Origin of the sequence: Streptomyces reniochalinae (assembly GCF_003323735.1) — a bacterium.
Taxonomy (GTDB): domain Bacteria; phylum Actinomycetota; class Actinomycetes; order Streptomycetales; family Streptomycetaceae; genus Streptomyces; species Streptomyces reniochalinae.
This window is the reverse complement of the sequence record NZ_QOIM01000045.1, coordinates 112,998-170,086: the sequence shown is the minus strand read 5'-3', so window position 1 is coordinate 170,086 and position 57,089 is coordinate 112,998. Positions and strand designations below refer to the sequence as shown.

50 protein-coding genes, 4 tRNA genes and 1 pseudogene (2 of these 55 cut by a window edge) are annotated in these 57,089 nt (G+C 70.7%); 14 read left to right on the top strand and 41 right to left on the bottom strand.

The features are described 5' to 3' along the window. The 15 genes from tuf to DQ392_RS30095 form a co-directional block, all read right to left on the bottom strand. Nucleotides 1-914, bottom strand: partial view of an elongation factor Tu gene (gene tuf, locus DQ392_RS30165; RefSeq protein WP_114018878.1) — the 5' portion only. Its footprint begins 280 nt before the window's first position; the window shows 914 of its 1,194 coding nt (coding positions 1-914); its start codon is at nt 912-914; the stop codon falls past the left edge of the window. Between the two features lie 256 nt (nt 915-1,170). Beyond that, nucleotides 1,171-3,294 carry an elongation factor G gene (gene fusA, locus DQ392_RS30160; protein ID WP_114018877.1) on the bottom strand — a complete coding sequence of 708 codons (2,124 nt, stop codon included), beginning with the start codon at nt 3,292-3,294 and terminating at the stop codon, nt 1,171-1,173. Nucleotides 3,295-3,333: 39 nt separating this feature from the next. Next, a complete protein-coding gene (gene rpsG / locus DQ392_RS30155) occupies nt 3,334-3,804 on the bottom strand; it encodes a 30S ribosomal protein S7 (RefSeq protein WP_019354980.1) in 471 nt (156 codons plus the stop codon). A gap of 2 nt (nt 3,805-3,806) precedes the next feature. Then, nucleotides 3,807-4,178, bottom strand: a complete 372-nt coding sequence (gene rpsL, locus DQ392_RS30150) for a 30S ribosomal protein S12 (protein ID WP_003948652.1) — start codon at nt 4,176-4,178, stop codon at nt 3,807-3,809. 355 nt (nt 4,179-4,533) lie between these two features. Next, on the bottom strand, nt 4,534-5,001 hold the full coding sequence (locus DQ392_RS30145; protein WP_114018895.1) for a DUF1707 and DUF4190 domain-containing protein: 468 nt from the start codon (nt 4,999-5,001) through the stop codon (nt 4,534-4,536). Nucleotides 5,002-5,226: 225 nt separating this feature from the next. Then, on the bottom strand, nt 5,227-9,141 hold the full coding sequence (locus DQ392_RS30140) for a DNA-directed RNA polymerase subunit beta' (RefSeq protein ID WP_114018876.1): 3,915 nt from the start codon (nt 9,139-9,141) through the stop codon (nt 5,227-5,229). Between the two features lie 117 nt (nt 9,142-9,258). Next, a complete protein-coding gene (gene rpoB / locus DQ392_RS30135) occupies nt 9,259-12,741 on the bottom strand; it encodes a DNA-directed RNA polymerase subunit beta (RefSeq protein ID WP_114018875.1) in 3,483 nt (1,160 codons plus the stop codon). Between the two features lie 532 nt (nt 12,742-13,273). Then, entirely contained in the window at nt 13,274-13,663 is a 390-nt protein-coding gene (gene rplL, locus DQ392_RS30130; protein WP_114018874.1) for a 50S ribosomal protein L7/L12, read from the bottom strand. 114 nt (nt 13,664-13,777) lie between these two features. Beyond that, entirely contained in the window at nt 13,778-14,350 is a 573-nt protein-coding gene (rplJ, locus tag DQ392_RS30125) for a 50S ribosomal protein L10 (RefSeq protein WP_114018873.1), read from the bottom strand. A 320-nt stretch (nt 14,351-14,670) separates the two neighbouring features. Beyond that, the gene (locus DQ392_RS35565; RefSeq protein WP_245982133.1) at nt 14,671-14,970 is read right to left on the bottom strand and encodes an SCO4651 family lipoprotein; all 300 of its coding nucleotides are present in this window, start codon (nt 14,968-14,970) and stop codon (nt 14,671-14,673) included. A gap of 396 nt (nt 14,971-15,366) precedes the next feature. Then, the gene (rplA, locus tag DQ392_RS30115; protein WP_114018872.1) at nt 15,367-16,089 is read right to left on the bottom strand and encodes a 50S ribosomal protein L1; all 723 of its coding nucleotides are present in this window, start codon (nt 16,087-16,089) and stop codon (nt 15,367-15,369) included. Between the two features lie 72 nt (nt 16,090-16,161). Further along, on the bottom strand, nt 16,162-16,596 hold the full coding sequence (gene rplK / locus DQ392_RS30110; RefSeq protein WP_114018871.1) for a 50S ribosomal protein L11: 435 nt from the start codon (nt 16,594-16,596) through the stop codon (nt 16,162-16,164). Nucleotides 16,597-16,782: 186 nt separating this feature from the next. Beyond that, entirely contained in the window at nt 16,783-17,709 is a 927-nt protein-coding gene (gene nusG / locus DQ392_RS30105; protein WP_114018870.1) for a transcription termination/antitermination protein NusG, read from the bottom strand. Between the two features lie 73 nt (nt 17,710-17,782). Next, nucleotides 17,783-18,064, bottom strand: a complete 282-nt coding sequence (gene secE, locus DQ392_RS30100; protein WP_114018869.1) for a preprotein translocase subunit SecE — start codon at nt 18,062-18,064, stop codon at nt 17,783-17,785. Between the two features lie 133 nt (nt 18,065-18,197). Beyond that, nucleotides 18,198-18,270: transfer RNA gene (locus DQ392_RS30095), tRNA-Trp, on the bottom strand. A 215-nt stretch (nt 18,271-18,485) separates the two neighbouring features. On the opposite strand from DQ392_RS30095, the gene DQ392_RS30090 reads away from it, so the two are divergent. Continuing rightward, complete coding sequence (locus DQ392_RS30090; RefSeq protein ID WP_181856637.1) at nt 18,486-19,724, top strand: pyridoxal phosphate-dependent aminotransferase; 1,239 nt, start codon at nt 18,486-18,488, stop codon at nt 19,722-19,724. 182 nt (nt 19,725-19,906) lie between these two features. After that, nucleotides 19,907-20,941: an adenosine deaminase gene (locus DQ392_RS30085; RefSeq protein ID WP_114018867.1), complete on the top strand. Its 1,035-nt coding sequence runs from the start codon at nt 19,907-19,909 to the stop codon at nt 20,939-20,941. Between the two features lie 36 nt (nt 20,942-20,977). On the opposite strand, the gene DQ392_RS30080 is transcribed toward DQ392_RS30085, so the two are convergent. Continuing rightward, a complete protein-coding gene (locus DQ392_RS30080; RefSeq protein WP_114018866.1) occupies nt 20,978-21,568 on the bottom strand; it encodes a TetR/AcrR family transcriptional regulator in 591 nt (196 codons plus the stop codon). A 91-nt stretch (nt 21,569-21,659) separates the two neighbouring features. On the opposite strand from DQ392_RS30080, the gene DQ392_RS30075 reads away from it, so the two are divergent. Next, nucleotides 21,660-22,319: an NAD(P)-dependent oxidoreductase gene (locus DQ392_RS30075; protein ID WP_114018865.1), complete on the top strand. Its 660-nt coding sequence runs from the start codon at nt 21,660-21,662 to the stop codon at nt 22,317-22,319. 34 nt (nt 22,320-22,353) lie between these two features. Here the strand turns inward: DQ392_RS30075 and DQ392_RS30070 are convergent, their stop codons facing one another. From DQ392_RS30070 to DQ392_RS30045, 6 genes are all read right to left on the bottom strand, one after another. Further along, entirely contained in the window at nt 22,354-23,427 is a 1,074-nt protein-coding gene (locus DQ392_RS30070) for a UDP-N-acetylmuramate dehydrogenase (RefSeq protein ID WP_114018894.1), read from the bottom strand. 107 nt (nt 23,428-23,534) lie between these two features. Next, nucleotides 23,535-23,966: a MaoC family dehydratase gene (locus DQ392_RS30065; RefSeq protein WP_114018893.1), complete on the bottom strand. Its 432-nt coding sequence runs from the start codon at nt 23,964-23,966 to the stop codon at nt 23,535-23,537. Between the two features lie 5 nt (nt 23,967-23,971). Beyond that, complete coding sequence (locus DQ392_RS30060) at nt 23,972-24,433, bottom strand: MaoC family dehydratase N-terminal domain-containing protein (protein WP_114018864.1); 462 nt, start codon at nt 24,431-24,433, stop codon at nt 23,972-23,974. Nucleotides 24,434-24,679: 246 nt separating this feature from the next. After that, complete coding sequence (gene rpmG, locus DQ392_RS30055) at nt 24,680-24,844, bottom strand: 50S ribosomal protein L33 (protein WP_019354206.1); 165 nt, start codon at nt 24,842-24,844, stop codon at nt 24,680-24,682. Nucleotides 24,845-24,932: 88 nt separating this feature from the next. After that, nucleotides 24,933-25,005: transfer RNA gene (locus DQ392_RS30050), tRNA-Met, on the bottom strand. 40 nt (nt 25,006-25,045) lie between these two features. Continuing rightward, nucleotides 25,046-25,118, bottom strand: a tRNA-Thr gene (locus DQ392_RS30045). Between the two features lie 218 nt (nt 25,119-25,336). On the opposite strand from DQ392_RS30045, the gene DQ392_RS30040 reads away from it, so the two are divergent. The 4 genes from DQ392_RS30040 (at nt 25,337) to DQ392_RS30025 (ending at nt 28,898) form a co-directional block, all read left to right on the top strand. Continuing rightward, nucleotides 25,337-26,743, top strand: coding sequence for an amidohydrolase family protein (locus DQ392_RS30040; protein WP_114018863.1), 1,407 nt, complete (start codon nt 25,337-25,339; stop codon nt 26,741-26,743). An 88-nt stretch (nt 26,744-26,831) separates the two neighbouring features. Next, a complete protein-coding gene (locus DQ392_RS30035; protein ID WP_114018862.1) occupies nt 26,832-27,512 on the top strand; it encodes an SDR family oxidoreductase in 681 nt (226 codons plus the stop codon). A 173-nt stretch (nt 27,513-27,685) separates the two neighbouring features. Next, nucleotides 27,686-27,874, top strand: coding sequence for a hypothetical protein (locus tag DQ392_RS30030; protein ID WP_114018861.1), 189 nt, complete (start codon nt 27,686-27,688; stop codon nt 27,872-27,874). Between the two features lie 109 nt (nt 27,875-27,983). Continuing rightward, on the top strand, nt 27,984-28,898 hold the full coding sequence (locus tag DQ392_RS30025) for an FkbM family methyltransferase (RefSeq protein WP_114018860.1): 915 nt from the start codon (nt 27,984-27,986) through the stop codon (nt 28,896-28,898). Nucleotides 28,899-29,001: 103 nt separating this feature from the next. Here the strand turns inward: DQ392_RS30025 and DQ392_RS30020 are convergent, their stop codons facing one another. The 3 genes from DQ392_RS30020 to DQ392_RS30010 form a co-directional block, all read right to left on the bottom strand. After that, the gene (locus tag DQ392_RS30020) at nt 29,002-29,763 is read right to left on the bottom strand and encodes a glycosyltransferase family 2 protein (RefSeq protein WP_114018859.1); all 762 of its coding nucleotides are present in this window, start codon (nt 29,761-29,763) and stop codon (nt 29,002-29,004) included. Nucleotides 29,764-29,769: 6 nt separating this feature from the next. After that, nucleotides 29,770-30,558 (bottom strand): GntR family transcriptional regulator, encoded by a 789-nt coding sequence (locus DQ392_RS30015; RefSeq protein ID WP_114018858.1) that lies wholly within the window; start codon nt 30,556-30,558, stop codon nt 29,770-29,772. 184 nt (nt 30,559-30,742) lie between these two features. Continuing rightward, nucleotides 30,743-30,824 (bottom strand) — tRNA-Tyr (locus tag DQ392_RS30010). 233 nt (nt 30,825-31,057) lie between these two features. On the opposite strand from DQ392_RS30010, the gene DQ392_RS30005 reads away from it, so the two are divergent. After that, on the top strand, nt 31,058-31,546 hold the full coding sequence (locus tag DQ392_RS30005) for a YajQ family cyclic di-GMP-binding protein (protein WP_114018857.1): 489 nt from the start codon (nt 31,058-31,060) through the stop codon (nt 31,544-31,546). Between the two features lie 192 nt (nt 31,547-31,738). Here the strand turns inward: DQ392_RS30005 and DQ392_RS30000 are convergent, their stop codons facing one another. The 12 genes and pseudogenes from DQ392_RS30000 to DQ392_RS29945 form a co-directional block, all read right to left on the bottom strand. Then, complete coding sequence (locus DQ392_RS30000) at nt 31,739-32,143, bottom strand: YccF domain-containing protein (RefSeq protein ID WP_114018856.1); 405 nt, start codon at nt 32,141-32,143, stop codon at nt 31,739-31,741. Continuing rightward, nucleotides 32,140-33,006, bottom strand: a complete 867-nt coding sequence (htpX, locus tag DQ392_RS29995) for a zinc metalloprotease HtpX (RefSeq protein WP_114018855.1) — start codon at nt 33,004-33,006, stop codon at nt 32,140-32,142. Before htpX ends, DQ392_RS30000 begins: the two co-directional genes overlap by 4 nt. Nucleotides 33,007-33,268: 262 nt before the next feature. Next, nucleotides 33,269-34,903, bottom strand: coding sequence for an NADH-quinone oxidoreductase subunit N (locus tag DQ392_RS29990; protein ID WP_114018854.1), 1,635 nt, complete (start codon nt 34,901-34,903; stop codon nt 33,269-33,271). Then, nucleotides 34,900-36,534, bottom strand: coding sequence for a complex I subunit 4 family protein (locus DQ392_RS29985; RefSeq protein WP_114018853.1), 1,635 nt, complete (start codon nt 36,532-36,534; stop codon nt 34,900-34,902). The genes DQ392_RS29990 and DQ392_RS29985 overlap by 4 nt, the downstream gene beginning before the upstream one ends. A gap of 1 nt (nt 36,535) precedes the next feature. Further along, nucleotides 36,536-38,587, bottom strand: a complete 2,052-nt coding sequence (locus DQ392_RS29980) for an NADH-quinone oxidoreductase subunit 5 family protein (RefSeq protein WP_114018852.1) — start codon at nt 38,585-38,587, stop codon at nt 36,536-36,538. After that, nucleotides 38,584-39,039, bottom strand: coding sequence for an NADH-quinone oxidoreductase subunit NuoK (nuoK, locus tag DQ392_RS29975; RefSeq protein ID WP_114018851.1), 456 nt, complete (start codon nt 39,037-39,039; stop codon nt 38,584-38,586). Before nuoK ends, DQ392_RS29980 begins: the two co-directional genes overlap by 4 nt. Next, nucleotides 39,039-39,689 carry an NADH-quinone oxidoreductase subunit J family protein gene (locus DQ392_RS29970; protein WP_425470639.1) on the bottom strand — a complete coding sequence of 217 codons (651 nt, stop codon included), beginning with the start codon at nt 39,687-39,689 and terminating at the stop codon, nt 39,039-39,041. Before DQ392_RS29970 ends, nuoK begins: the two co-directional genes overlap by 1 nt. 5 nt (nt 39,690-39,694) lie before the next feature. Further along, complete coding sequence (locus DQ392_RS29965) at nt 39,695-40,336, bottom strand: 4Fe-4S binding protein (protein ID WP_245982145.1); 642 nt, start codon at nt 40,334-40,336, stop codon at nt 39,695-39,697. A 107-nt stretch (nt 40,337-40,443) separates the two neighbouring features. Then, nucleotides 40,444-41,400 carry a complex I subunit 1/NuoH family protein gene (locus tag DQ392_RS29960; protein WP_425470636.1) on the bottom strand — a complete coding sequence of 319 codons (957 nt, stop codon included), beginning with the start codon at nt 41,398-41,400 and terminating at the stop codon, nt 40,444-40,446. Next, complete coding sequence (locus tag DQ392_RS29955; protein ID WP_114018849.1) at nt 41,400-42,605, bottom strand: NADH-quinone oxidoreductase subunit C; 1,206 nt, start codon at nt 42,603-42,605, stop codon at nt 41,400-41,402. Before DQ392_RS29955 ends, DQ392_RS29960 begins: the two co-directional genes overlap by 1 nt. A 326-nt stretch (nt 42,606-42,931) precedes the next feature. Continuing rightward, a pseudogene (locus DQ392_RS35900) lies at nt 42,932-43,591 on the bottom strand (NADH-quinone oxidoreductase subunit B); the annotation flags it as partial. Beyond that, entirely contained in the window at nt 43,582-43,953 is a 372-nt protein-coding gene (locus tag DQ392_RS29945) for an NADH-quinone oxidoreductase subunit A (protein WP_114018848.1), read from the bottom strand. The pseudogene DQ392_RS35900 and the gene DQ392_RS29945, both read right to left, overlap by 10 nt. 287 nt (nt 43,954-44,240) lie before the next feature. Here DQ392_RS29945 and DQ392_RS29940 point away from each other — a divergent pair, with 287 nt between their 5' ends. The 5 genes from DQ392_RS29940 (at nt 44,241) to rarD (ending at nt 50,875) form a co-directional block, all read left to right on the top strand. Then, the gene (locus DQ392_RS29940; RefSeq protein WP_114018847.1) at nt 44,241-45,572 is read left to right on the top strand and encodes a sensor histidine kinase; all 1,332 of its coding nucleotides are present in this window, start codon (nt 44,241-44,243) and stop codon (nt 45,570-45,572) included. A gap of 188 nt (nt 45,573-45,760) precedes the next feature. Continuing rightward, nucleotides 45,761-46,420: a response regulator transcription factor gene (locus DQ392_RS29935; protein ID WP_245982143.1), complete on the top strand. Its 660-nt coding sequence runs from the start codon at nt 45,761-45,763 to the stop codon at nt 46,418-46,420. A gap of 235 nt (nt 46,421-46,655) precedes the next feature. After that, nucleotides 46,656-48,593: a 2-oxoacid:acceptor oxidoreductase subunit alpha gene (locus tag DQ392_RS29930; protein ID WP_114018845.1), complete on the top strand. Its 1,938-nt coding sequence runs from the start codon at nt 46,656-46,658 to the stop codon at nt 48,591-48,593. Continuing rightward, entirely contained in the window at nt 48,586-49,716 is a 1,131-nt protein-coding gene (locus DQ392_RS29925; protein ID WP_425470635.1) for a 2-oxoacid:ferredoxin oxidoreductase subunit beta, read from the top strand. Before DQ392_RS29930 ends, DQ392_RS29925 begins: the two co-directional genes overlap by 8 nt. A gap of 181 nt (nt 49,717-49,897) precedes the next feature. Beyond that, nucleotides 49,898-50,875 (top strand): EamA family transporter RarD, encoded by a 978-nt coding sequence (gene rarD / locus DQ392_RS29920; RefSeq protein WP_114018844.1) that lies wholly within the window; start codon nt 49,898-49,900, stop codon nt 50,873-50,875. A 27-nt stretch (nt 50,876-50,902) separates the two neighbouring features. Here the strand turns inward: rarD and DQ392_RS29915 are convergent, their stop codons facing one another. From DQ392_RS29915 to DQ392_RS29900, 4 genes are all read right to left on the bottom strand, one after another. Next, nucleotides 50,903-51,802 (bottom strand): ABC transporter permease, encoded by a 900-nt coding sequence (locus tag DQ392_RS29915; protein WP_114018843.1) that lies wholly within the window; start codon nt 51,800-51,802, stop codon nt 50,903-50,905. Then, complete coding sequence (locus tag DQ392_RS29910) at nt 51,789-52,754, bottom strand: ABC transporter ATP-binding protein (protein ID WP_114018842.1); 966 nt, start codon at nt 52,752-52,754, stop codon at nt 51,789-51,791. Before DQ392_RS29910 ends, DQ392_RS29915 begins: the two co-directional genes overlap by 14 nt. A 56-nt stretch (nt 52,755-52,810) precedes the next feature. Further along, a complete protein-coding gene (locus DQ392_RS29905) occupies nt 52,811-54,085 on the bottom strand; it encodes a LolA family protein (RefSeq protein ID WP_114018841.1) in 1,275 nt (424 codons plus the stop codon). 266 nt (nt 54,086-54,351) lie between these two features. Beyond that, entirely contained in the window at nt 54,352-55,365 is a 1,014-nt protein-coding gene (locus DQ392_RS29900; RefSeq protein WP_114018840.1) for a polyprenyl synthetase family protein, read from the bottom strand. A gap of 429 nt (nt 55,366-55,794) precedes the next feature. Here DQ392_RS29900 and DQ392_RS29895 point away from each other — a divergent pair, with 429 nt between their 5' ends. Next, nucleotides 55,795-57,089, top strand: the 5' portion of a protein-coding gene (locus DQ392_RS29895; RefSeq protein WP_245982140.1) for a peptide MFS transporter. Its footprint extends 142 nt past the window's final position; the window shows 1,295 of its 1,437 coding nt (coding positions 1-1,295); its start codon is at nt 55,795-55,797; its stop codon lies beyond the right edge, outside the window.

Sequence of the window (57,089 nt, the reverse complement as noted above, 5' to 3'; positions counted from 1 at the left end):
TGCGGGGTGACCGAGCCCGGCTTGATGATGACCTGACCGCGCTCGACGTCCTCGCGCTTGATACCGCGAAGCAGCAGACCGACGTTCTCACCGGCCTGGCCCTCGTCCAGCAGCTTCCGGAACATCTCGATGCCGGTGACCGTGGTCGAGGTCTTGGTGTCCTTGATGCCGATGATGTCGACGTTCTCGTTGACCTTCAGCACACCGCGCTCGATACGGCCGGTGACGACCGTACCGCGCCCGGTGATGGTGAAGACGTCCTCGATCGGCATCAGGAACGGCTTGTCGGTGTCACGCTCCGGGGCCGGGATGGCCTCGTCGACGGCCGACATGAGCTTGACGATGGCCTCGCCCCACTCCTTGTCGCCCTCGAGCGCCTTGAGCGCCGAGACCTTGACGACCGGAACCTCGTCGCCCGGGAACTCGTACTCGGAGAGCAGCTCACGGACCTCGAGCTCGACGAGCTCCATGATCTCCTCGTCGTCCACCATGTCGGCCTTGTTCAGGGCGACGACGATGTACGGAACGCCGACCTGGCGGGCCAGGAGCACGTGCTCCTTGGTCTGCGGCATCGGGCCGTCGGTGGCGGCGACCACGAGGATGGCGCCGTCCATCTGGGCGGCACCGGTGATCATGTTCTTGATGTAGTCCGCGTGACCCGGGCAGTCGACGTGGGCGTAGTGACGGTTCTCCGTCTGGTACTCGACGTGCGCGATGGAGATGGTGATACCGCGCTGGCGCTCCTCGGGAGCCTTGTCGATGTTCTCGAACGCCGAGGCCTCGTTGAGCTCCGGGTACGCGTCGTGCAGCACCTTGGTGATCGCCGCGGTAAGAGTGGTCTTGCCGTGGTCGATGTGACCGATGGTGCCGATGTTGACGTGCGGCTTAGTCCGCTCGAACTTCGCCTTCGCCACTGGGGTCCTCCTGTGGACTGGTGCTGTACACCCTCCACACTTTGCGGAGGGTCTCAGGTGGTCGTACCGAACCGGTCAGGACCCCGAGGGGGATGCCCTTGACCTGTTCGCTTGGGTGGGCCGGCGGTCGGGGCTCCCCCGGCACGACCGCACAGGGACCAAACGGTCCGAGCGGTTATGTACCGGAGTGCCCCGAATGCCTTTGCTCCAGCCTAAGGGGTGAGCTCGAAACTCCTGCCCGCCCCGGACGAGTGCGTTACTCGCCCTTGGCCTTCGCGATGATCTCCTCGGCGACGCTCTTGGGAACCTCACCGTAGGAGTCGAACTGCATGGAGTACGTCGCACGACCGGAGGTCTTGCTGCGCAGGTCTCCGACGTAGCCGAACATCTCCGACAGCGGTACCAGGCCGGTCACGAGCTTCGCGTTGCCGCGCTCCTCCATCGACTGGACCTGGCCACGCCGCGAGTTGATGTCGCCGATGACGTCGCCCATGTAGTCCTCGGGCGTGGTCACCTCGACCTTCATCAGCGGCTCGAGCAGAGCCGGGCTCGCCTTCCGAGCGGCTTCCTTGAACGCGATGGAACCCGCGATCTTGAACGCCATCTCGGAGGAGTCGACGTCGTGGAAGGCACCGTCGAGCAGCGTCACGCGGACGCCGGTCAGCGGGTAGCCGGCCAGCACGCCGAACTCCATGGCCTCCTGGCAGCCCGCGTCCACGGACGGGATGTACTCCCGCGGGATGCGGCCACCGGTGACCTGGTTGACGAACTCGTAGCCGTCGCCCTCAAGCGGCTCGACAGAGATCTGCACCTTCGCGAACTGACCGGAACCACCGGTCTGCTTCTTGTGGGTGTAATCGACCTTGTCGACCTTCTTGCGGAGCGACTCGCGGTAGGCCACCTGCGGCTTACCGACGTTGGCCTCGACCTTGAACTCGCGCTTCATACGGTCGACGAACACATCGAGGTGCAGCTCGCCCATACCCGAGATGATCGTCTGGCCGGTCTCTTCGTCGGTCTTGACCTGGAAGGACGGGTCCTCCTCGGACAGCCGCTGGATCGCGACGCCCAGCTTCTCCTGGTCGCCCTTGGACTTCGGCTCGATGGCGACCTCGATGACCGGGGCCGGGAAGTCCATCGACTCCAGGATGACCGGGTTGCCCGCGTCGCAGAGGGTCTCACCGGTGGTGGTCTGCTTGAGACCCATGACGGCGACGATGTCGCCGGCACCCACCGACTCGATCTCCTCCCGCTTGTTGGAGTGCATCCGGTAGATCTTGCCGATGCGCTCCTTGCGGCCCTTGATCGAGTTCGTCACCTGGGAACCGGTCTGGATCCGGCCCGAGTAGACCCGGATGAAGGTCAGCTTGCCCAGGTGCGGGTCACTGGCGATCTTGAAGGCGAGCGCGGACATCGGCTCGTCCTCGGACGGACGACGCTTGATGACCTCGTCGGCGTCCTTCGGGTTGTGACCCTCGATGGCCTCGACGTCCAGCGGCGACGGCAGGTAGCGGGCGATCGCGTCGAGCAGGGGCTGCACGCCCTTGTTCTTGAACGCGGTGCCACAGAACACCGGAGTGACCGTGATGGTGCCCTCGGCGCCCGTGGAGGCCAGCGTGACCCGGCGGATCGCCGCCATGAGCTGCTCCTCGGAGGGCTCCTCGCCCTCCAGGTACAGCTCCATCATCTCTTCGTCGTTCTCCGCGACGGCCTCGAGCAGCTTGCCGCGCCACTCGTCGGCCGCCTCGGCGTGGGTGTCCGGGATGTCGACGGTGTCGTACATCTCGCCCATCTTCGCCTCGGGCGACCAGACCAGGGCCTTCATCGACACCAGGTCGACGACGCCGCGGAAGTCCGACTCGGTGCCGATCGGCAGCTGCATGACCAGCGGCACCGCGCCCAGGCGGTCACTGATCATGTCGACGCAGCGGTGGAACTCGGCGCCGGTGCGGTCGAGCTTGTTGACGAAGCAGATGCGCGGAACGCCGTAGCGGTCGGCCTGCCGCCAGACCGTCTCCGACTGCGGCTCCACACCCGCCACACCGTCGAACACCGTGACCGCGCCGTCGAGCACGCGCAGCGCACGCTCCACCTCGACGGTGAAGTCGACGTGGCCCGGGGTGTCGATGATGTTGATGGTGTGGTCGACGCCGTTGAGCGGCCAGTGAGTGGTCGTCGCGGCGCTCGTGATGGTGATGCCGCGCTCCTGCTCCTGCTCCATCCAGTCCATCGTGGCAGCGCCGTCGTGGACCTCACCGATCTTGTAGCTGCGACCGGTGTAGAAGAGGATCCGCTCGGTGGTCGTCGTCTTGCCCGCGTCGATGTGGGCCATGATCCCGATGTTGCGGACCTTGGCCAGGTCAAGTGAAGTGGTAGCCATAAGGCTTCAGTCTTCTCTCGGTCTCGATGGGGGAAGCGACTACCAGCGGTAGTGCGCGAAGGCCTTGTTGGACTCGGCCATCTTGTGCGTGTCCTCACGCTTCTTGACGGCGGCGCCGAGACCGTTCGAGGCGTCGAGCAGCTCGTTCATGAGGCGTTCGGTCATGGTCTTCTCGCGGCGGGCGCGGGAGTAACCCACGATCCAGCGCAGCGCGAGCGTGGAGGAACGGCCGGGGCGGACCTCGACCGGAACCTGGTAGGTGGCGCCACCGACGCGGCGGGAGCGGACCTCGAGGGTCGGCTTCACGTTCTCCAGCGCGCGCTTGAGGGTGATGACCGGGTCGTTGCCGGTCTTCTCGCGCAGCCCCTCCATGGCGCCGTAGACGATGCGCTCGGCGGTGGAGCGCTTGCCGTTCAGCAGCACCTTGTTGATGAGGGAGGTCACCAGAGGAGAGCCGTAGACCGGGTCGATGATGACCGGGCGCTTCGGGGCAGGGCCCTTACGAGGCATTCTTACTTCTCCTTCTTGGCGCCGTAGCGGCTGCGAGCCTGCTTGCGGTTCTTGACGCCCTGCGTGTCGAGGGAGCCGCGGATGATCTTGTAGCGAACACCCGGCAGGTCCTTCACACGGCCACCGCGCACGAGCACGATCGAGTGCTCCTGCAGGTTGTGGCCCTCACCCGGAATGTAGGCAGTGACCTCGATCCCACTGGTCAGGCGCACACGGGCGACCTTGCGCAGGGCCGAGTTCGGCTTCTTCGGGGTGGTCGTGAACACACGCGTGCAGACGCCGCGGCGCTGGGGCGAACCCTCCAGTGCGGGCGTCTTGTTCTTCTCGACCTTGTCCTGCCGGCCCTTGCGGACCAGCTGCTGGATCGTAGGCACCGTTTCTCCGGTTTCTGTGTGCCAGTCTCGGTAAAGCTAACCTGGGCCACGCCCGACCCACGAGGTCGGGTGTGTCGAAGACTGCAGATCCCCGCTGAGGGCGGAAGACTTCTCCGTGGTGAGAAGCATGCAGATCCCGGTGTCACCAGCCGCGCGGCCCTGGCCCGCTCTCGCGGAGGACAACTGCGCAGGGGACACCCCAGGCACAGAGAACGAGGGTACCTACCTCATCGGCCTGGGTCAAAACAACAGCGACCGGCCACCATAGCCTCCCCGACCTGCGAGAAGAAGAGCGCCTCACACACCACCCCGCCGGGCGTGCCGGACCGGGCCCCGGCAGGGGTCCCGGCACGCCTCAGACCGAGGCCACCACCGCGAGGACGATCGCCAGGGTGAAGCCGATGGCCAGCCAGCCCAGCACCAGGCCCGCCGTCGCGAAACCGGAGCCCTCCTCCCCCGACCTGCGGATCTGCGCCTTCGCCAGATGCCCCAGGATCACCGCGGGCAGAGCCGTGATCCCGTACATCGGGGTGAGGATGCCGCACACCAGCGCCCCGATGGCCATGCCGTTGGTCCTCGGCGGCGGCGCCGGCAGGAAGGTGCGCGGCACCGGCTGGTACCCAGGAGGCGGCTGCGGCGCGGGCGGCATCGGGACGGGCCCCTGCGGCAGATCCGCCAGCAGCATCTGCAGTTCCGCGTACGTCTGCGCCTGCGAGGCCCTCGTCAGCCGCTGCTCGTACTCGGCCTGGCCCAGCCGGCCCTCGCTGAAGCCGGCCTTCAGCACGTCGATGGCCCGTTCCCGGTCCGTGTGCGATGCACGCATCGCACCCACCTGCTGCTCCCCCCGGCTCGGCACGCCCTCGGGATTCCACGGTCCGAACGCCACTGGCCCCCACCTCCCAGCTCGCTTGCAGTCCCTCCATCATCCATGACGCCGACCGCCTGTGACCGGTTCACCCGCACGCGGATACGGCGACGGGGCGGCCACCGTCCTCGGTGACCGCCCCGTGTGCGCCCGCTCGACCGGCCTGGGCGGCCGGTCCGCGCCTTAGGCGTTGTACGGACCGTAGTCGTAGTCCTCCAGCGGAACCGCCTGGCCCGAGCCCGTCCCGAAGGGCGAGTAGTCGATGTCGTCGTAGCCGACGGCCGAGTACATCGCGGCCTTCGCCTCCTCGGTCGGCTCGACCCGGATGTTGCGGTAACGGGACAGGCCCGTACCGGCCGGGATGAGCTTACCGATGATGACGTTCTCCTTGAGGCCGATCAGGGAGTCCGACTTGGCGTTGATCGCCGCGTCGGTCAGGACCCTGGTCGTCTCCTGGAAGGACGCCGCCGACAGCCAGGACTCCGTGGCCAGCGAGGCCTTGGTGATGCCCATCAGCTGCGGACGGCCGGAGGCCGGGGAGCCGCCCTCCTGGACCACGCGCCGGTTCTCGCCCTCGAACTTGGTGCGCTCCACCAGCTCACCGGGCAGCAGCTCGGCGTCGCCGGACTCGATGATCGTCACACGGCGGAGCATCTGCCGGATGATGATCTCGATGTGCTTGTCGTGGATCGACACACCCTGCGAGTTGTAGACCTTCTGGACCTCGCCCACCAGGTGCACCTGCACCGCGCGCTGGCCGAGGATACGGAGCACGTCGTGCGGGTTCTCCGTACCGACGGTCAGCTTCTGGCCGACGGAGACGTGGTCGCCCTCGCCCACCAGCAGACGGGCGCGCTTGGAGACGGCGTAGGAGGTCTCGTCCGAACCGTCGTCCGGGGTGACGACGACCTTCTTGGTCTTCTCCGTCTCCTCGATACGGCAGCGGCCCGCCGACTCGGAGATCGGCGCCACACCCTTGGGCGTACGGGCCTCGAACAGCTCGACGACACGCGGCAGACCCTGCGTGATGTCGTCACCCGCCACACCACCGGTGTGGAAGGTACGCATCGTCAGCTGGGTACCGGGCTCACCGATGGACTGGGCCGCGATGATGCCGACGGCCTCGCCGATGTCCACCAGCTTGCCGGTGGCCAGCGAGCGGCCGTAGCACATGGCGCAGGTGCCCACCTGGGACTCGCAGGTGAGGATGGACCGCGTCTTGACGGTCTCCACACCGTGCCTGACCAGCTCGTCGATGAGCACGTCGCCCAGGTCGGTGCCGGCCGGGGCCAGCACCATGCCGTCGACGACGATGTCCTCGGCGAGGCAGCGCGCGTACACGCTGGTCTCGGCGTCCTCGGCCTTGCGCAGCACGCCGTCGGCGCCCTTGGAGGCGATCGACAGCTTGAGGCCGCGCTCGGTGCCGCAGTCCTCCTCGCGGATGATCACATCCTGGGAGACGTCGACCAGACGACGGGTGAGGTAACCCGAGTCCGCGGTACGCAGGGCGGTGTCGGCGAGACCCTTACGGGCACCGTGCGTGGAGATGAAGTACTCCAGCACGGAGAGACCCTCACGGAAGCTGGCCTTGATGGGCCGCGGGATCGTCTCGTTCTTCGCGTTCGACACCAGACCGCGCATACCGGCGATCTGACGCATCTGCATCATGTTCCCTCGGGCGCCCGAGTCCACCATCATGAAGATCGGGTTCGTCTTCGGGAAGTTCTCGTTCATCGCCTCGGAGACGTCGTTCGTCGCCTTGGTCCAGATCGCGATGAGCTCCTGCGTGCGCTCGTCCTTGGTGATCAGACCGCGCTCGTACTGCTTCTGGACCTTCTCGTCCTGCGCCTCGTAACCGGCGATGATCTCCGGCTTGGCGTCCGGGACGACGACGTCCGAGATCGCGATCGTCACACCCGAACGGGTCGCCCAGAAGTAACCGGCCGACTTCAGGTTGTCCAGCGCCGCGGCGACGGTCACCTTGGGGTAGCGCTCGGCCAGGTCGTTGACGATCTGGGAGAGCTGCTTCTTGCCCACCGTGTACTCGACGTACGGGTACTCCTCGGGCAGCAGCTCGTTGAAGAGCGCGCGGCCCAGGGTGGTGTGCAGCCGGAACGGGTCGCCCGGCTGCCACTCGGCGGCGAACTCGCCCTCGGCACCCTCCTCGGGAACCGGCGGGGTCCAGCCCAGCGGCGGGGTGGTGCCGACCGGGAACCGGATGTCGATCTTCGCCTGGAGCGACAGCTCTCCGGCGTCGAACGCCATGACCGCTTCCGCGGTGGAGTTGAAGGACCGCCCGTCGCCCTTGGTGACGCGCTGCTCCTCGTCCGTGGTGAGGAAGAACAGACCCAGGACCATGTCCTGCGTCGGCATCGTCACGGGACGGCCGTCGGCCGGCTTGAGGATGTTGTTCGAGGACAGCATCAGGATGCGGGCCTCGGCCTGCGCCTCCGCGGACAGCGGCAGGTGCACGGCCATCTGGTCACCGTCGAAGTCCGCGTTGAACGCGGTGCACACGAGCGGGTGGATCTGAATGGCCTTGCCCTCGACCAGCTGCGGCTCGAAGGCCTGGATGCCCAGGCGGTGCAGCGTCGGCGCACGGTTCAGCAGAACCGGGTGCTCGGCGATGACCTCTTCCAGCACGTCGTAGACGACCGTGCGGCCGCGCTCGACCATCCGCTTGGCGCTCTTGATGTTCTGCGCGTGGTTCAGGTCCACCAGGCGCTTCATCACGAACGGCTTGAACAGCTCCAGCGCCATCGCCTTGGGCAGACCGCACTGGTGCAGCTTGAGCTGCGGGCCGACGACGATGACCGAACGCGCCGAGTAGTCGACACGCTTGCCGAGCAGGTTCTGACGGAAGCGGCCCTGCTTGCCCTTGAGCATGTCGGACAGCGACTTGAGCGGACGGTTGCCGGGCCCGGTGACCGGACGGCCGCGCCGGCCGTTGTCGAACAGCGCGTCGACGGCCTCCTGGAGCATCCGCTTCTCGTTGTTCACGATGATCTCGGGCGCACCGAGGTCGAGCAGACGCTTCAGACGGTTGTTGCGGTTGATGACGCGGCGGTACAGGTCGTTCAGGTCGGAGGTCGCGAAGCGGCCACCGTCCAGCTGCACCATCGGACGCAGGTCCGGCGGGATGACCGGCACGCAGTCCAGCACCATGCCCTTGGGGCTGTTGCTGGTCTGCAAGAACGCGGAGACGACCTTGAGCCGCTTCAGGGCACGGGTCTTCTTCTGGCCCTTACCGGTGCGGATCACCTCACGGAGCTTCTCCGCCTCCTCGTCCAGGTCGAAGGTCTCCAGACGCTTCTGCAAGGCAGCGGCGCCCATGGAGCCGTCGAAGTAGGTCCCGAAGCGGTCGCGCAGCTCGCGGTAGAGCAGCTCGTCCCCCTCCAGGTCCTGGACCTTGAGGTTCTTGAAGCGGGTCCACACCTCGTCCAGGCGGTCGATCTCGCGCTGGGCGCGGTCGCGGATCTGCTTCATCTCGCGCTCGGCGCCCTCGCGCACCTTGCGGCGCACGTCCGCCTTGGCGCCCTCGGCCTCCAGCTCGGCCAGGTCGCCTTCCTGCTTCTTGGCGCGGGCCTCGAGGTCGGCGTCGCGGCGCTGCTCGATCTGCTGGCGCTCCACGCCGACGTGCGCCTCCAGGGAGGGCAGGTCGCGGGTGCGGCGCTCCTCGTCGACGTACGTGATCATGTACGCCGCGAAGTAGATGACCTTCTCCAGGTCCTTCGGCGCCAGGTCGAGCAGGTAGCCCAGGCGGGACGGCACGCCCTTGAAGTACCAGATGTGGGTGACGGGCGCGGCCAGCTCGATGTGGCCCATCCGCTCACGGCGCACCTTGGCGCGGGTCACCTCGACGCCGCAGCGCTCACAGATGATGCCCTTGAAGCGGACGCGCTTGTACTTGCCGCAGTAGCACTCCCAGTCCCGGGTCGGACCGAAGATCTTCTCGCAGAAGAGTCCGTCCTTCTCGGGCTTGAGGGTGCGGTAGTTGATGGTCTCCGGCTTTTTGACCTCGCCGTGCGACCACTGACGGATGTCGTCAGCGGTGGCCAGGCCGATTCGCAGTTCGTCGAAGAAGTTGACGTCGAGCACTCTCGTCAATCCCTCTCAGGGTCGTGCCCCCCGCCGCGGCGGGATAGGGGCAGGTTCATGGTCTGAACGGGGTCGCGGGGAGGGCCGGGACGCGGGCGCGCGCCCCAGCCGACTCCGTCAGACCTCTTCGACGCTGCTCGGCTCGCGCCGGGACAGGTCGATTCCGAGCTCTTCCGCCGCGCGGAAGACGTCCTCGTCGGTGTCGCGCATCTCGATCGACATGCCGTCCGAGGACAGCACCTCGACGTTGAGGCAGAGCGACTGCATCTCCTTGATGAGCACCTTGAAGGACTCGGGGATACCCGGCTCGGGGATGTTCTCGCCCTTGACGATGGCCTCGTAGACCTTCACGCGTCCGGTCACGTCGTCGGACTTGATGGTGAGCAGCTCCTGTAGCGCGTACGCGGCGCCGTACGCCTCCAGGGCCCACACCTCCATCTCACCGAAGCGCTGGCCACCGAACTGGGCCTTACCACCCAGCGGCTGCTGGGTGATCATGCTGTACGGACCGGTCGAACGGGCGTGCAGCTTGTCGTCGACCAGGTGGTGCAGCTTGAGGATGTACATGTAGCCGACGGAGATCGGGTCAGGGAACGGCTCCCCGGAACGGCCGTCGAACAGCTGCGCCTTGCCGGACGGCTGGACCATGCGGTCACCGTCGCGGTTGGGCATCGTGGACTCGAACAGACCCGCGATCTCGTCCTCACGGGCGCCGTCGAAGACCGGCGTCGCCACATTGGTGTCCGGCGCCACCTCGTCCGCGCCGATCGCCTTCAGCCGCTCCATCCACTCCTCGGAGCCCTCGACCTTCCAGCCCTGGGAGGCCAGCCAGCCCAGGTGGATCTCCAGGACCTGGCCCGGGTTCATCCGGGAGGGGACACCCAGCGGGTTGAGGATGATGTCGACCGGGGTGCCGTCCTCCATGAACGGCATGTCCTCGACCGGCAGGATCTTGGAGATGACGCCCTTGTTGCCGTGCCGGCCCGCGAGCTTGTCACCGTCGGTGATCTTGCGCTTCTGCGCGACGTAGACGCGCACCAGCTGGTTGACGCCCGGAGGCAGCTCGTCGCCCTCCTCGCGGTCGAAGACGCGGACGCCGATGACCTTGCCGGTCTCGCCATGCGGCACCTTCAGCGAGGTGTCACGGACCTCGCGCGCCTTCTCGCCGAAGATCGCGCGCAGCAGCCGCTCCTCGGGGGTCAGCTCGGTCTCGCCCTTCGGGGTGACCTTGCCGACGAGGATGTCGCCCGCCTCGACCTCGGCACCGATGCGGATGATGCCGCGCTCGTCGAGGTCGGCCAGGACCTCCTCGGAGACGTTCGGGATGTCCCGGGTGATCTCCTCGGGGCCCAGCTTGGTGTCACGGGCGTCGACCTCGTGCTCCTCGATGTGGATCGAGGAGAGGACGTCGTCCTGCACCAGCCGCTGGCTGAGGATGATCGCGTCCTCGTAGTTGTAGCCCTCCCACGGCATGAACGCCACGAGCAGGTTCTTGCCGAGCGCCATCTCACCCTCGTCGGTGGACGGGCCGTCGGCCAGCACCTGGCCCTCGATGACGCGGGCGCCCTCGTCCACCAGCACCTTCTGGTTGAAGGAGGTGCCCTGGTTGGAGCGGGTGAACTTGGCGACGCGGTAGGTGGTGTAGGTGCCGTCGTCGTTGGCCACCGTGACGTAGTCGGCGGAGACCTCCTGGACGACACCGTCCTTCTCGGCCTTGATGACGTCGCCGGCGTCGACCGCGCAGCGGTACTCCATGCCGGTGCCCACCAGCGGCGACTCGGCCTTGATGAGCGGCACGGCCTGCCGCATCATGTTCGAGCCCATCAGGGCGCGGTTGGCGTCGTCGTGCTCCAGGAAGGGGATCATGGCCGTCGCGACCGACACCATCTGGCGCGGCGAGACGTCCATGTAGTCCACGTCGTCGCCCGGGATCAGGTCGACCTCGCCGCCACGGCGGCGGACGAGGACCCGGTCCTCGGCGAAGCGCATCTCCTCGCTGAGGGGCGCGTTCGCCTGGGCGATCACGAAGCGGTCCTCCTCGTCGGCGGTGAGGTAGTGCACCTCGTCGCTGACGACACCGTCGACCACCTTGCGGTACGGCGTCTCGACGAAGCCGAACGCGTTCACGCGGCCGTAGGAGGCGAGCGAGCCGATCAGACCGATGTTCGGGCCTTCGGGCGTCTCGATCGGGCACATCCGGCCGTAGTGCGAGGGGTGCACGTCACGGACCTCGAAGCCGGCCCGCTCACGGCTCAGACCACCCGGGCCCAGCGCGTTGAGGCGGCGCTTGTGGGTGAGACCCGAGATCGGGTTCGTCTGGTCCATGAACTGCGACAGCTGGCTCGTGCCGAAGAACTCCTTGATGGAGGCGACGACCGGCCGGATGTTGATCAGCGTCTGCGGCGTGATCGCCTCGACGTCCTGCGTGGTCATCCGCTCGCGGACGACACGCTCCATACGGGCGAGGCCGGTACGGACCTGGTTTTGGATCAGCTCGCCGACGTTGCGCAGACGGCGGTTGCCGAAGTGGTCGATGTCGTCGGTCTCGATGATGATCGTGTCGCCCTCGGCGGAGGTCGACTCGGTCTCACCGGCGTGCAGCTTCACCAGGTACTTGATCGTGGCGATGATGTCGGCGCTGGTCAGCACGCCGGAGTTCAGCGGCTCCTCGCCACCGAGCTTCTTGTTGATCTTGTACCGGCCGACCTTGGCCAGGTCGTAGCGCTTCGGGTTGAAGTAGAGGTTCTCCAGCAGCGTCTGCGCGGCCTCGCGCGTCGGCGGCTCGCCCGGACGCAGCTTGCGGTAGATGTCGAGCAGCGCGTCGTCCTGACCCTGGGTGTGGTCCTTCTCCAGGGTGGCGCGCATCGACTCGTACTGGCCGAACTCCTCAAGAATCTGCTCGTTCGTCCACCCGAGCGCCTTGAGCAGCACGGTGACGGACTGCTTGCGCTTGCGGTCGATACGGACACCGACCATGTCGCGCTTGTCGACCTCCATCTCCAGCCAGGCACCCCGGGACGGGATGATCTTGGCGGAGTAGATGTCCTTGTCGGACGTCTTGTCGATGGAGCTGTCGAAGTAGGCGCCCGGCGAGCGGACGAGCTGGGTGACGACGACACGCTCGGTGCCGTTGATCACGAAGGTGCCCTTGTCGGTCATGAGCGGGAAGTCGCCCATGAAGACCGTCTGGGACTTGATCTCACCGGTTTCGTTGTTGGTGAACTCCGCCGTGACGAAGAGCGGCGCGGCGTAGGTGAAGTCGCGCTCCTTGCACTCGTCGATGGAGTTCTTCGGGGGCTCGAAGCGGTGGTCGCGGAACGTCAGCGACATCGAACCGGAGAAGTCCTCGATCGGGGAGATCTCCTCGAAGATCTCCTCCAGACCGGACTTGGTGGGAACATCCTGTCCACTGTCCAGCGCAGCCTCGACGCGTCCCTTCCAGGCGTCGTTGCCGAGCAGCCAGTCGAAGCTCTCGGTCTGGAGCGCGAGAAGGTTCGGAACCTCCAGCGGTTCCTTGATCTTCGCAAAAGAGATACGCAGCGGGGCAGTGCTGGCGCCGTTGTTCGAATTGGCAGTCGAGGCAGTGCGCGAGGCGGCCAAGAGGGGGTCCTTCCGAGGGCTCGGACTCTCTACACGCATACCGGCACCCCTGGTGACGGGCAGGGGGCAGCTAATAGGCAGCGCAAAGGGTCAGTGTAGCCACATGACCCACTGATGTCCAATACGGATGACAGGAAACCGGCTCACGCCCCGGTCTCCACCTCCTGTTGATTGTTCTTCTCGTTCCGCCCCCGCCCCCGGCGGCCTCGATTCGCCGGGACGGATCTGCTCGGCTGCGGTGCTGCGTGCCTGCCGCAACACTTCCCGCTTCGTCCTCGATCCATGCCTCGGAAACCGGATCAGTGTGACGACGCGTCCCGAGAATTGCGCGCTGTGTGCCGTTCGTCAAGGCCCCCAGGAGCAACGAAGATCACCATACCCGCCACCACCGGCACACGGTGCGACCGTCCGGCAACGCCGAAGGGCGACCACCCGTCTGGGTGATCGCCCTCCGTTTGTCCGCCTCCCCCCGCGGGGTGGCGGACCGTGTACCGCGATGACTCGGCGGGCCCCAGGCCCGCCGAGCCGTGGGTCACTTGACCTCGACCGAGGCGCCGGCGCCCTCGAGGGACTCCTTGGCCTTGTCGGCGGCGTCCTTGGCGACCTTCTCGAGGACCGGCTTCGGGGTGCCGTCCACGAGCTCCTTGGCCTCCTTCAGACCCAGCGAGGTCAGCTCACGCACGACCTTGATGACCTGGATCTTCTTGTCGCCGGCACCGGTCAGGACGACGTCGAACTCGTCCTGCTCCTCGGCGGCGGCCTCGCCGCCACCACCCTGCGCCGGGGCCTGCACGACGGCGGCGGCCGGGGCGGCGGCCTCGACGTCGAACTTCTCCTCGAACTTCTTCACGAAGTCGGAGAGCTCGATCAGGGTCATGTCCTCGAACTGGGAGAGCAGTTCGTCCTGGCTGAGCTTCGCCATGGTTGCGGGTCCTTCCACTTAGTCGGCTGGTGCCGTATCGATGTGTCGGCGGGCTTACGGCCCGCTGCGACCGGGTGCGGAGCGTCTCCGCCGCCCCCGTCGGGGCGGAGCGGACTACTCGGCCTCGGCCTCGGCGGGAGCCGTGGTGTCGGCACCGCCCTGCTCTTCGACCTTGCTGCGAAGCGCGTCCGCGGTGCGGACGAACTTCGAGAGCGGGGCCTGGAAGGTCGCCGCGGCCTTGGCCATGGACGCCTTCATGCCACCGGCCAGCTTGGCGAGCAGCACCTCGCGGGACTCGAGGTCCGCGAGCTTGTTCAGGTCGTCGGCGGCGTACAGGGCACCGTCGACGATGCCGCCCTTGATCACGAGGGCGGGGTTCTCCTTGGCGAAGTCACGAAGACCCTTCGCCGCCTCGACCGGGTCACCGGTCACGAAGGCGACAGCCGAAGAGCCCGTCAGGAACTCGTCCAGCTCGTTGATCCCGGCCTCGTTGGCCGCGATCTTGGTCAGCGTGTTCTTCACCACACGGTACTGAGCGTTGTCACCGAGCGCACGGCGCAGCTGCTTGAGCTGGGCCACGGAGAGTCCGGTGTACGCGGTGACCACAGCGGCGTTCGAGTCACGGAACTTGTTCGTGATCTCGTCGACGGCTGCGATCTTGTCAGGCGCGACCTGTTCCCTCGCCATGAGCCTCGGCCTCCTTTCGGTGATGAGGACCGCTCGGAAGGGGCTGAACACGACAAACGCCCCAGCGCAGGCGCGTGGGGCGTCGACTCGACCGACACGCACACGGCACGTCGGGAGTGTGTTCCTCAAGTCACCTGCGCGGGTCGTCCGCAGCGAGCGGATCCTTCGGCCATCGGCGCTCTGAGCGCGCACGACGACGACCAGCGGTCTTTGGCTTCGTGACGAGAGTACGCGAACGGGCCCGGGAGCGCCAAATCCGGCCTCCCGGGCCCGCGGGCCGCTGCCGCGGTTCCCCTAGGCTGCCGCGGTTCTCCGCGGCGTCAGCTGAGTCCCGCGCCCGAGGAGCCGTTCACCTGCGAGGAGTCCAGGGTCTGCGAGGGCGGCGGGGCGCTCACCTCGACCTCGGTGCCGTAGTCCGAGGAGAAGACCGTGTTCTCGGAGCTCGACCCGCCCTCCGCCTCGAAGGACTCCTCCTTCTTGACCAGCAGGTCGTTCTCATCGATCCACAGGTCGATCTTCTCTTCCGTGATGCCCTGCTTCTTGAACTGCGCCTCCAGGGCCTTCTTGTCGGACTCCTTGAGGTCCTTGGACTGCATACGCACCAGCTCGGAAGGCGTCAACGTACCGCTGTAGTGCGTGGCCTCGCGTCGAGGCCCTCTTCAGCGCCGCCAGGGCGCCCTGCACAGCCGAGCCGCCGCCCTGCGCGTCGCCCCCACCCCCACCGTCGGCCTTCTCGCTGCCGCAGGCCGTCAGGCCCGTCATCACTACGACGCCCGCCGCCACGGCCGCCATCCGCGTGCTGCGCATGGAACTCCCCCTGTTCGTCTGTGCGCGGACCCGCGGGGCCCGCCGCTCACCGGAACCTCGTCCAAGGGCGGAGACGACCGGGGTGGCGGGACGGGTTCCGGCCCTCCGCTCACCACACCGCGGGGCCTGCCAACGGCGAAGGCCGGTGCCCGCCCCCGGTGAGGGGCGGGCACCGGCCTGTGCTTCGGCGCCTGCGGGCCGGTCGCGGATCAGACCGCGGCCGGGTCCTCCTCGACGAGGAGGTTGCGGGTGCGGTTCGGGTCGACCGGGATGCCCGGGCCCATCGTGGTGGTGAAGGCGGCCTTCTTGATGTACCGGCCCTTCGCCGCCGACGGCTTCAGCCTGGTGATCTCCTCAAGGGCGGCGGCGTAGTTCTCCACGAGCTGCTGCTCGCCGAAGGACGCCTTGCCGATGATGAAGTGCAGGTTGGCGTGCTTGTCGACACGGAACTCGATCTTGCCGCCCTTGATGTCGGTGACGGCCTTGGCGACATCCGGGGTGACGGTGCCGGTCTTCGGGTTCGGCATCAGACCACGCGGACCGAGCACGCGGCCGAGGCGGCCGACCTTGCCCATCAGGTCCGGGGTCGCGACGACGGCGTCGAAGTCGAGCCGGCCGCCGGCGACCTCCTCGATCAGTTCGTCGGAGCCGACGATGTCGGCGCCCGCGGCCTCCGCCGCCGCAGCACGGTCGCCGGTCGCGAAGACCAGGACCCGGGCGGTCTTACCGGTGCCGTGCGGGAGGTTGACGGTGCCGCGGACCATCTGGTCGGCCTTGCGCGGGTCGACGCCCAGGCGCATGGCGACCTCGACGGTCGCGTCGAACTTCTGGGTGGAGGTCTCCTTGGCGAGACGGACCGCCTCCAGGGGCGCGTACTGCCGCGTCCTGTCGATCTTCTCGTCCGCCGCGCGGAGGGTCTTGCTGCGCTTCACTGCTGCTCCTGACGGTATGGAGTCGTGGTGCGGGCCAGCGCCTGGCCCTGCCACGGGGGGAAAGGGTGGGGCTCAGCCCTCGACCGTGACGCCCATGGAGCGGGCGGTACCGGCGATGATCTTCTCCGCCTGGTCCAGGTCGTTGGCGTTGAGGTCGGGCATCTTGGTGGTGGCGATCTCGCGCACCTGGTCGCGGGTGATCTTGGCGACCTTGGTGGTGTGCGGGGTGCCGGAGCCCTTCTCCACGCCCGCGGCCTTGAGGATCATCTTCGCGGCCGGCGGGGTCTTGGTGATGAAGGTGAAGGAGCGGTCCTCGTAGACCGTGATCTCCACCGGGATGACCCAGCCGCGCTGCGACTCGGTCGCGGCGTTGTACGCCTTGCAGAACTCCATGATGTTGACGCCGTGCTGACCCAGCGCCGGGCCGACCGGCGGAGCCGGGTTGGCGGCGCCGGCCTGGATCTGGAGCTTGATCAGCCCCGCGACCTTCTTCTTCTTGGGAGGCATGCTTCTCTCCGGGTCCTGGTGAGAGTGATTCATCCCTCCGCCCTTCACCCGGGCGGAGGCATACCGCACAACGATAGCCGGTACCGTTCCGCGGCTCGAAACCGAGCAGGTCAGGAAGGGCCTGAGCGCCCTTCCTGACCTGTCCGGAAGCTGGTTGTTCCACCGGCCCGCGAGGCGGGCCGAGGGTCAGTTCTTCTGGATCTGGTCGAAGCTCAGCTCGACCGGGGTCTCGCGGCCGAAGATCTCGACGAGGCCCTTGACCTTCTTCGAGTCGGCGTTGATCTCGTTGATCGTCGCCTGCAGGGTGGCGAAGGGACCGTCGGTGACGGTGACCGAGTCGCCCACCTCGAAGTCGAGCACCTGGACCTCGACCTTGCGGCCAGGGGTGCCCGCGGGCTTGCCCTCCTCGTCGGCCGCAGCGGCCTTGGCCGCCTTCTCCTCGGCCTCGGGGGCGAGCATCTTGACGATCTCGTCGAGGGTGAGCGGGTAGGGGTCGTAGGCGTTGCCGACGAAGCCGGTGACACCCGGGGTGTTGCGCACGACGCCCCAGGACTCGTTGGTCAGATCCATCCGGACGAGCACGTAGCCGGGCAGCTTGTTCTGCCGGACGTTCTTCCGCTCGCCGTTCTTGATCTGGACGATCTCTTCCTCGGGCACCTCGGCCTGGTAGATGAACTCCTCGACGTTCAGCGAGACGGCACGCTGCTCCAGGTTGGCCTTCACGCGCTTCTCGTAGCCCGCGTAGGTGTGGATGACGTACCAGTCACCCGGCAGGAAGCGCAGCTCCTCGCGGAGCTGGGCGACCGGGTCGACCGTCTCCTCCGCGGCGGCCTCGGCGACCTCCTGGTCCGCGGCGGCCTCTGCCTCGGAGTCGCCGGCGTCCTCGGAGTCGTCGGCGACGTCGCCGACGGTCTGGTCCGCGGTCACGTCGTCGGCCGTCACGGCCGCGCCGTCGTCCTCGGCACGGACGGCGGCCACCTCGGCGGGCTCACCGGCAGCGGCCTCGGCGGCTTCCGCCCGGTCGACGCTGCTGTCCGCCGCCTCGACGATGTCGCGCGCCGTGTCGTCACCCGCTTCGGGCTCGACGGCATCGTTCATGTTCGGCTCAGACACGGTGGCTGCTTCTTCCTGACTTCAAGGGGTCGAACATGCGGAAAGCCCCGCGGAGGGGGCTTCGCGCGGGTGGTCAGCCGAAGACGTGTTTCATGACTTCGGTCAGCCCATAGTCAATCACGAACACCAGGGCGATGATGATGACGACAAAGACGATCACCACGCTCGTGTACGTGGAGAGCTGCTGCCGCGTCGGCCAGACGACCTTGCGAAGCTCCGCGACGATCTGCCGGTAGAAAAGGGCGAGGCGGGCCAGAGGCCCCTTCTTCGCCCGCTTTCCGCCCTTACGGGGCTTCTTGCCCTCGGACGACCCTCCGGGCTCGGGGACCTCGGTGGTATCCGTGATCTCCGTCACTCGTCCTCACCTGATCCGGGTCGTTGCCCTGCGGCGTCCGGCCCGGCCGCACGGCGGTGCAATGTCAGCAATATCAGTGCATTCAGTCGCCGCAACACGTACGCACGCACACACCTTGGCGACGTGTGTGTAGCAGGGCCGGAGGGACTCGAACCCCCAACCGCTGGTTTTGGAGACCAGTGCTCTACCAATTGAGCTACGACCCTTTGCTGTTTCCCTCAACCTATCGCATCCACACGGTCGCACGGCGTGTGTACCGACAACGCACTGTGATCGACAGGTCGAAGGCCAACGACGTGTGAGTGTACGTGCTCAGCGTCCCGGCGTCGAACACGATCCGCCCCCGCCGCGGTCAGGATCGCCTCCGCGCCCCGTCAAACCGCTGTGCCGCACGTCGGGCGGGTCTGGTTACATGCCCTGTATGACCGCAGCGACTCCCCCTGCACAGCCACCGTCCGAGCGCCGTCTGTCGGCGCGTATCAGCGCGATCTCCGAGTCCGCCACGCTGGCCGTGGACGCCAAGGCCAAGGCCCTGAAGGCCGCCGGGCGCCCGGTGATCGGGTTCGGTGCCGGCGAGCCCGACTTCCCCACGCCCGACTACATCGTCGAGGCCGCCGTGGCCGCCGCGCGCGACCCGAAGAACCACCGCTACTCCCCCGCGGGCGGACTCCCCGAACTGAAGTCCGCCATCGCCGACAAGACGCTCCGCGACTCCGGGTACCGGATCGAGGCGTCGCAGGTGCTGGTCACCAACGGCGGCAAGCAGGCGATCTACGAGGCGTTCGCCGCGCTGCTCGACCCGGGCGACGAGGTCATCGTGCCGGCCCCGTACTGGACGACCTACCCGGAGTCGATCCGGCTGGCGGGCGGCGTCCCGGTCGAGGTCACCGCCGACGAGACGACCGGATACCGGGTAAGCGTCGAGCAGTTGGAGGCCGCGCGCACCGAGAAGACGAAGGTCGTGCTGTTCGTCTCGCCGTCCAACCCGACCGGAGCCGTCTACCCGCGCGCCCAGGTCGAGGAGATCGGCCGCTGGGCGCTGGAGCACGGGCTGTGGGTGCTCACCGACGAGATCTACGAGCACCTGGTCTACGGCGACGCCGAGTTCACCTCGATGCCGGTGGCCGTGCCCGAGCTGCGCGACAAGTGTGTGATCGTCAACGGTGTGGCCAAGACGTACGCCATGACGGGCTGGCGCGTGGGATGGGTCGTCGGCCCGCAGGACGTGGTCAAGGCCGCGACGAACCTCCAGTCGCACGCCACCTCCAACGTCAGCAACGTCTCGCAGGTCGCCGCGCTGGCCGCCGTCTCGGGGGATCTGGAGGCCGTCGCCGAGATGCGCGCCGCCTTCGACCGCCGCCGCCGCACCATCGTGCGGATGCTGAACGAGATCGACGGCGTGGTCTGCCCCGAGCCGGAGGGCGCCTTCTACGCGTACCCGTCGGTGAAGGCCCTGCTGGGCAAGGAGATCCGCGGCAAGCGTGCCTCCACCTCGGTCGAGCTGGCCGCGCTGATCCTGGAGGAGGTGGAGGTGGCGGTCGTCCCGGGCGAGGCGTTCGGCACCCCCGGCTACCTGCGGCTCTCCTACGCGCTGGGCGACGACGACCTGGTGGAGGGTGTCTCGCGGATCCAGAAGCTGCTGGCCGAGGCGCGGGACTGACGCGTCTGTCTGACGAGCACACCGTGTGAGCGGGCCGGGGCGGCGCCCCGGCCCGCTCACACTTTCGGGTATCGCCTTCCGGTCCGCCGGCGCCCGTTCCGGCGCTCCCGGCTCTCAGTTCGGGACGTCCCCTTCGGGGAACCCGCTACCGGTCAGCCGCCCCGGTACGGCAGGATCTTGGGATGTTGCACTCTTCCGGAGAGCGGGACACGCGCACACTGCCCAAAGCCCACCTGCACCTGCACTTCACCGGGTCGATGCGGCCCTCCACGCTGCTGGAGCTGGCCGACAAGTACGGCGTGCACCTGCCGGACGCGCTCAAGGGCGGTGAGCCTCCCCGGCTGCGGGCCACGGACGAGCGCGGCTGGTTCCGCTTCCAGCGGCTCTACGACATCGCCCGCTCCTGCCTGCGGACGCCGGAGGACATCCAGCGGCTGGTGCGGGAGGCGGCCCAGGAGGACGTGCGGGACGGCTCGCGCTGGCTGGAGATCCAGGTCGACCCGACCTCCTACGCGCCGCGCCTCGGCGGCCTCTCCCCCGCACTGGAGATCATCCTGGACGCGGTGGAGACGGCCTCGCGCGAGACCGGGCTCGGGATCCGCGTGGTGGTGGCCGCCAACCGCATGAAGCACCCGCTGGAGGCCCGCACGCTCGCGCGCCTGGCGGTGCGGTACGCGGACCGCGGCATCGTCGGCTTCGGCCTGTCCAACGACGAACGGCGCGGCTTCGCCCGCGACTTCGACCGCGCTTTCGGTATCGCCAGGGACGGCGGGCTGCTGGCCGCGCCGCACGGGGGCGAGCTGTCGGGTCCCGGCAGCGTCCGCGACTGCCTGGACGACCTGCGTGCCTCCCGCGTCGGCCACGGCGTGCGCGCCGCCGAGGACCCCTGGCTGCTGTCCCGGCTCGCCGAACGCCGGGTGACCTGCGAGGTCTGCCCGGCCTCCAATGTGGCGCTGGGTGTCTACGACAAGGCCGAGGACGTGCCCGTGCGGGCGCTGTGGGACGCCGGGGTGCCGATGGCCCTGGGCGCCGACGACCCGCTGCTGTTCGGCTCGCGGCTGGCCGCGCAGTACGACCTCGTGCGCCGGGTGCACGCCTTCACGGACGCCGAACTCGCCGAGCTGGCCCGCCAGTCGGTACGGGGCGCGTCGATGCCCGAGGACGTACGCGCCGGGGTTCTGGCGGACATCGACGCCTGGCTGGCGCCTGCGGCGTGAGGGCAGGCGCCGCCCGGCACGCGGCGGCCGGGCCGCTCAGCCGATGCCGTCCACGACGGTGCGGGCGAGCTGGAGAGCGAAGTCGTCCAGCGGAACGGGCGGCCCGTCGACGGCCCCGTAGGCGAAGGCCCGGTGCGCGCAGGCGCCCATCAGCAGCGCGGCGGCGGCGTAGGTGTCGGCGTCCGGGCTGATCCTGCCGGTCTCCTGTTCGGCGCGCAGGTAGGCGTCCAGCCGGCTGATCGGCACGTGCGGGCCGACGCCCATCTCGCGCATGGCCCGCTCGTGCCGGTCCTTGAGGCGGCGGTCGGCGAAGAGGGAGGCGGCGATGGGGAACGTCTCGGCGTAGAAGACGGCGGCGTGCCGGGCGACCTCGGCGAGGTTCTCCTCGACGCTGCCCGCCCCGGGGTCGTCGCGCAGCCTCTCCAGCGTGGCGCCGAGCCGCGGCAGCCGTTCATCGAGCACGCCGGTGAACAGTTCCTCCTTGCTCGCGAAGTGCTTGTAGAGCGCCGCCTCCGAGCAGCCCGCCGCCTTGGCGATCTCCTTGGTGGTGGTGCGCAGCAGTCCTTCCGACCGCATCAGCTCGTGTGCGGCGTCGAGGATGCGGGTCCGGGTGGGCCGCGGGGGCATCGTGGTCCCTTCTTGACGGGTGAGTGAGTACTTACCCACCATAGAGGTAAGTGAACACTCACCCACTTCGCCCACCCACCTGGGAGTCACCGTGCACCTCACCGTCTTCGGCGCGACCGGCGGCGTCGGCCGGGAAATCGTCCGCCAGGCGCTGCGAGCCGGGCACACCGTCACGGCCGTCGTCCGCGACCCGGCGCGGCTGCCCGTCACCGGCGAGCGGCTGGAGACCGTCACCGCCGACCTCACAGAACCCGCCGCCCTCGGCTCCGCCGTGACCTTGCGTGACGCGGTCCTCTCCGGACTGGGCGCCTCCAGCAACGCACAGGCACGCCAGGGCGTCGCGGCCCGCGTCACCGACGTGGTGCTGCGTGCGCTGGAGTCGGAGGGCACCCGGCCCGACGGGGGCAGGCCGCGCTTCGTCGCCGTCAGCGCGGCGCCGCTCGCGAGCGAGCCGGCCGACCAGACGTTCGCCTCCCGGCGGATCGCGATGCCGCTCGTCTCCCGCTTCCTCAAGCCCGTCTACGACGATCTGCGCGTCATGGAGGAGGCCATCCACCGCAGCGCGACGGAGTGGACGGTGGTACGGCCCCCCATGCTGCGGGACGAGCCGCTGCGGGAGACCTACCGCACGGCCCCGGAGGTGAACCTGCGGGGCGGTCGCGTCATCGGGCGCGCCGACGTCGCCCACGCGATGCTCGCCGCCGCAGCGGACCCGGCCGCCGTCGGACGGAACCTGAGCGTCGCCTACTGAACCCGTCGGCTCCCGGCCCTCCGGGAGCCGGCACCTACAGGGCGCAGCCGACCGTCACCGGCTCGTTCGTCAGGGTGACGCCGAACGCGTCCCGCACCCCGTCGCGCACCTCCCGTGCCAGCGCCAGCAGATCGGCCGTGGTGGCCGAACCCCGGTTGGTGAGCGCCAGCGTGTGCTTGGTCGAGATCCGGGCCGGGCCGGTGCCGTAGCCCTTGGTGAAGCCCGCCTTGTCGATGAGCCAGGCGGCCGAGGTCTTGGTGCGCCCCTCCCCCGCGGGGAAGGCGGGCGGGGCCGCCTCGGGGCCCAGCCGCTCCCGCACCCGGCCGACGAAGGCCGCGAACTGCTTCTCGTCCAGGATCGGGTTGGTGAAGAAGGAGCCGGCCGACCAGGTGTCGTGGTCGGCGGGGTCGAGCACCATGCCCTTCCCCGCCCGCAACCGCAGCACGGCCTCGCGCGCCCGGGCCGCGGGGACCCGGTCGCCGGCCTCCACCCCGAGGAGCCGGGCGGTCTCCGGATACCTGATCGGCGCGGAGAGCCCCTCCGCGTCCTCCAGCGCGAAACGGACCCGCAGCACGACGTGGCGCCCCGGATCGGCCTTGAAGCGGCTGTGCCGGTAGGAGAAGCCGCACTCCGCGTTCGGGAGGGTGACGACCTGGCGGGCCTGCCGGTCGTAGGCGACGACCTCGGTGAGGGTGCTGGAGACCTCCTGGCCGTAGGCGCCGACGTTCTGCACGGGCGTGGCGCCCGCAGAGCCGGGGATGCCGGCCAGGCACTCGACGCCCGCCAGGCCCGCCTCGACGGTACGGGCCACGGCGTCCGACCAGTTCTCGCCCGCGGCCAGCTCCAGGCTGCTGCCCGACAGGGAGAAACCGCGGGCCGCGATGCGCAGGACAGTGCCCTGGAAACCCTCGTCCGCGATGACGAGGTTGCTGCCGCCCGCGATGATCAGCAGCGGCGTCCCGCTGTCGTCCGCCTCGCGGACCGCCGCGATCACCTCGTCGTCTGTGGTGGCCACGACCAGCCGCTCGGCGGGCCCGCCGAGGCGCAGCGTCGTCAGCGGGGCCAGCGAGGCCGTGGGGACACCGGGGTCAACGTAGAGTTCCTGCACGCGCTCCAGAGTACGGGTGCGCGCGGCGCGGACCGGCGCCCCCACACCTTCGGCGGGCTCCGCCACGGCGCGGCCCCGGCACCGGCCACCGGCTGACTGCTGGTGGTTCAGCCCAGCTTCACCACGGCCCGGGACATGCCCAGGACCTTGGCGCCCGCGCTGGTGACCGTCAGGTCGACCTGCACCGTGCGGGCCTCGTCGTCCAGCTTCTTGGCGACCTTGGCCGCCACCTCGATGACGGCGCCCTCGTCGTCCGGGACGACGACCGGCTTGGTGAACCGCACGCCGTACTGCACCAGCGCACCCGGGTCACCCGTCCAGTCGGTGACGACGCGGGCGGCCTCGGCCATGGTGAACATGCCGTGCGCGATCACGTCGGGCAGCCCGACGCTCTTGGCGAACCGCTCGTTCCAGTGGATGGGGTTGAAGTCCCCCGAGGCTCCGGCGTAGCGCACCAGCCGCTCCCGGTCCACGGGGAAGCTGCGCGCGGGCAGCGGGGTGCCCGGCTCCACGTCGTCGTAACCGATCCGCGCTGTCATCCGGGTCACTCCCCTTCCGGTGCTTCGACCGCGCGCGCCACCAGCTTGCAGTGGACGGTGACCACCGTCTCGCCCGCCTCGTCCAGCACGTCGCCGCGGATGTCGAGAATCTCGTTGCCCGCCATCGACCTGATCGACTCGATGGTCGAACTGACCGAGAGCAGGTCCCCCGCGCGGACGGGACGGCGGTAGGCGAACTTCTGGTCACCGTGCACCACACGGCCCCAGTCCAGCCCCAGCTTCGGATCGCGCACCACGCGCTCCGCCTCACGGAAGGTGAGGGAGAACACGAACGTGGGCGGTGCGATCACGTCCGGGTGACCGAGCGCCTGCGCGGCCTCGACGTCCGTGTAGGCCGGATTGTCGTCCCCGATGGCCTCCGCGAACTCGCGGATCTTCTCCCTGCCGACCTCGTACGGCCTGCTGGGCGGGTACGTCCGCCCGACGAAGGACTGGTCGAGTGCCATCGGCGGCGCCTCCTGGGGCAGTGGTGGCGGGTTCACGGCTTCCCGACTGCCCGGCCTGGCGGCGTGGGCGTCGTGGTACCGCGACGGCCGTGGCTCGACGGCGTCGCGGCGAGGCACTGCGCCCTGGAGGCCCATGGGAGGCCGGAGCCCGTGAAGGCCGGAGCCCACGGGGGCCCGGACCGTGGGGCCGGACACAGCACGAGGCCGACCCCGACGGGCGGGGACGGCCTCAGCGCGGATGAGAAGTCAGCGCGTCTCGCGGTGCACGGTGTGCCGGTTGTCGCGCGGGCAGAACTTCTTCATCTCAAGCCTGTCCGGGTTGTTGCGCCGGTTCTTCTTCGTGATGTAGTTCCGCTCCTTGCACTCCACGCAGGCCAGCGTGATCTTCGGGCGGACGTCTGTGGCAGCCACGTGAGTGCTCCTTGACGAACGGACGGATTAACGCAGAAAGAGTAGCCGATCGAAGGACAGACCCCACAACCGGCTACTGTCGGTGAAGTAGCGGTGACCGGACTTGAACCGGTGACACAGCGATTATGAGCCGCTTGCTCTACCGACTGAGCTACACCGCCACGATGCGGTGATCTCCCGACGGAAGACCTCTCACATCAGAGCCCCAAAACGGAATCGAACCGTTGACCTTCTCCTTACCATGGAGACGCTCTGCCGACTGAGCTATTGGGGCGAGCGATGAAGACATTACACGTCCCGCCGCCAAACGTGAAATCGGTATAGGCGCCCCCCGCGTGCCCTGGGCCACCTGGTGAGAGCCCTGGGACCTCGGCCACCCCAGCCTCCCCGTACACCACACCGGTACGACTATTCGCCTCCTCCCTACCGGCACCGGCCGCGCGTCCTACGCTCGTCCCCACCTCGACGTGGGAGCCAGGACGGGGGCGCCAGATGACCGACAGCGAGCCGCAGGAACCGGGGAGAGCGGGACGCGCGTTCCACCACGCCGCCCCCCGGCCTTCCGCCCGCCCGGCACCCTCTCTCGTGCTGTGCGGCGCACGGCTCGCGGACGGCCGCACGGTGGACGTACGCCTCGTCGGCGAACGCATCGAGGCCGTCGGCACGGCAGGCAGCCTCGGCCGCGCCCACGAGTCCGGCACCCGGCTCGACCTCACCGGCTACCTCCTGCTCCCCGCACCCGCCGAACCCCACGCCCACTACGACACCGCACTGACGGCCGAACCGCCCCGCCCGTGCCACCCCGGTGGCGGGCCGGGCGCTCCGCAGGACCCGAGCGGCACCGCCCGGATCGCCGCCGGGCCCGCGGGCAGCGGCACGGACGGCGACCCGGCAGCCCCGTACCGCGCCCGCGGCGGCGCCGACCCGACGTGCGAGGACATCCAGCGGCGCACCACCGAAGCCGCCCTCCTCCAGCTCGGCCAGGGCGCCACAGCGGTGCGCACCCACGTGCGCATCGGCGACGTCGCCGGACTGCGCTCCCTGGAAGCGGTGCTCCAGGCGCGGCGGGCGCTGAGCGGCATGGTCGACCTGAGCACCGTGGCCGTGCCACGGCTGCTGACGGGCGTCGCGGGCGCCGAGGGGCTGGCGATGCTGCGGGACGCCGTGAAGATGGGCGCGGCGGCCGTCGGCGGCTGCCCCGACCTCGACCCCGACCCGGGCGGCTACGTCGAGGCCGTACTGGACGTCGCCGCCGAACACGGCTGCCCGGTCGACCTGCACACCGACGGCGGCGACCCGGCCCGGCTGGCCCGGCTCGCCGCCGCGGCCGGCGGACTGCGCCCCCGCGTCACCATCGGTCCCTGCGGCGGGCTCGCACGACTGCCGCACCAGGTCGCCCAGCGCGCCGCGGGACAGCTGGCCGCCGCGGGAGTGACCGTCGTCTCCCTCCCCCAGGGCGACTGCGGCGTCCTCGAACGGCCCACCCCCACCGCGCCGTACCGGATGGCCCCCGTCCGCATGCTGATGGCGGCAGGGGTGAAGGTCACGGCGGGCAGCGGAGCGTTGCGGGACGCGGCCAACGAGGTCGGCCGCGGCGACCCGCTCGAAGCCGCCTACCTGCTCGCCTCCAGAGGCGAGGCCCGCCCGGGCGGGGCCTACGAGGCGATCAGCGCACGGGCACGGTCCGCGATGGGGCTCCCCCGGGTACGCGTCGAGGCAGGCTTCCCCGCCGAACTGCTGGCCGTACGCGGCACTCAGCTGGCCGGGGCGCTCTCCCTCGCCTACAGCAGGATCGTCGTCCACCGTGGACGCGTGGTGGCACGGACCAGCGCCGTGCGCGAGTACTGCGACCTGGCGGGCGCCCGCGAGCTGGGCCTGCCACGCCAGTCCCAGGGCTGAGCTCCGGGCGTCCCGGCCGGGGCCGTGCAGGGCGCCGGGGCGGGGTGGGGTCCGTGAGCTGGTGTGTCCGGGGGCGTACGGTCGGTGCATGCGCACAGTCATCGCTGGTGGACACGGTCAGATCGCGCTGCGGCTGGAGCGGCTGCTCGCCGGGCGCGGGGACGGGGTGGCGGGCATCGTGCGCCGCCCCGAACAGGCGAGCGACCTGCTGGCGGCAGGCGCCGAACCCGTCGTGTGCGACCTGGAGTCGGCGAGCGTCGAGGAGCTCGCCCGGCACCTGGAGGGCGCCGACGCGGTCGTCTTCGCCGCCGGAGCCGGCCCTGGCAGCGGCAGCGAGCGCAAACAGTCGGTCGACCACCGGGCGGCCGTCCTCTGCGCGGACGCCGCCGAGGCCGCGGGCGTACGCCGCTACCTGATGGTCTCCGCGATGAGCGCCGACGCCTCCCTGGCGGGCACCCCCGAGGGCATGGACCCCGTCTTCGCCGACTACCTGCGCGCCAAGGGCGCCGCGGACGACGACCTGCGAGCCCGCACGGACCTGGACTGGACGGTGCTGCGGCCCGGCCGGCTGACCGACGAGCCGGGCACCGGCCGCGTGCACCTGGCCCCCGAGACCGGACGCGCTGAGGTGACCAGGGACGACGTCGCCGCCGTCCTGACAGCCCTGCTCGACGAGCCGCGCACCGCGGGACTGACGCTGGAGCTGGTGGGCGGCCGCATGCCGATCCCGGAGGCGATCGACGAGGTCGCGGGCGTGGCGGGCGGCTGACCTGTTTCTCTCCCCCGGCCACGTCACGTTCGCCACGGCCGTCGAACACGAGGTCGCCCGCCCCTCCCCCGGGGTGGTTCCTCTCACCCGTCGGAGGGAGCGGGGTTGCTCCGCGCGCGGGGCGGGAGATCGCATGGAGCAGCCCACCCCCTGTGTGACCGAGGGAGCTCGACATGCGTGCACGAATCCTCCTCGCGGCCCTGGCCGTGGCCGCCGTCGGCCTGCTCGGCGGAACCGGCGCCGCGACGGCAGCCGAACCCGTACCCCCCACCTCGCACCTCAACGGCCTGGCGAACTCCACCTGCGACTCGGCGACCAACGCCGCGGCGCTCCTCGGCGGAAGCATCAGCTGCGGGCAGTGACACCTGCCCACCGGCCGGGACGCCCCGGCTTCCCGGGAATCTCACCAGGGGCGTGACGAGCGGCAGTTGGCGGCGCCGTAGCCGTCCCGCACAGGGCTATCGTTCCCGGATGGGCAAACCGGCCGCGGAGTTTCTTACAGAGGCAGCACGGTGGTACGTGCGGTACGCGCCCGGCCGGCTGGAGAAGGCACCTCTCTCCCGCCTGCTGAGCGAGCACTTCACCCGGAACCCGGGCCGTCACACCGTGACGACGCGGACAGGCGCGGTCTTCGAGGTGGACACCGAGGACCTCATCCAGCGCTACCTCTACCTGTTCGGCGTGTGGGAACCGCACATGACGAACTGGCTCACGCGCCGGCTCCGCCCCGGAGACGGCTTCGTCGACGTGGGAGCCAACATCGGCTACTTCAGCGTCCTCGCCTCGCGGCTGGTCGGAGGGGCCGGTGCGGTCACCGCGCTGGAAGCCTCCCCGCGCTTCCACCGCCAGGCCCTGCGCAACCTTCGGCTCAACCACTGCACCAACGTGCGCGCGGTGAACGCCGCGGTCGCCGCCGAGCACGAAACGCTCCGCTTCACGCTCGCGTCGTCCCGCAACCTGGGTGCCAACAGCGCGGTCCCGTGGGACGGGCCTGTGGCGTCCTCCTTCGAGGCGGACGCCGAGCCGTTGGCACAGCTGCTACGGCCGGACGAGATCGAGAGAGCCCGCGTGATCAAGATTGACGTCGAGGGCGGCGAAGGGGCCGCCATCCGCGGCCTGGAGCCCGTACTCGGCCGGCTCCGCCCGGACGCGGAGATAGCGGTCGAGGTGGCTCCGGATCGGATGGCCCGGCTCGGGGACGACGCCGCCGAGCTGCTGCGCACGATGCGCGGGCACGGCTTCCACCCCTATCGCCTCACGAACAGCTACCGGGCCGGCAGCTATCCGGCGGCCCTCCACGCGCCGCATCCGCCTCGGCGCTGGCACGGCCCGCTGCCCGCAGTGAGCGATCTGGTCTTCTCCAGGACCGACGCCGAGGTTCTCTGAGGCAGGCACACGGGCTCTGGGAGACCGGCGGCGTCCAGTTCGCCGAGGCCGGCGCCCAGGTTCTCCGCGCCCGACGCCGCGGTGCTCCCAGGCCCGGGGCCGCCTACTCGCTTCCCGGGTACTGCCAGCGCATGCGGCCCAGTGCCTTCGCTCTGGCCTCCACGACGGCCATGCGCGCGTCCCGTTCCACCGCCTCGGCATGTTGCGGCCGACTCGTGGCCTGGCCGGGCCACTTCCGGTAGAGGAGGCCGGCCTCACCGTGGAACCAGCCCTCCGCGACGGCGTTGAGGGCCAGGAGGAGCCCGGTGTCCTCGGAGGCGGGGAGCGCGGCCCAGCCGCCGAGCGCGGTGAGGAGCTCCCGGCGGACGCACAGGGTCGCGGGGTGCACCTGCGCCCGGTAGTCGTGCGCCTGCCAGTGCTCCAGGACCGCGCCCCGTTCGACGACCCCCTCGGGCGGGTCCTGGTCGAAACCGACGGTCGAGCCGTCGGGGAGCAGGTCGAGCACCCGCGCGGTGGTCCAGCCGAGGTGGGGACGCGAGGTCAGGACGCGGACGTCCCGGCTCAGCGCACCGGGCGTCAGCATGTCGTCGGCGTCCAGCACGCGTACCAGGTCGACGTCCTGGCCCACCCGGGAGAGGGCGAGCGTCCTGGCGACGCCGGGCCCGCCCGAGCGCCCCTGCCCGAACGACACGCGGTCGTCCCGGGGCACGCGGGGCGCGACGTCGTCGCTCTTCCCGTCCTCCTGAACGATCCACTGCCACTCCCACCCGCGGGGAAGCTCCTGGTCTTGGAGCGACTTCCACGCGTCGGGCAGGTGGGGCGCCGACGGACCGTGCACCGCGGTGACTACGACGACGCGACCCACGAGGGGTCACCACCTTTCGAGCTGCGTGGTGAAGATTATTTCGGTGCGGTCGCCCGGCAGCACGAGGTCCGAGACCTCGACCGCACGGTCCGCGACGTCACGCGAGACCTTCCGGACGAGGAGCACGGAGGTCCCGGGCAGGAGACGAAGCTCTTCCGCTTCCTCCGCCGTCGGCGGCCGAGCGGTGACGTGCTCCTCTATGCGGTCGATCTCGATGCCGACCGTCCGCAGCTGGTGCATGGTCCCGCCGGGCCACGGTTCGTTCGCGTCGTCGAGCAGCTCGGGGTTGCCGGCGACGTGGTCGCGTACGAGGTAGCTGGTCACGAGGTTGAAGGGAGCGTCCTCCTGGCGGTACCTCGTCCGGTAGTTCCGCTGGATGAGAGGGGCACCTTCGGGGAGGCCGAAGACGGCCGCGAGGTCGCCGCTCGCCTCCACTTCGCGGTAGTACGCGTGGAAGAGGAGGTCGTCCATCTCCAGGCCCGTGTCGTGCTCCGTGGCTCCCGTCCTGGCCCGCTCCTCGTCGGGGATCAGCGCGCGGCTCTTCTCCCACTGGTGGCGCTCGTTGCTGCGGGTCACCCTCTTCCGCGGCTTCCGCACGAAGCTGCCCCGGCCGTGCCGCTTCTCGATCAGCCCCTCCGCCTGGAGGAGACTGAGCGCTTGCCGGACCGTCGGGAGGGTCTTCCGGGACTTCTCCGAGAGCTCCGCCTCGGTCGGCAGCTTGTCGCCAGGGCTCAGCTCACCCGCGCGGATCGCCTCTCTCAGGTCGTCCGCGATCTGCTCGTATGCCTTCGCCACTGCGCTCATCCCCTGTCGCCGGTGCGGCCCTCAGCATACGAGTCCTCATGTCCTCTTGACGACTGGAGATGAGCGCGTCCGCACCCCTCGGACGGCACCTGTGGCGGCCCCCGAGCGGGACCGGGGAACAGCAAAGGGGCCCCTGACCGGCCTCACGGCTGGTCAGGGGCCCCTGCTGCTCCTGTGGCGGCGCCAGGATTCGAACCTGGGAAGGCTGAGCCGGCAGATTTACAGTCTGCTCCCTTTGGCCGCTCGGGCACACCGCCTGGGATTGCTGCCCGGGGCCCGCCTGGGGCGGCGCTCCGTGGCAACGGTGTAAACCATACCCGATGGCCGGGGGTGGTTCGCCACCCGGTTCTTCCCGCGTCGAGTGGTCCGCGCGGCGCCGCGGAGGAGAGCGCGGAAGGCCGGTCGCGGGTGGCTAGGCTTTGCGCACGGCTGCCGCCTCGACGCGGCCGCCGCCTTTCTGCCGGATCTATGTACGAGGAGCCAACTCACCATGGCCGACTCCAGTTTCGACATCGTCTCGAAGGTCGAGCGGCAGGAGGTCGACAACGCGCTGAACCAGGCCGCGAAGGAGATCTCCCAGCGGTACGACTTCAAGGGTGTGGACGCTTCGATCGCGTGGTCGGGCGAGCGGATCGAGATGCGGGCGAACTCGGAGGAGCGGGTCAAGGCCGTGCTCGACATCTTCCAGTCCAAGCTGATCAAGCGGGGCATCTCGCTCAAGGCGCTCGACACCGGTGACCCGCAGGCCTCCGGTAAGGAGTACCGCATCGGCGCGTCCCTCCAGGAGGGAATCTCCCAGGACAACGCGAAGAAGGTCGCGAAGGTGATCCGGGACGAGGGCCCGAAGGGCGTCAAGGCGCAGGTGCAGGGCGACGAACTCCGGGTGACCTCCAAGAGCCGTGACAGCCTCCAGGAGGTCATCACGCTGCTGAAGGGCCAGGACTTCGACTTCGCGTTGCAGTTCGTGAACTACCGCTGAGCGGGGCCCTGCCGTCCGTGAGGGGCCGGCCGCCGCCGTACCGGACCGTTCCGGGCGGCGGCCGGCCCCTCACTGCGAACTCGCCCGCCCGGCGCGGGCCTGCCCGTACCGGGCCGGCTCACCGGTCGGCGTGAACCTCACCCGCCCGGCGTGGGCCCACTCCTACCGGGCCGGCTCACGCGGGGGCTGGCTTCACCAGCGGTAGTGCGGGTAGGCCGCCGGGGTGCCCGTGGGGACGATCTCGCGGCCGAGCGGCATCAGCGAGATCGGCACCATCTTGAAGTGGGCCAGCCCGAACGGGATGCCGATGAGGGTCAGGCACAGCCCCACGCCGAGCGTGATGTGGCCGATGGTGAGCCAGATTCCCGCGAAGATGAGCCAGACGATGTTGCCGATCCCGGAGGCCGCGCCGGCGTCGTGCCGCTGTACGGCTGTTCTGCCGAACGGCCACAGCGCGTACGCCGCGATGCGGAAACACGCCAGCCCCCACGGGATGGTGATGACGAGCACGCAGCAGAGGGCACCGGCGAGCAGGTAGCCGAGGGCCATCCACAGTCCGGAGAAGATCAGCCAGATGAGGTTGATAAGGGTCTTCACCCTCGCCAGCCTGCCATCTTCTCCAGCCGTGCGACACGTTCGGCCATGGGGGGATGTGTGGAGAACAGCTTGGTCATGCCGCCCTCGCCCCTGCGGAACGGGTTGGCGATCATCATGTGGCTCGCGGTCTCCAGCCGCGGCTCGGGCGGCAGCGGGAGCTGCGCCGTGCCGGCCTCCAGCTTGCGCAGCGCGGAGGCGAGCGCCAGGGGGTCACCGGTGAGCTGGGCGCCCGAGGCGTCCGCCTCGTACTCGCGGGAGCGGGAGACGGCGAGCTGGATGAGGGAGGCGGCGACCGGGCCCAGCAGCATGATCAGCAGCATGCCGACCAGCCCTGGACCCTCGTCGTCGTCGGAGCGGCCTATGGGGATCAGCCAGGCGAAGTTCACCAGGAAAAGCACCACGGAGGCGAGGGCCCCCGCGATGGACGAGATGAGGATGTCGCGGTTGTAGACGTGGCTGAGTTCGTGGCCGATGACGCCGCGCAGCTCCCGCTCGTCCAGGAGGCGCAGGATGCCGTCCGTGCAGCACACCGCGGCGTTGCGCGGGTTGCGGCCGGTCGCGAAGGCGTTCGGCGCCTGGGTGGGCGAGATGTAGAGCCGCGGCATGGGCTGCCGCGCGGCCGTCGACAGCTCGCGGACCATGCGGTAGAGCTGCGGGGCCTCGAACTCGCTGACCGGGCGGGCGCGCATGGCGCGCAGCGCCAGCTTGTCGCTGTTCCAGTACGCGTACGCGTTCGTACCCAGCGCGATCAGCAGGGCGATCAGCAGGCCCGTCGTCCCGAAGAAGCCCCCGATGACGACGATGAGAGCGGACAGTCCTCCGAGGAGCAGAGCTGTCCTCAGCCCGTTGTGCCGGCGGTGCACGGTACGCCCTCCAGATGGTGCTGCGGGGCCCCGAGCCGAGCGGACCTTCCGCCGTCGACGGCCCCGTCATGTGGACCCTCCCTTTCCCGTCAACGGAGAGCGCACGTTCTCGGTTCCCCGGCGGCCGACGCGTTCCCGGTACCCCTTCGGGGAGCGCCGGAAGCGGGTACGGGTGTGCCCGGGGGCGTCGGGGCGGAGAGCCCCTTCGTCCGGTCCGGAGCCCCGGCAGGCCCCCGGGCCCTCAGGCCCCTCAGGCCGCGCGTCAGAACAGCGCGATGTCGGCGAACCGGAGGAGGAGCTGGGGGGCGCCGGAGGTGGCGAGGGCGAGTACCGAGGTCAGCGCCACGGTGACGGTCAGCGGCAGCGGGATGGCCACCGGTACGGGCGTGGGGCCCGCGCCGGCCGGCTCCCGGACGGCCGGGCGGAAGAGCAGCGCCGTCCAGGTGAGGTAGTAGACGAGGGCGATGACGACGTTCACGGCCATCACCACGGCGAGCCAGCCCAGCCCCGCGTCCACGGCCGTGGAGAAGACGGTGACCTTGGCGAACAGTCCGACGATCCCCGGTGGCAGCCCCGCCAGGCACAGCAGGAAGAAGGCGAGCGCCGCGGCGGTCCACGGGTGGCTGCGGGCGAGGCCGCGGTAGTCGTCGAGCCTGCCGTCCCCGCCGGGCGGCCGGTGTGCGGCGACGACGGCGAAGGCGCCCAGGTTCACGACGGCGTACATGAGTGCGTAGGCCACTGTCGCGCCGACCGCTCGTCCGTCGTGGCCCGTCACGCCGGCGGCGGCGATCGGGACCAGCAGGTAGCCGGCCTGTCCGACGGAGGACCACGCGAGCAGCCGGACCGCCCCGTGCGCACGGTCGCTCCGCTGGCGCAGTGCGCCCAGGTTGCCGGCGCTCATGGTGAGTGCGGCCAGCACCGCGAGTACGGGCCCCCAGGCGTCCGCGTACGAGGGGAACGCCCGGACGGCGACCAGGATCAGCCCGGAGAATCCGGCTGCCTTGCCGACCACCGACAGGTAGGCGGCGACGGGGACCGGCGCGCCCACGTAGGTGTCGGGGACCCAGAAGTGGAAGGGCGCGGCGGCCGTCTTGAAGGCGAAGCCGACCAGGGTGAGCGCCACCCCTGTCGCCGCGAGGGTGCCCAGCCGGCTGTCGACCCGGGGCAGCGCCTCGGCGACGGTCTCCAGGTGCATGCTGCCGGTGGCGGCGTAGACGAAACTGACTCCCAGGAGCATCACGGCGGTGGCCGCGACGGACGACAGGAAGAACTTCAGCGCGGCCTCCGAGGAGAGCCGCTGTCCGCGCCGGAGCCCGACCAGGGCGAACGCCGGGAGGGAGGCGACCTCCAGGGCGACCACGAGTGTCGCCAGGTCGCGCGAGGCGGGCAGCAGGGCGGCGCCGGAGGCCGAGGACAGCAGCAGGAACCAGAACTCGCCCGCGGGCAGCCGCTCTTGCCGTACCGGTGTCATCGACAGCAGGGCGGTCACGAAGGCGCCGCCCAGGACGAGCAGTTGGAGGGAGAGGGTGAAGGGGTCGGCGACGTAGCTGCACGCGCGCGGACCGGCCGTGAGGCAGAAGGTGTGCCGGTCCTCGCCGGCCAGCGGCAGGAGCGACAGCGTGGCGAGGGCGAGCGCCACGGCGGACAGCGGTCCGAGGAGGCCCTTGCGGCGTTCCGTCAGGAACAGGTCGGCCACCAGGACGACGAGTGCGGCGACGGCGACGATCGCAGGCGGGGCGATGGCGGCCCAGTCGACGTTCTGGACGAGCCGGTGCACCCCTTGCGTCCCCTGCGTCCCTTGTGCGGCCGCACTGTGCGCGAGTTCGTACGCGCCCTGGGCGGTGGCGCTCGGGGCGGCGCCGTGGGGGCCGTGGAGGACGGCGGTGTGGAGCGTCATCGGGTCACTCCTGGCAGGAGGCTCTGCACGGCCGGGTCCATCAGCCCCAGGAGGGCCGCGGGCCACAGTCCGGCGAGGACGGTGAGGACGACCAGCGGGGTCCAGGCGGCGAACTCGGCACCTCGCACGTCGGGCACCTTCGTCAGGCCCGGGACCGACGTGGGCGCGGCCGGGTCGCCCATGCACACGCGGCGTACGACGAGGAGCATGTACGCGGCCGTCAGCAGCGTCCCGAGGGCGCCGAGGGCGAGGAAGACCAGGAAGGCGGGCCTGCTGAGCCCGGCCGCCGGATGGTAGGCGCCCAGGAGGGCGAGCAGTTCGCCCCAGAAGCCGGCCAGCCCCGGCAGTCCCAGTGAGGCGACGGCGCCGAAGGCGAGCAGCCCTCCCAGGCGCGGTGCCCTGCCGTAGAGGGCTGCTCCCGTGGTGCCGGCGAGGGCGTCGAGGTCGCTGGTGCCCGCGCGGTCCTTCAGCGCGCCGACGAGGAAGAACAGCAGGCCGGTGACGAGGCCGTGCGCCAGGTTCGCGTAGAGGGCACCGTTCACACCCGTGTGGGTGAGGGTGGCGATGCCCAGGAGGACGAAGCCCATGTGCCCGACGGAGGAGTACGCGATCAGCCTCTTGAGGTCTCCCTGCGCACCCGGCGACGACTGCGGCGCGAAACGCCTCCACGAGCGGTCGGAGGAGGGGAGGGCGAGGGCCAGACAGGCGAGTGATCCGTAGACGATGCCGACCACCGCGAACGCCGCCAGGTACGGCGCGAAAGTGTGCGCCCCCTCCGGCACGCCCGGCAGGACGATTCGTACGAACCCGTAGGTGCCCATTTTCAGCAGCACACAGGCCAGCAGGACGGAGCCCACGGTGGGCGCCGCCGTGTGGGCGCCGGGCAGCCAGCTGTGCAGGGGCCACATGGGCGCCTTGACGGCCAGCCCCAGACCGATGGCCAGGGCGGCCAGCACCTGGGTGGTGTGGCCGAGCCCCGCACCCTGCCCGCGGGCGATCGCGGCCATGTCGAACGTGCCGGCGTTCAGCCCGAGGAGCAGCAGTCCGAGCAGCATCACCACGGAGCCCAGCAGCGTGTACAGGATGAACTTCCACGCGGCCGGTCCCCTGCCCTGACCGCCCCACCGGGCGATGAGGAAGTACATGGGGACGAGGACCATCTCGAACGCCAGGAAGAACAGCATCAGGTCGAGCACCGCGAAGGTGGCGAGCGTGCCGCACTCCAGCAGCAGAATGAGCGCCACGAACGCCTTGGGGCCCGGCCCCGCGGGCATCCTCGCGTAGCTGTAGAGGGCGCACAGGAACGCCAGCAGTGCCGTCAGGACGAGCAGCGGCAGGGAGATGCCGTCGATGCCGAAGTGCAGCCGTACGTCCAGTGCCGGGATCCAGCTGACGTCCGACTCCGCCTGCATGGTGCCGGAGCGGTCGTGGTCGAAGCCGAGCGCCAGCAGGACGGTCCCGAGCAGCACCACGCCGGTGACGGTCACACCGTGCCGCAGCACCGCCTGGTCGGGGCCGCGGCCGCGCAGTCCGGGCGGTGCGGGCAGCAGGGCGGCCACGGCGCCGAGCAGCGGCACCGCGACGACGGCGACGAGGAGGGCTTGCAGGACGGTGTCGTCGAGCGGGATCACGTCACGCCCCTCCGTTTCCGGTCGCGGCCACCACGGCGATGACGGCGAGCACGAGGGAGCCCGTCAGCAGCGCGCCGAGGTAGGTCTGCACGTTGCCCGTCTGGACACGCCGCACGGCCGCGCCCAGCAGGCGCGCGCCGCGCCCGGCACCGTTCACGTAGGCCTCGACGACCTCCCGGTCCACGAAGCGCACCAGGCGGGCGGCTCCGGCGAGGGGGCGTACGGCGACGGCCTCGTAGAGGGCGTCCAGGTGGAAGCCCGCGGCGGCGTGCCGGTGCAGCGGCCCGAGCAGCAGCACACCGGGGTCGGCGTCGTGCTGCGGGTGGAGCGCGGCGAGCGCGGTGCTGTGGCGCCAGGTGGCGTAGGTGACGAGGCCGCCCACCAGGGCGACGCCCGTGGCGAGTACGGAGGTCGTCAGCGTCGGCGTGAGGGAGGCGCCGTCGAACCAGTCGGGCAGGGCGGGGAAGACGAGGCCGAGCGCGAGTGCGGGCACGGCGAGCACCCACAGGACGGCGTTCATCACGACGGGGAGGCGGTGGCCGGGGGCGCCGGCGCGGTCGCCGGCCGGCTCCGGGGTGGCGAGGTCCGTCTCCGGTGCCTGCTGGGGCACCTGTTCGGGTACGCGCTCGGCGGCTTTCTCCTCGTCGACGGCCAGCGGCGCCTCCGTCCGCGCGCCCCGGAAAGCCAGCAGCCACAGCCGCGTCGCGTAGGCCGCGGTCAGCAGCGCGGTGACCAGGCCCGCCACCAGGACGATCCATCCGGCGCTCGCGGGCGTGGCGTGCGCCCCGTCGAACGGGGCGTGCGCGCCCCCGAAGGCGGCGTGCTCGGCTCCGGCGAGCACGGCCTCCTTCGAGAAGAAGCCGGAGAACGGCGGGATCGCGGCCAGCGCGAGCAGCGCGATGCTCATCGTCCAGTACGCGTCGGGCGCGCGTCGGGCGATGCCGCCGGTACGCGCCATGACCGTCAGCGAGTTGGTGCCCGCCGCGTGGATGACCACCCCGGCGGCGAGGAAGAGCAGCGCCTTGAACGCGCCGTGGGTGAGCAGGTGGAAGACGGCGGCGCCGCGGTCGGCGACGGCCAGGGCCGCGACCATGTAGCCGAGCTGGCTGATCGTCGAGTAGGCCAGCACCCGTTTGATGTCGTCCTGGGCCAGCGCGGCCAGCGCGGAGCCCGTCATGGTGACGGCGGCGACCACCGCGAGGACGACCAGCGCGGCGGTGGAGGCGGCGAAGACGGGCAGCAGCCGCGCCACCACGTACACGCCGGCCGCGACCATCGTCGCCGCGTGGATCAGCGCGGAGACGGGCGTCGGGCCCGCCATCGCGTCCGGGAGCCAGGAGTGCAGCGGGAACTGCGCCGACTTGCCCGCGACCCCGGCGAGCAGCAGCAGGGCGATCAGCGTCGGGTGCGTCACCTCGAAGCCCGACAGCGACGACGTCAGCCGGGTGACGACGGTGCTGATGCGGAAGCTGCCCGCCTCGGAGGCCAGCGCCAGGATGCCGATGAGGAACGGCACGTCACCCAGTTTGGTGACCAGGAACGCCTTGAGGGAGGCGGTCCGCGCCGCCGGGGCCTCCCAGTAGTGCCCGACCAGGAAGTACGAGCAGATGCCCATGACCTCCCAGCCGACCAGCAGCACGATCAGGTCGTCGCTGTAGACCACCAGGAACATCGCGGCCGTGAACAGGGAGACGAGCGCCGCGTATGACGCGTAGCGGGGGTCGTCGCGCAGGTAGCCCGTCGAGTACAGCTGCACGCAGGTGGCGACGAGACCGACGAGGACCGCGACGAGCACGGCGAAGCCGTCGAGGTGGAGGGCGAGCTGGATCGGCAGCGCGTCGTTGCCGGTGGGTGCCAGCTCGGTCGCGGCGCGCACCGGGGCGCCGCCGCCTTGGCGTACGGCGACGACGACCGCGAGGACGGCGGCGGTGAGGGTGGGCAGCACGGCCAGTGGCCGGACGAACCCGGGGGCGCGGCGGCCGAGCAGAAGGCCCGCGAGCGCGCCGAGCGCGGGAAGGGCGGGGACGAGAGCGGCGAGGATCGTGGTGCTCACGCGGGGCGCCTCCCTGCGTCCGAACTGCCGTGACGTGCCTGGTCGAAGCCGCTGTCGGTGTCGTCGTCCGCGTCGTTGTCAGTGGCGGGTGCCAGACTTTTCCCCTCGCGTGAACCGCCGCCGCGGGCACCGGTTTCCAAGTCGTCGCGCTCGCTCAGGTCCCGGAGCCTGTCGACGTCGGAGCTGCCGCGGTTGCGGTACACGAGCAGGACGATGGCCAGGCCGATGCCGATCTCGGCCGCGGCGATCGCGATGGTGAAGAGGGTGAGCGCCTGGCCCGCGTGCAGGGTGTCGCGGAGCCAGACGTCGAAGGCGACGAGGTTGAGGTTGACGGCGTTGAGCATCAGCTCGACGGCCATGAGGACGAGGATGGCGTTCCTGCGCGCGAGGACGCCGTAGAGGCCGACGCAGAAGAGGAGGACGGCCAGAGAGGCGGGATAGGCGAGATGCATCAGTTCCCACCCGCCTTGCCCGGCGCGCCGCTGCTGCCGGCGCCCGCCCGGGCGGCCTGTTGCCGTCTGGACAGCACGATGGCGCCGACCAGCGCCGCGAGAAGGAGGACCGACAGCGCCTCGAAGGGCAGCACCCAGTGCCGGAAGAGTGCCATGCCGGTCACCTCGGAGGAGCCCTCGCCCGGGCCCACGGGCTGCTCCAGGTCGATCCAGGTGGCACGGAAGGCGTCGACGACGACGGTGACGAGAGTCGCCGCGGCCGCGAGGGAGACGGCGAGCGCCACCCAGCGGTTGCCCGAGTCGGCGTCGGGCGAGCGCCCGATGGGGGCCCTGGTCAGCATGAGGCCGAAGAGGATGAGGACGACGACGGAACCTACGTAGATCAGCACCTGCACCCAGGCGATGAACTCGGCGGTGAGCAGGAGGTATTCGACGGCGACCCCGCCGAGCGCGACCACCAGCCACAGCGCAGCGTGCACCAGCTGCTTGGTGGCGACGGTCACCACGGCGGCGCCGAGGGTGACGAGTCCGACGAGGAGGAAGATGATCTCCACCCCGGTGGGGGAGAGGAAGCCGGGATGCCCGGCGGCGAGCGGCTGGAGAGCCCGGAGGGGCTGGAGGGGCTCGGCGTGCGCCAGGGCCGTGGTCACGGGACTCACGCGCCACCGTCCCCTCGGTCCTCGTCCGGTGCCGCGCCGGAGGCGGATCCCTCACGGGCCGATCCGCCGGGCGCCGGCTCACCGGGGGCCGGACCCCCAGGGGCGGTCTCCTGTGCGGGGGCGGTCTCCTGCGGGGGCTGTTCGCGGTGGGCGGCGAGCCGCTCGGCCTCGGCCGTCTGCGCGGCCTTGTCCGCCGCCTTGCGGGCCGCGGCCAGCTCCTTGGCCTCCTCGGCCCGCTCGTCCAGCCCGGGCGGCTCGGGAACGGTCCACATCCACTCCCGCAGCTTGTCCCGCTCGTGGGTGAGCTCCCGGATGTCGGTCTCCGCGTACTCGAACTCGGGCGACCAGAACAGCGCGTCGAAAGGACACACCTCGATGCAGATACCGCAGTACATGCACAGTGCGAAGTCGATGGCGAACCGGTCCAGCACGTTGCGGCTGCGCTCGCGGCCACCCGGCGCGGCAGGAGGCACCGTCTCCTTGTGGGAGTCGATGTAGATGCACCAGTCCGGGCACTCGCGGGCGCAGAGCATGCAGACGGTGCAGTTCTCCTCGAACAGACCGATCACGCCACGGGTGCGGGGCGGCAGGTCCGGCTGCGCGTCCGGGTAGTGCTCGGTGACCGACCGCCGGGTCATGGTCCGCAGCGTGACGGCCAGACCCTTGGCCAGCCCGGAGCCGAAGACCCCGCGCGAGGTACGGCCCCGCTCCTTGGAAGCGCGCTCGGAGGGCGTGGGGGACACGGCTACATCACCACCTTGACGACGCCGGTGAGGGCGATCTGGAAGAGGGCGAGCGGGACGAGCGCGGTCCACGCAAGCCGCTGGATCTGGTCCTCGCGCAGCCGCGGATAGCTGACCCGCAGCCAGATCACGCCGAAGGCGAGCACGCCCGTCTTCAGCAGCATCCACAGCCAGCCCAGTCCGTCGGCGGACGGACCGTGCCAGCCGCCGAGGAAGAGCACGGCGGTGAGCGCGGAGACAACGACGATGCCCGCGTATTCGGCGAGGAGGAACAGTGCGAACCGCAACCCCGTGTACTCGGTGTACGCACCGAAGATGATCTCCGAGTCGGCGATCGGCGCGTCGAAAGGCGGCCGTTGCAGCTCGGCGAGGCCCGCCGTGAAGAAGACGGCACCGCCGACGAGCTGCCACGGCAGCCACCACCACTCCCAGACCCCGAGGATTCCCGGGAGCGAGAGGGTGCCGGCCGCCATCGCGACGGAGGCGGCGGCGAGCAGCATCGGCAGCTCGTAGGCCATGAGCTGGGCCGCGGTGCGCAGACCGCCCAGCAGGGAGAACTTGTTGGCCGACGCCCAGCCGCCCATCAGCGAACCGAGGATGCCGACGCCCATCACCGCCAGCACGAAGAAGATCCCGGCGTCCAGCGTCTGGGCCACTCCCCCGCCCGGCGCGACGGGAATCGCGACGAGCACCAGCAGGTAGGGGATCAGCGCGAGCGCGGGTGCCAGCTGGAAGACGCGCCGGTCGGCGCCGTCGGGGACGACGTCCTCCTTCTGCGCGAACTTCACGCCGTCGGCCACGAGTTGTGCCCACCCGTGGAAACCGCCCGCGTACATGGGCCCGACCCGGCCCTGCATGTGGGCCATGACCTTGTGCTCGGTCTGCCCCACCAGCAGGGGCAGCAGGAGGAAGGCGAGGAAGACGGCGACGATCCGGACGGTCACGTCGAGAGCGTCCATCAGGCTCCGTCCTCTCCGCGGTCGTCTCCGTCGCCGTCGCTGCGGTCGTCGCGGCCGTCGCGGCCGTCGCGGCCGTCTCCGTGGCCGCCCGTGTGGTCGTCTGCGCGGCCACCGCTGCGGTCGTCGGCGTGGTCACCGTTGCGGTCTTCGCGGGCGCGGTCGGTGCCCTCGTCGGTGCGGGGCTCGGCGCCGTCGGACCCGCTGTCGCGCGCCGGACGGGCGTGATGCCAGGGGGCGTCGGCGGAACGCGGCGGCTCGGTCGCGGACGGTGACTCGGTCGCGGAGGGCGGTTCGGCGGCCGCGGGGCGGTCGCTCTCGGGCTGCTTGGCGGGGGACTCGGCCTGCCCGGCCGGGGCCGATTCCGTCTGGTTCGTTGCCGTCTGGTTCGTTTCCGTCGATTCCGCCGGGCGTTGGGAGGCGGATCCCGCGCTCGCCGAGCGGTTGCGGCGGGGGCGACGCGGAGCGGCGGGGGCTGCGGTGTCGGATGCGGTGCTCTCCGGTGTGCCGGACGAGCCGGCGCGCTGGGAGGTCGATCCCGTGCCCGCGCTGCGCGCGCGCCGTGGGGTGTCGCCGGCGGCGCGGCGGGAGCGTTCGCGGGTGGGGGCCGGGGGCAGCTGCCCCTTGAGGGGACCCCACTCGTTCGGGTCGGGGACGCCGGGCGGCAGCATCTGGCGGCGCTTGGGGCCGCCGTGCCCGGACTCGCCTGGCTCTTTGGCGCCCGGCCACGCCTTGGCGACCCGCGCGGCCAGCACGAAGTCCTTGCGCAGCGGGTGCCCCTCGAACGTCTCGGGCAGCAGCAGCGGTTCGAGGTGGGGGTGGTCGGTGAAGTCGACGCCGAACATCTCGTGGGTCTCGCGTTCGTGCCAGGCCGCACCGGCGTAGACACCGGTGGCGGTCGGCAGGGCGGGAGCCTCGTGCGGGACCGTCGTCCGCAGGAGCAGGCCGCGCACGCCGGCTCCCGGGAGGTGGAGGGCCGCCACGTGGGCGCAGACCTGGAAGCCGGTGCCGGGCTCGTCCACCGCGCTGAGCCAGTCGAAGAAGGTGCAGCCGAGCTCGTCACGGGCCGTGGTGAGCGCGGGGATCCAGGATTCGGCGGGCACGTCGACGGTGAGCAGGCCGTACGCCTCCGCGGCGCTCGCGCCCTCACCGAACAGTTCGCCGGCCGGGCGCGGCAGCCAGCCGACGTGCTCGGGCGGCACGCTCACCGCTCCTCCTTCGAGTCTGCGGGGCCGCCGGACGAGCCGTCGTCCGAAGGACCGCCGGACGTGCGGCCACCGGCCGAGGGGCCGCCGGGCGAAGCTCCGTGGTCGGAGCCGCCGTCCGACGAGGCGTCATGGTCCGAGCCGCCGTCCGACGAAGCCCCGCGGTCCGAGCCGCCGTCCGACGGAACGCCGGAGGCCGAACCGCCATCCGCCGGACCACCGCGAGCCGGGCCGCCAGCGGCCGGACCGTCAGGAGCCGGGCCAGCAGCGGCCGGATCACCGGGGATCGGACCAGCAGCCGGGCTATCGGGGACCGAACTCCCGAGACCTGGCTCCCCGGGACCCGGGCCACCGGGGGCCGGGGCCGCGGGCGGGGCCACCAGGTCGCTGGTGAGGGCCGCGGCCGAAGGGCCCGGGCCCGGGCCCGGGCCCGGGCTGCGGGCGTATCCGCGCGCGTCCGCGTAGCGGTCGGCGGTGGACTCGGCGGCGATCTTCTCCTGGAGCTTGAGCACGCCTTGGAGCAGCGCTTCGGGGCGGGGCGGGCAGCCGGGCACGTAGACGTCGACGGGGATGATCTGGTCGACGCCCTTGGTGACGGCGTAGGAGTCCCAGTAGGGGCCGCCGCAGTTGGAGCAGGCGCCGAAGGAGATGACGTACTTGGGCTCCGGCATCTGCTCGTACAGGCGTTTGACGGCGGGGGCCATCTTGTCGGTGACCGTGCCGGAGACGACCATCAGGTCGGCCTGCCGGGGTCCCGGGGCGAAGGGGATGACGCCGAGCCGGATGAAGTCGTGGCGCGCCATGGACGCGGCGATGAACTCGATGGCGCAGCAGGCCAGGCCGAAGTTGAAGACCCACAGGCTGTAGCGGCGGCCCCAGTTGAGGACCACCTTCATCGGCTCGGGGGCCAGCCGCGAGAGCAGGCCGAGTCGGGGGCGGCCCTCGGGGCGCGGGGCCGGGGCGGGGTCCGGGGTGTGCGTTACGTCCATTCCAGGACGCCCTTCTTGTACGCGTACAGCAGCCCGACGGTCAGGAAGCCGAGGAAGACGAACATCTCGGCGAGCGTGATCCCGCCGAAGCCCGGGGCGTCGAAGACCGTCGCCCAGGGGAAGAGGAAGACCGAGTCGACCGCGAAGATGACGTACAGGAAGGCGTAGACGTAGTAGCGGATCTGGGTGTGTGCCCAGCCTTCGCCGACCGGGTCGACGCCGCACTCGTAGGTCAGCATCTTCTCGCGGGTGGGGACGACGGGCCGCAGCAGCCGGCCGGCCGAGAAGGCCACGCCCACGAAGAGCACACCGACGACGGCCACCAGCCCGACGACCGCGTAGCCGTGGAAGTAGTCCGGCACCTGTCCCGTCCCGTGTCGGTGTTTGCTTTCGACGATCTGTACGCACGGAGTGTAGGCCCTGCCGCGCTCCCGGAGGACAGCAGCGTCACACTCCGGGACGGGCCCGGGCCCGGCGCCCTGACGGTTTCCGGACGAGAGCGGGCCGAGCCCGCGAGGACGCCCGGCACGGCGCCGGAGCCGACGCCCGGCACGGCGCCGGCGCAGGGGCCCGGGGTGGGGTTAACCCCCCTCGGAGGACTGCGGTGCGCGGGATTCCCCGTCGCCCCGGAGCAACGGATCCTTGCGGCATGACCACGGTGACCCCTCTCCCCCGCCCCTGGTGGCTTGCTGCACTGCGGGCGCCGCTGGCCCGGCAGTCGATGCGCGAGCTCACGTACGTGGTCACGGGGCTGCCGCTGGCGTGCATCGCCTTCTGCTACGCCTTCGGCGCGCTCGCGTTCGGCTCCGCCCTGCTCATCACCTTCGTCGGGCTGCCGGTGCTGGCGGCCGGGCTCGCGGGGTGCCGGGCCCTGGGGCACCTGGAGCGTGCCAGGGCGCGCGGTCTGCTGGATCTCGAGGTCGGGGAGCCCGAACCGGTGCGGACGCTGCGGCGGTCGAGCGGGGTGATGTCGTGGATAGGCGCCCTGCTGCGCAGCGGGGTGTCCTGGCGGCACCTGCTCTACGCGCTGCTGCACCTGCCCTGGTCGTTCTTCAGCTGCGTGGCGGGCGGGCTGAGCTGGTGCGCCGGCTGGACGCTGCTGTCCTACCCGGCGTGGGCGTGGCTCTTCCCCCTGTACGCGGACCGCCCCGCCCTCCAGGTGGGCACCGGCGGCATCACCGTCGGCTCCCCGCGGCCGGCGCACGCGAGAGTGCTGGACGGCCCCGTCGAGCTGGTGTTCGTGGCGGGGTGCGGGCTGTTGGCCGTCCTGGTGACGCCGTGGCTGGTCCGCGGCCTGGTGCAGGTCGACAAGGTGCTGGTCGGCGGCCTGCTGGGGCCTTCGTCGCTGGCGGTGCGGGTGACGGAGCTGGAGACGGACCGCGGTGTGGTCGTGGACACGGCGGCTGCCGACCTGCGCCGCATCGAGCGGGATCTGCACGACGGGGCGCAAGCGCGCCTGGTGTCGCTGGCGATGGGGCTCGGGATGGCGAAGGAGAAGCTGGGCGAGGATCCCCGGGGCGCGGCCACGGTGGTCGATCAGGCGCACCAGGAGGTGAAGCTGGCGCTCGGGGAGCTGCGCGACCTGGCGCGCGGGATCCATCCGGCGATCCTCACCGACCGGGGGCTGGGCCCGGCGCTGTCCGCGGTCGCGGCGCGCTGCACCGTTCCGGTCGCGGTCACGGCGGAGCTGCCCCAGCGGCCGGCGGCCGCCATCGAGGGGATCGCCTACTTCACCGTCTCGGAGCTGCTGCAGAACATCAGCAAGCACAGCGGCGCGCGCCGCGCCTCGGTGGAGATATGGCGCAGTGGTGAGCGGCTGCTCATCCAGGTGACGGACGACGGGCGAGGCGGGGCGTCGGTCGCGGAAGGTTCGGGGCTGGCCGGCCTCGCCGACCGGCTGAGCGCGGTGGACGGGCTGCTGGTGGTGGACTCGCCGGCCGGCGGCCCCACGGCGGTGACGGCGGAGCTGCCCTGGAGGTGAACGGCACGGGCGGAGGGAGCAGGGCGGAGAAGCGGAGCGGGCAGGGCGGAGAGCGGAAGAAGAGCCCGCGTTCTGGGATGCTGAGGGCGTCGCCGAGGGGCGGCCGGGCGAAGTGGGGGCAGTACGTGGGGAGGAACGTGGGGGAGACATCGGGGGAGACCATCGGGGGAAACAGCGCGGAGCACACGGTGCGCGTGGTGATCGCCGAGGACTCCGTCCTGCTGCGGGAGGGTCTGACGCGGCTGCTGACCGACCGGGGGCACGAGGTGGTGGCCGGCGTCTCGGACGGCGAGGCGCTCGTCGCCGCGGTGGAGGAGCTGGCCGCGGCAGGGCGGGCACCGGATGTGGTGGTCGCGGACGTGCGGATGCCGCCCACTCACACGGACGAGGGCGTGCGGGCAGCGGTCCGGCTGCGTGCGCGCCATCCGGGGCTTGGGGTGCTGGTGCTCTCGCAGTACGTGGAGGAGCAGTACGCGACGGAGTTGCTGGCCGGGTCGAGCCGCGGGGTGGGCTATCTGCTCAAGGACCGGGTGGCGGAGGTCAGGGAGTTCGTGGAGGCCGTCGCGCGGGTCGCGGACGGCGGCACGGCGCTGGATCCGGAGGTGGTGGCCCAGCTGCTGGGGCGCAGCCGCAGGCAGGACGTGCTGGCCGGGCTGACACCGCGGGAGCGTGAGGTGCTGGCCGCGATGGCCGAGGGAAGGACGAACTCGGCGATCGCGGGTGAGCTGGTGGTCAGCCCCGGTGCGGTCGAGAAGCACGTCAGCAACATCTTTTCGAAGCTGGGTCTGCCCCAGAGTGACGCGGATCACCGTCGGGTGCTGGCGGTGCTGCGCTATCTGAACTCCTAGGGTCCGGCGGCAGGCGTGCCTGGGCGAGGAGGGCTTTCGCGCTGGTCGGAGCGGGTGCGAGGGCGGCAGGTGCGGGCGTGCTCCGGTGCGGCGCCGTCCGCACGGAGGGCTGCGGCACCCGGATGCGCACAGCCGTCTCAAAAATGTGTCCACGATGGGAACAGCTGCGGGAAGGCAACCCTTAGCAACGTACGATGGCTGACGAGCCGCCGCCTTGAGGGAGGTCCGATCCACCGTGACCAGTCAGGTCGAAAGCCCAGCCGGGCCCCAGTCCGGCCCCGAAGGGGGCCAGGGCCCCGGACGGGACGCCGGCAGCAAAGAGGTCAGGCGCCTGGACCGGGTGATCATCCGGTTCGCGGGCGACTCCGGCGACGGCATGCAGCTCACCGGAGACCGCTTCACGTCGGAGACGGCCTCGTTCGGCAACGACTTGTCGACGCTGCCGAACTTCCCGGCGGAGATCCGCGCCCCCGCGGGCACGCTGCCGGGCGTCTCCAGCTTCCAGCTGCACTTCGCCGACCACGACATCCTCACGCCGGGCGACGCGCCCAACGTGCTGGTGGCGATGAACCCGGCCGCGCTGAAGGCGAACATCGCGGACGTGCCGCGCGGCGCCGAGATCATCGTCAACACGGACGAGTTCACCAAGCGGGCGATGGCGAAGGTCGGCTACGCCGGCAGCCCCCTCGAGGACGGTTCGCTGGACGGCTACCGCGTGCACCAGGTGCCGCTGACGACGTTGACCGTCGAGGCGCTCAAGGGCTTCGAGCTGGGCCGCAAGGAGGCCGGGCGGTCGAAGAACATGTTCGCGCTCGGTCTGCTGTCGTGGATGTACCACCGGCCCACCGAGCAGACCGAGGCGTTCCTGCGGTCGAAGTTCGCGAAGAAGCCGGACATCGCCGAGGCGAACATCGCGGCGTTCCGCGCCGGGTGGAATTTCGGGGAGACGACCGAGGATTTCGCGGTCTCCTACGAGGTCGCCCCGGCCTCGTCCGCCTTCCCTCCGGGCACCTACCGCAACATCTCGGGGAACCTGGCCCTCTCCTACGGGCTGGTCGCCGCCTCCCAGCAGGCGGACCTGCCGCTGTTCCTGGGCTCGTACCCGATCACCCCGGCGTCCGACGTGCTGCACGAGCTGAGCAAGCACAAGAACTTCGGGGTGCGCTCCTTCCAGGCCGAGGACGAGATCGCGGGGATCGGCGCGGCGCTGGGTGCCGCGTTCGGCGGTTCGCTCGCGGTGACCACGACGTCGGGCCCGGGGGTGGCGCTCAAGTCGGAGACCATCGGGCTGGCCGTCTCGCTGGAACTGCCGCTGCTGATCATCGACATCCAGCGCGGCGGCCCCTCCACGGGCCTGCCGACCAAGACGGAGCAGGCCGACCTGCTCCAGGCGATGTACGGGCGCAACGGCGAGGCGCCGGTGCCGATCGTGGCGCCGTCCACCCCGGCCGACTGCTTCACGGCGGCGCTGGACGCGGCGCGGATCGCGCTCACCTACCGGACGCCGGTGTTCCTGCTCTCGGACGGCTACCTGGCGAACGGCTCGGAGCCGTGGCGGATCCCGGACGTGGACGACCTGCCCGACCTGCGCGTCCGGTTCGCCTCGGGCGCCAACCACGAGCTGGACGACGGCACCGAGGTCTTCTGGCCCTACAAGCGCGATCCCCACACGCTGGCCCGGCCGTGGGCGGTGCCCGGCACCCCCGGTCTCGAACACCGCATCGGCGGTATCGAGAAGCAGGACGGCACGGGCAACATCTCCTACGACCCGGCCAACCACGACTTCATGGTCCGCACCCGCCAGGCGAAGGTGGACGGCGTCGAGGTCCCCGAAGTGGAGGTCGACGACCCGAGCGGGGACGCGAAGCTGCTGGTGCTGGGCTGGGGTTCGACGTACGGGCCGATCACCGCCGCGGTGCGCCGGGTCAGGGCCGCCGGGGACGAGATCGCGCAGGCCCATCTGCGCCACCTCAACCCGTTCCCGCGGAATCTGGGCGAGGTGCTGAAGCGTTACGAGAAGGTCGTCATCCCGGAGATGAACCTGGGCCAGCTCGCCACTTTGATCCGCGCCAGGTATCTGGTCGACGCGCAGTCGTACACGCAGGTCCGCGGCCTGCCGTTCAAGGCCGAGCAGCTCGCGACCGCACTCAAGGAGGCCCTCGCACATGGCTGAGACGTCCCCCGGTCCCGCGCAGGAGACCGCCCCGGCCCGGTCGGGCGGGGCGGCGCCGGCGTCCGAGGCGCTGTCGCTGGTGCCCCGCGCCGAGGGCAAGCAGTCGATGAAGGACTTCAAGTCCGACCAGGAGGTGCGCTGGTGCCCCGGGTGCGGTGACTACGCCGTCCTGGCGGCCGTCCAGGGCTTCATGCCGGAGCTGGGGCTGGCGAAGGAGAACATCGTCTTCGTCTCCGGCATCGGCTGCTCGTCCCGCTTCCCGTACTACATGAACACCTACGGGATGCACTCCATCCACGGCCGCGCCCCGGCCATCGCCACGGGCCTGGCCGGCTCGCGGCGCGATCTGAGCGTGTGGGTGGTCACCGGTGACGGCGACGCGCTGTCCATCGGCGGCAACCACCTCATCCACGCGCTGCGCCGCAACGTCAACCTGAAGATCCTGCTGTTCAACAACCGGATCTACGGGCTGACGAAGGGCCAGTACAGCCCGACCTCCGAGGCCGGGAAGATCACCAAGTCGACGCCGATGGGGTCGCTGGACGCCCCGTTCAACCCGGTGTCGCTGGCGCTGGGCGCCGAGGCCTCGTTCGTCGCCCGTACGGTCGACTCGGACCGCAAGCACCTCACGAGCGTGCTGCGCGCCGCCGCCGACCACCCGGGCACGGCGCTGGTGGAGATCTACCAGAACTGCAACATCTTCAACGACGGCGCCTTCGAGGTGCTCAAGGACAAAGAACAGGCACAGGAGGCCGTGATTCCGCTGGAGCACGGCCTGCCGATCAGGTTCGGCGCGCCCGCCGAGGACGGTCTCGGCTCCCGGGGCGTCGTGCGGGACCCGGCCACCGGCGATCTGCGGATCATCGATGTGACCGAGGAGGGCACCGAGGGCGTCCTGGTGCACGACGCGCAGGCCGCGACGCCCACGACGGCGTTCGCGCTCTCCCGTCTCGCCGACCCGGACACCCTGCACCACACCCCGATCGGTGTGCTGCGCGATGTGCGCCGGCCCGTCTACGACACCGAGATGGCCCATCAGCTCGAACACGCGGCCGAGCAGGGCGGCAAGGGCGATCTGTCCGCGCTGCTGCACGGCAACGACACCTGGACGGTCGTGGGCTGAGCCCCCCGCTCCGTCTCGCGGCAAGGCCCGGCACCCCGCGGTGCCGGGCCTTGCCGCGTCTCACCCGCCCCCCGAGGACCGACAGGACCATAATTCGGTACGGAAATGACAAGAGGGGAGCCCTCCGGCTACCTTCGAGAGGCCGACACACCACACCGGGACCAGAAGGCGGGGAGGGCTCATGGGAACACCGAGCGCGCAGCGCACAGGCCTGCTGTTCGGCTTCGCTGCGTACGGCCTGTGGGGGCTGCTCCCGCTGTACTGGCACGCCCTCGCCGACACCGGCGCCGGCGAGGTGCTCGCCCACCGCATGGTGTGGTCGCTGCCCACGGCCCTGGTGATCCTGGCGCTGCTGCGCCGCTGGTCGTGGGTGACGGCGCTGGTGCGGCAGCCCAGAACGCTGGGCCTGCTGGTGCTGGCGGCGGCCGTGATCTCCGTCAACTGGGGGCTGTTCATCTGGTCGGTCAGCGCCGACAAGGTCCTGGAGTCGTCCCTGGGCTACTTCATCAACCCGCTGGTCTCCATCGCCTTCGGCGTGCTGCTGCTGCGCGAGAGGCTGCGCGTCGCCCAGTGGGTCGCCGTCGGCATCGGCGCCCTCGCCGTCGTGGTGATGACCGTCGCCTACGGCCGGCTGCCCTGGATCTCCCTCTGCCTGGCGTTCAGCTTCGCCACCTACGGTCTGCTCAAGAAGCACATCAAGCTCGAAGGGGTGGAGAGCTTCAGCGCGGAGACCGCCGTGCAGTTCCTTCCGGCGCTGGGCTTCCTGCTCTTCCTCGGCGCCCGGGGGGACTCCTCCTTCACCACCCAGGGGCTCGGCCACGCGCTGCTGCTGGCCTGCGCGGGCGTGGCCACCGCGCTGCCGCTCATCTTCTTCGGCAGCGCCGCCGTACGGCTGCCGCTCTCGACGATCGGCCTTTTGCAGTACCTCGCCCCGGCCTTCATGTTCGTCCTCGGCCTCACCGTCTTCCACGAGGAGATGCCGCCCGAGCGCTGGGCAGGCTTCGGCCTGGTGTGGGTGGCGCTGTGCCTGCTGACGTGGGACGCGCTGCGCAACGCCCACAAGGGCCGGGCCGCGCTGCGCGCCGCGGCGGCACGCGCCCGCGCCCAGGGCGAGGAGGGCGCGGCCACCGCCGTCACGGAGGCGTCCCCGCGCCCGTGAGCCGGAGCCGGACCAGCGGGAGCAGCCCTACGCCGTGACGTCCCTGGCGCCGAACCCGGCCCACGCGGCCGAGCCGAAGACCGCCGTGTAGAGGGCCTGGAGGCCGAGGTTCTTGAGCAGGTCGTCCCAGTAGACGGGTTCCCTGAGCAGGTCGGCGAAGCTGAGCCAGTAGTGGGTGAACAGGAACGGGTGGATCTCGTCCAGCTGCGGGATGGCGCCCAGGATCTGCACGGTGATCAGCAGGCCGACCGTGGCCGCCATGGCGGCGACACCGCTGTTGGTGAGCGTCGAGATGAACAGGCCCAGCGTCGCGAGGCCGACGAGGCTGAGCGCGACCGTCACGGCGATGGCCATGGCGCGCAGCAGCCCCTCGCCGAAGGAGACGGAGGTGCCCGACAGCAGGGTGACCTGCCCGGTGGGGAAGAGGAGCGCCCCGGTCGCCAGCGCGAAGACGGCGACGGTCGCCGTCGCGGTCAGGCAGAACGCCAGGACAGCTGAGAACTTCGCCAGCAGCAGCCGGGTGCGGCCCGCGGGGGCGACCAGCAGGTACCGCAGGGTGCCCGCGCCGGCCTCGCCCGCCACGGCGTCTCCCGCGATCACCCCGACGGTCATCGGCAGGAAGAACGGCAGGGTGGCGGCCAGCGCGGTGAAGACCAGGAACAGCCCGTTGCCGGTGACCTGGGAGAGGAAGGCGGGTCCCCCCTCGTCTCCGCCGCCGATAGACCCGCCGTCGCTGGTCTCGATCTTCACCGCGATGCCGACGAGGACCGGTACGGCGGCCAGCACCGCCAGCAGTGCCAGGGTGCGCCAGCGCCGGAAGGTGACGGCCAGCTCGCTGCGGAAGAGCCCGAGCGACCACACCGCACGGGCGGGCCGCGCCCGGGAGTCCGGCGGCCCGCCGCCGGTCGCCGTCTCAGCCTGCGACATCGAAGCCCTCCCCGGTGAGCGAGACGAACACGTCCTCCAGCGAGGCGCGCCGCAGCCCGAAGGCGCGGACGCGGACCCCGGCGCGCACCAGCGCCGCGTTGAGATCCGCGAGCTCGTGCGCGTGCGGCGGCTCGCCGCTGACCTCTTCCCCGTCGGTGACCAGGTCGGCCACGCCCGCCTCCTTGAGCACCCTTGTGGCCTCGCCCGGATCGGGTGTGGTGACGGCCAGTCTGCCGCGTGCGCCCGCCGACATCTGGGCGACGGTGCCCTGGGTGATCAGGCGCCCCCGGTGCATCACGGCGGTGTGGGTGCAGACCTGCTCGATCTCGTCCAGCAGGTGGGAGGAGAGGAAGACGGTGATGCCGTCGTCGGCCAGCTCCCGCACCAGGGACCGGATCTCCCGCATCCCCTGCGGGTCGAGGCCGTTGGTCGGCTCGTCCAGGACGAGCAGTTCGCGCGGCTGGAGCAGCGCGGCGGCCAGCCCCAGCCGCTGTTTCATGCCGAGCGAGTAGGCGCGTGCCTTCTTCGCGGCCGCGGCCGACAGGCCCACCCGCTCCAGTGCCCGGTCCGCGCGTGCGGCGCGGCTGCGCGGGTCGGCTGTGGGGTCGGCCGCGTCGTAGCGCAGCAGGTTCTCCCGTCCGGTCAGGTAGCCGTACAGCGCTGGGCCCTCGATGAGGGCGCCCACATGGGGCAGGACGCGCCGGGCCGAGCCCGGCATCGGCTCGCCGAGGACGTGGGCGGATCCGCCGGTGGGCTCGATCAGGCCGAGCAGCATCCGGATGGTCGTCGTCTTGCCCGAGCCGTTGGGGCCCAGGAATCCGAAGACGCTGCCGCGCGGCACGGACAGGTCGAGTCCTTCGACGGCGAGCTGACCGCCGCGGTAGCGCTTGGTGAGCCCCTGGGTGGAGATCACGGCGCCCTGTTCCTCGTGTGCGGCGGTCGGCTCGCTCATGTGCCCCCTTCGCTGGTGCCGTCGCTGTGCGGATGGCCGCCGGCCGTCAGGACCGGTTACCCGGCCGCCTGGTTGGCGGCCTTCACGAGACCTTCCTTGGTGACGGCTCCGACGTAGAGGTCGCCGTCGTCGGTCAGCAGGGCGTTGACCAGGCGGGTGCTGATGACCCTGCCGGTGCCGAAGTCGCCCTCGGCCTTCTCGGTGAAGCCGTCCAGCAGCTTCTGGGCCTGCTCGCCGCTCCCGCCGCCGGACTTCCCGCCCGCGGCCGCGGGGCCGAGACCGCCCGGCATCCCGGTGTCGATCTTGGCGACCTTGGACCAGTCGCCTGCGCTCTCGTTGACGATCTTCGCTCCGGAGAGCCCGGCCAGTCCCCCGGGGGCCTTCGGGGCGCCGCCGGGAGCGGAACCCCGGTGCGGCTTCGCCTCGGTGACGTCGGCGCCCTTCGGCGGGGTGAAGGCGAAGTCGTCCGGGTCGGGACTGCCGAAGTCGATCTTGGTGTAGGCCACCTCGACGGCCGGCTTGTCGCCCTCCTTGGGGGTGAGGGTGAACTTCAGCGGCAGCCCCTTGTCGGCGTCGACGGCTATCCGGACGGACTCGATGGTGGACTCCGGCGCACCCTTGGGCTCGATGACGAGCTGGTAGGCGTCGCGCCCCGCGACCTTCGCGGTGCCATCGACCGTCACGGAGGTGGACTTGCCGACGGCCTTGAGCGCCTGCTGCGCGGCCTGCTGCGGGGTGAGCGATCCGGGCGTCACGCCGGAGGCCGGGCCGGCCGCGTCGTCGCCCTTCCCCTTCTTGCCGTGCGCGCCCTTCGGCGCCGTGGAGTGCCAGGCGGCGTTGGCCGCGCTGTCGTACGCCCACAGGTGGCGTCCGTTGTGGACGAGGCTGTACTCGCCGGCGGACTCCAGGACGGAGACGCGCTGCTTGTCGGGACCTGCCGCGGCGAAGCGGAGGGTGTGCTCGCCGGAGGCGAGCTTCGTCAGTTCGGAGCCCGGGGAGACGTCGGGCTTCTCGCTCTTCCCGTCCCCGGCGCGGTCGCCCGGGCCGTGCGGACCGCCGAAGCCGCCGCCGGAGCCGCCGTCCGAGCCGCCCGGCAGTGAGGGCAGGCCCAGATCGGTGTTGACCTTCACCGTTCCGGACAGGTGTTCGACATCTGCCTTGGCCATCTTGGTGACCAGCTCCTCCGCGCTGACCTTCGGCAGGTCGGGATCACCGGAGCTGGCGAGCGCGGGCACCAGGCCGACGGTCGCGGCGGCGACCCCGGCGACCGCGACCGGCACGCCGTAGCGCACCATCCTGCGCCGGGAACTCCTCGGTTGGATCTGTGCCATCTGTCTGTCCTACCTCCGTGATCGGCGGCGGCTGAAAAGGTCGCACTCGTCCACCCCTCGCCGCCATTCTCACCCGAATCGGTGCGGGGTGGGCTCTCCTATCGCAACAAATCCCCCGCTCCGCCGCGTCAACCGCCGGAGGCAGATCGCGCTACTCCCCCGGGATGACGCGTCCTCCGCCTTTCGGTTGCCGCCCGCACGAGTCATCTCAGGGGCGGCGCGGCCCAGTTCGGCCCGCACGAGAGCGCCAGGGGGGTGAGAAACCGTCAGCCCGCCCGGTCCACCACGGCGGTGCACAGCGCCGCCAGCGCCTCCTTGGCGGCGTTGTCCGGCAGCGGCGCCAGCGTCTCGCGGGCCTCGTCGGCGTAGCGGACGGTCGTGCGTCTGGCCTGCTCCAACGCCGGGTGGGCGCGCAGCCGGGCCAGCGCGTCGGCGAGCCGGGCGTCGTCGGAGAGGTCCCCGTCGAGCAGGGCGCACAGCTCGCGGTCCTCGCGGGTCGCCTCGGGGCGTGCGGCGCGGGCCCTGACGTAGAGGACCGGCAGCGTGGCGATCCCCTCGCGCAGATCGGTGCCGGGGGTCTTGCCCGACTCGTGCTCGTCGCTGGCGATGTCGAGCACGTCGTCGGCGAGCTGGAAGGCGACGCCGATGCGCTCGCCGTACTGCGTGAGCACCGAGACGGTCCGCTCGTCCGCGCCCGACATCATGGCGCCGAAGCGGCCCGCGACAGCGATCAGGGAGCCGGTTTTGCCGGCGATGACCTCGAGGTAGTGGTCGATGGCGTCGTGGCCCTCAGCGGGCCCTGCCGTCTCCAGGATCTGCCCGGTGACCAGGCGTTCGAACGCCTCGGCCTGGATACGGACGGCCTCGGGGCCGAGGTCGGCCAGTATGTGGGAGGCGCGGGAGAAGAGGAAGTCACCGGTGAGGACGGCGACCGAGTTGTCCCAGTTGGCGTTGGCGCTGGGCACTCCGCGCCGCACGTCGGCCTCGTCCATGACGTCGTCGTGGTAGAGCGTCGCGAGGTGGGTCAGCTCGACGACGACCGCCGAGGGGACGACACCGGGCGCGTGCGGGTCGCCGAACTGCGCGCCGAGCATCACCAGCAGCGGCCGGAATCTCTTGCCTCCGGCCCGCACCAGGTGCTGGGCGGCTCCCGTTATGAACGGCACGTCGCTCTTGGTGGCCTCGATGAGGCCCTCCTCGACGGCCGCCAACCCTGACAAGGCATCGGCTTCGAGAGCCTGGTCCCGCACGCTCAGCCCGAAGGGCCCGACGACGGTCACGAGGGGTACTCCTGTCTGCGTACGTGGAACGAACGGGCACGGATGGCCTACTGCTGCTCGACTGCTGTTGCGCTTGCGGACCGCGGGTGGCACGCGTGGGCCGAGGGCCACCCTCCGCCCTCTCCTGGCAGCGTAACCGGTCACATAACGATCACGGTCGGCGCCTGCCCAGCAGAACGTTCTTGACGCGCAATGCGGAGATATACGGGATATGTTGCACATCACCCGTTAGGTGCGGTTTGCAACCGAGCGTCCGGGACAGCAGAGGCACTCGAATCGCCGAACGTGTCAGGAGCACCACCCGTGTCCCCCAGATCCAGCCAGGACCCGACGCCGCACGGACAGGACGGAGGCGCAAACCCTACGTCCCCCGGCGGGCCCGCGAACACCGCGGGGCCCGGCGACGCGGCGCCCACCGGGCGTGACTTCCTGGGGCACCCCCGCGGGCTGCTCCCCCTGTCGGGGCTGGAGATCTGGGAACGGTTCTCGTTCCTGGGCATGCAGGCCATCCTGGTGCTCTTCTTCTCCGCCACCGCGGCAGACGGGGGCCTGGGCATGGACCCCGGCGCCGCCGCCTCCGTCGCGGCCGGCTACAGCACCCTGGTCTACCTGCTGTCGGTGGCGGGCGGCTGGATCGCCGACCGGATGCTCGGCTCCTACCGCTCGGTCCTCTACGGGGCCCTGCTCATCGCCTGCGGCCACTACGCGATGGCGGTTCCCGCCGCCGCCTCCACCTGGATCGGCCTGGGGCTGATCAGCGCCGGCACGGGCATGCTCAAGCCGAACGTCGCCGCCATGGTCGGCAAGCTCTACTCCGCCACCGACGAGCGCAGGGACGCCGGCTTCTCGCTCTACTACATGAGCATCAACATCGGCGCCTTCCTCGGCCCGATCGTCACGGGGCTGCTGGGCGAGGACATCGACTGGCACTGGGGCTTCTCCGCCGCTGCCGTCGGCATGACGTTCGGCATCATCCAGTACGTCGCAGGGCGCCGGCACCTGGCGGGACGCAAGGAGGGCGCCGAGTTCGCGCTGCCGCCCGCCGCCATGCGCCGCGCGGTGTGGCTGATCGCGGCCGGTCTCGTGGTGGTGGCCGTGGCGTGCGTGGCGCTGTCGCTCGGGGGCGCGCTGACGCTGTCCGGCTTCGTGGACACGCTGACGTACGTGTCGATGGCGGCGCCCGTCGCCTACTTCGCCGTCATGTGGCGCAGCCCCCGGGTGACGCCGCGGGAGCGGGGAAGGCTGCGGCCCTTCCTCGTGCTGTGGCTGGCCTCCGTCGCGTTCAACTTCGTGCTCTTCCAGTCGTACACGGTCCTGGTGCTGCTCACGGACAACCACGTGAACACCAGCGTCTTCGGCTACCACGCGCCCTCCAGCTGGATCAGCTCGGCGCTGGGAGCCGTCTCGGTGCTCTCCGCGCCGTTCATCGCGGGCGCCTGGCAGCGGATGGGGCCGCGGCAGCCGCAGGCCTCGAACAAGCTGGCGTTCGGCGTGCTGCTGGGCGGCCTCGGCTTCCTCGTGCTCGTCCCCGTCCTGCTGGGCAAGTCGGGGGACGGCTGGCAGATCAGCCTGGTGTGGATCGTGCTGGCGGTGCTGTTCATCGGCGTCGGTGACGTGCTGCTGGAGTCCACCGGTTTGTCGGCGACGAGCAAGCTGGCGCCGGCGGCCTTCAGCAGCCAGGCGCTCGCCCTGTGGTTCCTCTCACTCGCCCTGGCCACCGGCGT

Bases quoted from the DNA above. Each gene is read 5' to 3' on its own strand.
- fusA (WP_114018877.1), bottom strand. From the start codon at position 3,294: ATGGCTACCACTTCACTTGACCTGGCCAAGGTCCGCAACATCGGGATC.
- rpsG (WP_019354980.1), bottom strand. From the start codon at position 3,804: ATGCCTCGTAAGGGCCCTGCCCCGAAGCGCCCGGTCATCATCGACCCG.
- DQ392_RS30145 (WP_114018895.1), bottom strand. From the start codon at position 5,001: ATGCGTGCATCGCACACGGACCGGGAACGGGCCATCGACGTGCTGAAG.
- rplL (WP_114018874.1), bottom strand. From the start codon at position 13,663: ATGGCGAAGCTCAGCCAGGACGAACTGCTCTCCCAGTTCGAGGACATG.
- rplJ (WP_114018873.1), bottom strand. From the start codon at position 14,350: ATGGCGAGGGAACAGGTCGCGCCTGACAAGATCGCAGCCGTCGACGAG.
- rplK (WP_114018871.1), bottom strand. From the start codon at position 16,596: ATGCCTCCCAAGAAGAAGAAGGTCGCGGGGCTGATCAAGCTCCAGATC.
- DQ392_RS30090 (WP_181856637.1), top strand. From the start codon at position 18,486: ATGACCGCAGCGACTCCCCCTGCACAGCCACCGTCCGAGCGCCGTCTG.
- DQ392_RS30085 (WP_114018867.1), top strand. From the start codon at position 19,907: ATGTTGCACTCTTCCGGAGAGCGGGACACGCGCACACTGCCCAAAGCC.
- DQ392_RS30080 (WP_114018866.1), bottom strand. From the start codon at position 21,568: ATGCCCCCGCGGCCCACCCGGACCCGCATCCTCGACGCCGCACACGAG.
- DQ392_RS30065 (WP_114018893.1), bottom strand. From the start codon at position 23,966: ATGACAGCGCGGATCGGTTACGACGACGTGGAGCCGGGCACCCCGCTG.
- DQ392_RS30060 (WP_114018864.1), bottom strand. From the start codon at position 24,433: ATGGCACTCGACCAGTCCTTCGTCGGGCGGACGTACCCGCCCAGCAGG.
- DQ392_RS30040 (WP_114018863.1), top strand. From the start codon at position 25,337: ATGACCGACAGCGAGCCGCAGGAACCGGGGAGAGCGGGACGCGCGTTC.
- DQ392_RS30035 (WP_114018862.1), top strand. From the start codon at position 26,832: ATGCGCACAGTCATCGCTGGTGGACACGGTCAGATCGCGCTGCGGCTG.
- DQ392_RS30030 (WP_114018861.1), top strand. From the start codon at position 27,686: ATGCGTGCACGAATCCTCCTCGCGGCCCTGGCCGTGGCCGCCGTCGGC.
- DQ392_RS30025 (WP_114018860.1), top strand. From the start codon at position 27,984: ATGGGCAAACCGGCCGCGGAGTTTCTTACAGAGGCAGCACGGTGGTAC.
- DQ392_RS30005 (WP_114018857.1), top strand. From the start codon at position 31,058: ATGGCCGACTCCAGTTTCGACATCGTCTCGAAGGTCGAGCGGCAGGAG.
- DQ392_RS29990 (WP_114018854.1), bottom strand. From the start codon at position 34,903: ATGACGCTCCACACCGCCGTCCTCCACGGCCCCCACGGCGCCGCCCCG.
- nuoK (WP_114018851.1), bottom strand. From the start codon at position 39,039: ATGCATCTCGCCTATCCCGCCTCTCTGGCCGTCCTCCTCTTCTGCGTC.
- DQ392_RS29965 (WP_245982145.1), bottom strand. From the start codon at position 40,336: ATGACCCGGCGGTCGGTCACCGAGCACTACCCGGACGCGCAGCCGGAC.
- DQ392_RS29960 (WP_425470636.1), bottom strand. From the start codon at position 41,400: ATGGACGCTCTCGACGTGACCGTCCGGATCGTCGCCGTCTTCCTCGCC.
- DQ392_RS29940 (WP_114018847.1), top strand. From the start codon at position 44,241: ATGACCACGGTGACCCCTCTCCCCCGCCCCTGGTGGCTTGCTGCACTG.
- DQ392_RS29925 (WP_425470635.1), top strand. From the start codon at position 48,586: ATGGCTGAGACGTCCCCCGGTCCCGCGCAGGAGACCGCCCCGGCCCGG.
- rarD (WP_114018844.1), top strand. From the start codon at position 49,898: ATGGGAACACCGAGCGCGCAGCGCACAGGCCTGCTGTTCGGCTTCGCT.
- DQ392_RS29915 (WP_114018843.1), bottom strand. From the start codon at position 51,802: ATGTCGCAGGCTGAGACGGCGACCGGCGGCGGGCCGCCGGACTCCCGG.
- DQ392_RS29910 (WP_114018842.1), bottom strand. From the start codon at position 52,754: ATGAGCGAGCCGACCGCCGCACACGAGGAACAGGGCGCCGTGATCTCC.
- DQ392_RS29905 (WP_114018841.1), bottom strand. From the start codon at position 54,085: ATGGCACAGATCCAACCGAGGAGTTCCCGGCGCAGGATGGTGCGCTAC.